This window comes from Mycobacterium paraintracellulare (assembly GCF_000276825.1).
Lineage (GTDB): Bacteria > Actinomycetota > Actinomycetes > Mycobacteriales > Mycobacteriaceae > Mycobacterium > Mycobacterium intracellulare.
This window is the reverse complement of sequence record NC_016948.1, coordinates 228,358-285,171: the sequence shown is the minus strand read 5'-3', so window position 1 is coordinate 285,171 and position 56,814 is coordinate 228,358. Positions and strand designations below refer to the sequence as shown.

General features: G+C 68.3%; 55 protein-coding genes and 3 tRNA genes (2 of these 58 cut by a window edge). 40 read left to right on the top strand and 18 right to left on the bottom strand.

What is annotated here, in order from left to right; translation table 11 throughout:
* Positions 1-1,031, bottom strand: the 5' portion of a protein-coding gene (locus OCQ_RS01375; RefSeq protein ID WP_014383658.1) for an ABC transporter ATP-binding protein. Its footprint begins 64 nt before the window's first position; only the first 1,031 of its 1,095 coding nucleotides appear in the window; its start codon is at positions 1,029-1,031; the stop codon falls past the left edge of the window.
* A 1-nt stretch (position 1,032) separates the two neighbouring features.
* Entirely contained in the window at positions 1,033-1,980 is a 948-nt protein-coding gene (locus OCQ_RS01370; protein ID WP_014383657.1) for an ABC transporter substrate-binding protein, read from the bottom strand.
* Between the two features lie 99 nt (positions 1,981-2,079).
* Between OCQ_RS01370 and OCQ_RS01365 the strand changes: the two genes are divergently transcribed.
* Positions 2,080-2,430: a LapA family protein gene (locus OCQ_RS01365; RefSeq protein ID WP_014383656.1), complete on the top strand. Its 351-nt coding sequence runs from the start codon at positions 2,080-2,082 to the stop codon at positions 2,428-2,430.
* Here OCQ_RS01365 and OCQ_RS01360 read toward each other — a convergent pair.
* Entirely contained in the window at positions 2,427-3,479 is a 1,053-nt protein-coding gene (locus OCQ_RS01360; RefSeq protein ID WP_009956732.1) for a phosphotransferase family protein, read from the bottom strand. The genes OCQ_RS01365 and OCQ_RS01360 overlap by 4 nt on opposite strands.
* Before the next feature lie 63 nt (positions 3,480-3,542).
* Positions 3,543-4,181 carry a histidine phosphatase family protein gene (locus tag OCQ_RS01355; protein ID WP_008263125.1) on the bottom strand — a complete coding sequence of 213 codons (639 nt, stop codon included), beginning with the start codon at positions 4,179-4,181 and terminating at the stop codon, positions 3,543-3,545.
* 77 nt (positions 4,182-4,258) lie between these two features.
* Between OCQ_RS01355 and OCQ_RS01350 the strand changes: the two genes are divergently transcribed.
* From OCQ_RS01350 to OCQ_RS01325, 6 genes are all read left to right on the top strand, one after another.
* Complete coding sequence (locus OCQ_RS01350; RefSeq protein WP_009956735.1) at positions 4,259-4,921, top strand: class I SAM-dependent methyltransferase; 663 nt, start codon at positions 4,259-4,261, stop codon at positions 4,919-4,921.
* A gap of 57 nt (positions 4,922-4,978) precedes the next feature.
* Positions 4,979-6,031, top strand: coding sequence for a phosphotransferase family protein (locus tag OCQ_RS01345; RefSeq protein WP_014383655.1), 1,053 nt, complete (start codon positions 4,979-4,981; stop codon positions 6,029-6,031).
* 11 nt (positions 6,032-6,042) lie between these two features.
* The gene (locus OCQ_RS01340) at positions 6,043-6,807 is read left to right on the top strand and encodes an SDR family NAD(P)-dependent oxidoreductase (RefSeq protein WP_014381636.1); all 765 of its coding nucleotides are present in this window, start codon (positions 6,043-6,045) and stop codon (positions 6,805-6,807) included.
* A 71-nt stretch (positions 6,808-6,878) separates the two neighbouring features.
* Complete coding sequence (locus tag OCQ_RS01335) at positions 6,879-8,162, top strand: acyl-CoA dehydrogenase family protein (protein WP_014381635.1); 1,284 nt, start codon at positions 6,879-6,881, stop codon at positions 8,160-8,162.
* Positions 8,143-8,766: a TetR/AcrR family transcriptional regulator gene (locus OCQ_RS01330; protein WP_014383654.1), complete on the top strand. Its 624-nt coding sequence runs from the start codon at positions 8,143-8,145 to the stop codon at positions 8,764-8,766. The genes OCQ_RS01335 and OCQ_RS01330 overlap by 20 nt, the downstream gene beginning before the upstream one ends.
* Positions 8,766-9,734 carry an NADPH:quinone oxidoreductase family protein gene (locus tag OCQ_RS01325; RefSeq protein WP_014383653.1) on the top strand — a complete coding sequence of 323 codons (969 nt, stop codon included), beginning with the start codon at positions 8,766-8,768 and terminating at the stop codon, positions 9,732-9,734. Before OCQ_RS01330 ends, OCQ_RS01325 begins: the two co-directional genes overlap by 1 nt.
* A gap of 7 nt (positions 9,735-9,741) precedes the next feature.
* Here OCQ_RS01325 and OCQ_RS01320 read toward each other — a convergent pair whose 3' ends face one another.
* On the bottom strand, positions 9,742-11,616 hold the full coding sequence (locus OCQ_RS01320) for an alkyl/aryl-sulfatase (RefSeq protein WP_179960097.1): 1,875 nt from the start codon (positions 11,614-11,616) through the stop codon (positions 9,742-9,744).
* Between the two features lie 169 nt (positions 11,617-11,785).
* On the opposite strand from OCQ_RS01320, the gene OCQ_RS01315 reads away from it, so the two are divergent.
* The gene (locus OCQ_RS01315; protein WP_008263112.1) at positions 11,786-12,277 is read left to right on the top strand and encodes a lipoprotein LpqH; all 492 of its coding nucleotides are present in this window, start codon (positions 11,786-11,788) and stop codon (positions 12,275-12,277) included.
* On the opposite strand, the gene OCQ_RS01310 is transcribed toward OCQ_RS01315, so the two are convergent.
* The 5 genes from OCQ_RS01310 to OCQ_RS01295 all read right to left on the bottom strand — a co-directional run bounded on the left by OCQ_RS01310 (position 12,278) and on the right by OCQ_RS01295 (position 16,267).
* Complete coding sequence (locus tag OCQ_RS01310) at positions 12,278-13,792, bottom strand: sensor histidine kinase (RefSeq protein ID WP_014383651.1); 1,515 nt, start codon at positions 13,790-13,792, stop codon at positions 12,278-12,280.
* Complete coding sequence (tcrX, locus tag OCQ_RS01305) at positions 13,770-14,474, bottom strand: two-component system response regulator TcrX (RefSeq protein ID WP_008263107.1); 705 nt, start codon at positions 14,472-14,474, stop codon at positions 13,770-13,772. The genes OCQ_RS01310 and tcrX overlap by 23 nt, the downstream gene beginning before the upstream one ends.
* A 153-nt stretch (positions 14,475-14,627) precedes the next feature.
* On the bottom strand, positions 14,628-14,783 hold the full coding sequence (locus tag OCQ_RS26765) for a DUF6131 family protein (RefSeq protein WP_008263106.1): 156 nt from the start codon (positions 14,781-14,783) through the stop codon (positions 14,628-14,630).
* 22 nt (positions 14,784-14,805) lie between these two features.
* Positions 14,806-15,045, bottom strand: coding sequence for a hypothetical protein (locus OCQ_RS01300; RefSeq protein ID WP_008263104.1), 240 nt, complete (start codon positions 15,043-15,045; stop codon positions 14,806-14,808).
* A gap of 277 nt (positions 15,046-15,322) precedes the next feature.
* Positions 15,323-16,267: a class I SAM-dependent methyltransferase gene (locus OCQ_RS01295; RefSeq protein ID WP_014383650.1), complete on the bottom strand. Its 945-nt coding sequence runs from the start codon at positions 16,265-16,267 to the stop codon at positions 15,323-15,325.
* 125 nt (positions 16,268-16,392) lie between these two features.
* Here OCQ_RS01295 and OCQ_RS01290 point away from each other — a divergent pair, with 125 nt between their 5' ends.
* Genes OCQ_RS01290 through OCQ_RS01280 form a run of 3 tightly spaced genes read left to right on the top strand, consistent with a single transcriptional unit; the run spans position 16,393 to position 18,300 of the window.
* A complete protein-coding gene (locus tag OCQ_RS01290; protein WP_041784751.1) occupies positions 16,393-16,752 on the top strand; it encodes a nuclear transport factor 2 family protein in 360 nt (119 codons plus the stop codon).
* Between the two features lie 39 nt (positions 16,753-16,791).
* Positions 16,792-17,790 carry a phosphotransferase family protein gene (locus OCQ_RS01285; RefSeq protein WP_009956749.1) on the top strand — a complete coding sequence of 333 codons (999 nt, stop codon included), beginning with the start codon at positions 16,792-16,794 and terminating at the stop codon, positions 17,788-17,790.
* 18 nt (positions 17,791-17,808) lie between these two features.
* Complete coding sequence (locus tag OCQ_RS01280; protein WP_008263097.1) at positions 17,809-18,300, top strand: hypothetical protein; 492 nt, start codon at positions 17,809-17,811, stop codon at positions 18,298-18,300.
* Positions 18,301-18,581: 281 nt separating this feature from the next.
* Here the strand turns inward: OCQ_RS01280 and OCQ_RS01275 are convergent.
* Both OCQ_RS01275 and OCQ_RS01270 read right to left on the bottom strand, forming a co-directional pair.
* Positions 18,582-18,654 (bottom strand) — tRNA-Arg (locus OCQ_RS01275).
* 41 nt (positions 18,655-18,695) lie between these two features.
* Positions 18,696-18,784: transfer RNA gene (locus OCQ_RS01270), tRNA-Ser, on the bottom strand.
* An 85-nt stretch (positions 18,785-18,869) separates the two neighbouring features.
* Between OCQ_RS01270 and hisC the strand changes: the two genes are divergently transcribed.
* On the top strand, positions 18,870-19,937 hold the full coding sequence (hisC, locus tag OCQ_RS01265; RefSeq protein ID WP_038534802.1) for a histidinol-phosphate transaminase: 1,068 nt from the start codon (positions 18,870-18,872) through the stop codon (positions 19,935-19,937).
* A gap of 8 nt (positions 19,938-19,945) precedes the next feature.
* Entirely contained in the window at positions 19,946-20,407 is a 462-nt protein-coding gene (locus tag OCQ_RS01260; protein ID WP_008263093.1) for a DUF4334 domain-containing protein, read from the top strand.
* Positions 20,408-20,484: 77 nt separating this feature from the next.
* Here OCQ_RS01260 and OCQ_RS01255 read toward each other — a convergent pair whose 3' ends face one another.
* Positions 20,485-21,744, bottom strand: coding sequence for an IS30 family transposase (locus OCQ_RS01255; RefSeq protein ID WP_167324038.1), 1,260 nt, complete (start codon positions 21,742-21,744; stop codon positions 20,485-20,487).
* A 119-nt stretch (positions 21,745-21,863) separates the two neighbouring features.
* Positions 21,864-22,448, bottom strand: coding sequence for a TIGR03086 family metal-binding protein (locus tag OCQ_RS01250; protein WP_008263092.1), 585 nt, complete (start codon positions 22,446-22,448; stop codon positions 21,864-21,866).
* Positions 22,449-22,471: 23 nt separating this feature from the next.
* Between OCQ_RS01250 and OCQ_RS01245 the strand changes: the two genes are divergently transcribed.
* The 4 genes from OCQ_RS01245 to OCQ_RS01230 are packed head-to-tail and all read left to right on the top strand — an operon-like array spanning position 22,472 to position 25,932.
* Positions 22,472-23,296 (top strand): crotonase/enoyl-CoA hydratase family protein, encoded by an 825-nt coding sequence (locus OCQ_RS01245; RefSeq protein ID WP_008263091.1) that lies wholly within the window; start codon positions 22,472-22,474, stop codon positions 23,294-23,296.
* A 25-nt stretch (positions 23,297-23,321) separates the two neighbouring features.
* A complete protein-coding gene (gene lipE, locus OCQ_RS01240; RefSeq protein ID WP_008263090.1) occupies positions 23,322-24,557 on the top strand; it encodes a lipase LipE in 1,236 nt (411 codons plus the stop codon).
* Positions 24,558-24,585: 28 nt separating this feature from the next.
* Positions 24,586-24,774 (top strand): hypothetical protein, encoded by a 189-nt coding sequence (locus OCQ_RS01235; protein ID WP_008263089.1) that lies wholly within the window; start codon positions 24,586-24,588, stop codon positions 24,772-24,774.
* Between the two features lie 39 nt (positions 24,775-24,813).
* Complete coding sequence (locus OCQ_RS01230) at positions 24,814-25,932, top strand: Rv2629 family ribosome hibernation factor (RefSeq protein ID WP_008263086.1); 1,119 nt, start codon at positions 24,814-24,816, stop codon at positions 25,930-25,932.
* Between the two features lie 8 nt (positions 25,933-25,940).
* Here OCQ_RS01230 and OCQ_RS01225 read toward each other — a convergent pair.
* Positions 25,941-26,027: transfer RNA gene (locus OCQ_RS01225), tRNA-Ser, on the bottom strand.
* A gap of 37 nt (positions 26,028-26,064) precedes the next feature.
* Between OCQ_RS01225 and OCQ_RS01220 the strand changes: the two genes are divergently transcribed.
* Entirely contained in the window at positions 26,065-27,033 is a 969-nt protein-coding gene (locus OCQ_RS01220) for an NAD(P)H-quinone oxidoreductase (protein WP_008263084.1), read from the top strand.
* Here OCQ_RS01220 and OCQ_RS01215 read toward each other — a convergent pair.
* Positions 27,030-28,226 carry a cysteine desulfurase-like protein gene (locus OCQ_RS01215; protein ID WP_008263081.1) on the bottom strand — a complete coding sequence of 399 codons (1,197 nt, stop codon included), beginning with the start codon at positions 28,224-28,226 and terminating at the stop codon, positions 27,030-27,032. The genes OCQ_RS01220 and OCQ_RS01215 overlap by 4 nt on opposite strands.
* A 129-nt stretch (positions 28,227-28,355) precedes the next feature.
* On the opposite strand from OCQ_RS01215, the gene OCQ_RS01210 reads away from it, so the two are divergent.
* From OCQ_RS01210 to OCQ_RS01110, 21 genes are all read left to right on the top strand, one after another.
* Positions 28,356-30,329 (top strand): DUF6541 family protein, encoded by a 1,974-nt coding sequence (locus tag OCQ_RS01210; RefSeq protein WP_008263079.1) that lies wholly within the window; start codon positions 28,356-28,358, stop codon positions 30,327-30,329.
* 78 nt (positions 30,330-30,407) lie between these two features.
* Positions 30,408-30,860, top strand: coding sequence for a bacterial proteasome activator family protein (locus OCQ_RS01205; RefSeq protein WP_225323837.1), 453 nt, complete (start codon positions 30,408-30,410; stop codon positions 30,858-30,860).
* A gap of 20 nt (positions 30,861-30,880) precedes the next feature.
* Positions 30,881-31,678 (top strand): galactan export ABC transporter ATP-binding subunit Wzt/RfbE, encoded by a 798-nt coding sequence (gene wzt / locus OCQ_RS01200; RefSeq protein ID WP_008263074.1) that lies wholly within the window; start codon positions 30,881-30,883, stop codon positions 31,676-31,678.
* Entirely contained in the window at positions 31,675-32,646 is a 972-nt protein-coding gene (gene glfT1 / locus OCQ_RS01195; protein ID WP_008263072.1) for a galactofuranosyltransferase GlfT1, read from the top strand. Before wzt ends, glfT1 begins: the two co-directional genes overlap by 4 nt.
* The gene (gene wzm / locus OCQ_RS01190) at positions 32,643-33,473 is read left to right on the top strand and encodes a galactan export ABC transporter permease subunit Wzm/RfbD (RefSeq protein WP_008263070.1); all 831 of its coding nucleotides are present in this window, start codon (positions 32,643-32,645) and stop codon (positions 33,471-33,473) included. Before glfT1 ends, wzm begins: the two co-directional genes overlap by 4 nt.
* A gap of 42 nt (positions 33,474-33,515) precedes the next feature.
* Positions 33,516-34,976, top strand: coding sequence for an HNH endonuclease signature motif containing protein (locus OCQ_RS01185; protein WP_008263069.1), 1,461 nt, complete (start codon positions 33,516-33,518; stop codon positions 34,974-34,976).
* Between the two features lie 91 nt (positions 34,977-35,067).
* Positions 35,068-35,547 (top strand): GreA/GreB family elongation factor, encoded by a 480-nt coding sequence (locus tag OCQ_RS01180; RefSeq protein WP_008263067.1) that lies wholly within the window; start codon positions 35,068-35,070, stop codon positions 35,545-35,547.
* Positions 35,548-35,588: 41 nt separating this feature from the next.
* Positions 35,589-36,011 carry a GtrA family protein gene (locus OCQ_RS01175; protein WP_008263066.1) on the top strand — a complete coding sequence of 141 codons (423 nt, stop codon included), beginning with the start codon at positions 35,589-35,591 and terminating at the stop codon, positions 36,009-36,011.
* Positions 36,012-36,102: 91 nt separating this feature from the next.
* A complete protein-coding gene (locus OCQ_RS01170) occupies positions 36,103-37,485 on the top strand; it encodes an FAD-binding oxidoreductase (protein ID WP_014378866.1) in 1,383 nt (460 codons plus the stop codon).
* 11 nt (positions 37,486-37,496) lie between these two features.
* Positions 37,497-38,261 (top strand): decaprenylphospho-beta-D-erythro-pentofuranosid-2-ulose 2-reductase, encoded by a 765-nt coding sequence (locus OCQ_RS01165; RefSeq protein WP_008263064.1) that lies wholly within the window; start codon positions 37,497-37,499, stop codon positions 38,259-38,261.
* Positions 38,262-38,263: 2 nt separating this feature from the next.
* The gene (locus OCQ_RS01160; protein ID WP_008263063.1) at positions 38,264-40,144 is read left to right on the top strand and encodes a galactan 5-O-arabinofuranosyltransferase; all 1,881 of its coding nucleotides are present in this window, start codon (positions 38,264-38,266) and stop codon (positions 40,142-40,144) included.
* Positions 40,145-40,150: 6 nt separating this feature from the next.
* Positions 40,151-43,429, top strand: a complete 3,279-nt coding sequence (locus OCQ_RS01155) for an arabinosyltransferase domain-containing protein (RefSeq protein WP_085981082.1) — start codon at positions 40,151-40,153, stop codon at positions 43,427-43,429.
* Positions 43,430-43,482: 53 nt separating this feature from the next.
* The gene (locus tag OCQ_RS01150) at positions 43,483-43,806 is read left to right on the top strand and encodes an ArsR/SmtB family transcription factor (protein WP_009956770.1); all 324 of its coding nucleotides are present in this window, start codon (positions 43,483-43,485) and stop codon (positions 43,804-43,806) included.
* The gene (locus tag OCQ_RS01145) at positions 43,803-44,291 is read left to right on the top strand and encodes an SRPBCC family protein (RefSeq protein WP_014378862.1); all 489 of its coding nucleotides are present in this window, start codon (positions 43,803-43,805) and stop codon (positions 44,289-44,291) included. Before OCQ_RS01150 ends, OCQ_RS01145 begins: the two co-directional genes overlap by 4 nt.
* Positions 44,288-44,911: a maleylpyruvate isomerase family mycothiol-dependent enzyme gene (locus OCQ_RS01140; RefSeq protein WP_014378861.1), complete on the top strand. Its 624-nt coding sequence runs from the start codon at positions 44,288-44,290 to the stop codon at positions 44,909-44,911. The genes OCQ_RS01145 and OCQ_RS01140 overlap by 4 nt, the downstream gene beginning before the upstream one ends.
* 65 nt (positions 44,912-44,976) lie before the next feature.
* On the top strand, positions 44,977-48,303 hold the full coding sequence (locus OCQ_RS01135; protein WP_009956772.1) for an arabinosyltransferase domain-containing protein: 3,327 nt from the start codon (positions 44,977-44,979) through the stop codon (positions 48,301-48,303).
* Entirely contained in the window at positions 48,300-51,509 is a 3,210-nt protein-coding gene (gene embB, locus OCQ_RS01130) for an arabinosyltransferase EmbB (RefSeq protein WP_026071071.1), read from the top strand. Before OCQ_RS01135 ends, embB begins: the two co-directional genes overlap by 4 nt.
* A gap of 184 nt (positions 51,510-51,693) precedes the next feature.
* Positions 51,694-52,209, top strand: a complete 516-nt coding sequence (locus OCQ_RS01125) for a hypothetical protein (RefSeq protein ID WP_014378858.1) — start codon at positions 51,694-51,696, stop codon at positions 52,207-52,209.
* An 18-nt stretch (positions 52,210-52,227) separates the two neighbouring features.
* Entirely contained in the window at positions 52,228-52,686 is a 459-nt protein-coding gene (locus tag OCQ_RS01120) for an FHA domain-containing protein (protein ID WP_008263040.1), read from the top strand.
* 7 nt (positions 52,687-52,693) lie between these two features.
* A complete protein-coding gene (locus OCQ_RS01115; protein WP_009956775.1) occupies positions 52,694-53,353 on the top strand; it encodes a Crp/Fnr family transcriptional regulator in 660 nt (219 codons plus the stop codon).
* Between the two features lie 10 nt (positions 53,354-53,363).
* Positions 53,364-55,142, top strand: a complete 1,779-nt coding sequence (locus OCQ_RS01110; RefSeq protein ID WP_014383642.1) for an acyl-CoA dehydrogenase family protein — start codon at positions 53,364-53,366, stop codon at positions 55,140-55,142.
* On the opposite strand, the gene OCQ_RS01105 is transcribed toward OCQ_RS01110, so the two are convergent.
* The gene (locus OCQ_RS01105; protein WP_014378856.1) at positions 55,139-55,717 is read right to left on the bottom strand and encodes a dihydrofolate reductase family protein; all 579 of its coding nucleotides are present in this window, start codon (positions 55,715-55,717) and stop codon (positions 55,139-55,141) included. The two genes, OCQ_RS01110 and OCQ_RS01105, sit on opposite strands and share 4 nt — an antisense overlap.
* A 101-nt stretch (positions 55,718-55,818) precedes the next feature.
* On the opposite strand from OCQ_RS01105, the gene OCQ_RS01100 reads away from it, so the two are divergent.
* Complete coding sequence (locus OCQ_RS01100) at positions 55,819-56,802, top strand: sigma-70 family RNA polymerase sigma factor (RefSeq protein ID WP_014378855.1); 984 nt, start codon at positions 55,819-55,821, stop codon at positions 56,800-56,802.
* On the opposite strand, the gene OCQ_RS01095 is transcribed toward OCQ_RS01100, so the two are convergent.
* A protein-coding gene (locus OCQ_RS01095; protein ID WP_014378854.1) for an acyl-CoA carboxylase subunit beta crosses the window boundary here: on the bottom strand, positions 56,799-56,814 show its end. Its footprint extends 1,550 nt past the window's final position; only the last 16 of its 1,566 coding nucleotides appear in the window; its start codon lies beyond the right edge, outside the window — the gene reads right to left on this strand; it ends in the stop codon at positions 56,799-56,801. The genes OCQ_RS01100 and OCQ_RS01095 overlap by 4 nt on opposite strands.

Here is a 56,814-nt window from a genome sequence, read left to right as displayed (position 1 = left end):
ACCTTGCCGCCGTCGTCGACGGCGATGCCGACCCCCGACGGCGACGACAGCGCGGCGTCGAGCGCCTGGCTCAGATTGCCCCGCGGCCGAAACAGCGATCCCGCCCCGCTCATGCAGTCCGACAACGGTGCGCCGTCGCGGTGCCGCCGCGCGCCTTCGGCGTCGATCCAGCCCAGCGGCGCTCCCCCGCCGTCGACCACCACCGCCCAGCCGTCGGAAAGCCCTGCCCCGGAAAGCGTCTCGGGCGTGATCCGCGCGACGTCGTGCAGCGGCAGTCCGGCCGCGTCGAGGCGTTGCAGCCAGCGATAGCCGCGGCCCAGACCGATGAACCTCGACACGAAGTCGTTCGCGGGTCGCGACAGCAGCCGAGCCGGCTCGTCGTACTGCTGTAACGATCCGCCCTTGAACACCGCCACCCGTTCGCCGAGCCGCAGCGCCTCGTCGATGTCGTGCGTGACGAAAACGATCGTCTTGTGCAGATCGCTTTGCAGGCGCAGTATTTCGTTCTGCAGCTCGTGACGGACCACCGGGTCGACCGCGGAGAACGGCTCGTCCATCAGCAGGATCGGCGGGTCGGCGGCCAGGGCACGCGCCACGCCCACCCGTTGCTGTTCACCACCCGAGAGCTGCGCGGGATAGCGGCGGGCGAGCTTGACGTCCAGCCCGACCCGCTCGAGCACCTCGTAGCCCGCTTTGCGGGCGGTGCGGCGGGACTGCCCCCGCAACACCGGAACCGTTGCCACGTTGTCGATCACCCGCTGGTGGGGCATCAGGCCCGCGTGCTGGATGACGTAGCCGATCCCGAGCCGCAGTTTCACCGGGTCTCGGGTGGCGACGTCGACGCCGTCGATCGCGATGGTGCCCGACGTCGGTTCGATCATCCGGTTGATCATGCGCAGGGCCGTCGTCTTGCCGCTGCCGGAGGACCCGACGAACACGGTCAGCTTTCCACTGGGCACCTCCAGGTTGAGGCGGTCCACCGCGGTGGTCCCGTCGCCGAAGACCTTGCTGACCTCATCGAAGGTGATCACGTCATCCGCCGATCGGGTGGTTGAAGCCGTTGTCCCGTATCCAGTTTCGGGCCGCCTCGTCGGGATCGATACCCGAGTTTCCCGACACCGCAGCGTTGAGCCCGGCAACCCCGGAGGTCGTCAGCTTCGCCGACACCGCATCCAGTACATCTTTGAGCAGGCCGGAGTTCTTTTGCGAATTGACCAGCGGCACAATGTTTCCCGCCACGAAATTGTGCTCCGGGTCGTCGAGCACCACCAGGTGGCCCTGCGGTATGGCCGGTGAGGTGGTGAAAACGTTGGCGGCGTTCACCCTTCCGTCGAGCAAGGCGCGCACGGTGACCGCGCCGCCGCCGTCGTCGATGGCGACGAAGTTGCCCGGCCGGATGTCGAGCCCGTATTTCTGTCGCAGGCCGGGCAGCCCGGCCGGCCTGGTCGCGAACGCCGACGGCGCCCCGAATCGCACCTCGGCCGAATGCGCGGCCAAGTCGGCGATGGTCTTCAGGTTCCACGCGTTCGCCGTTTGACTGGTCACGGTGACGGTGTCGGTGTCGGTCGCGGGCGCGGGCGTCAGGATCGACAAATCGCCCGGGAGGCGGCGGCGGAGCTCCAGCTCGACGACATCGAGAGTGGTCGCCTCCGAGTCCGGGGCGAAATACAGCAGCAGGTTTCCGATGTATTCGGGCACCAGATCGATGGAATGGTCCTTGAGCGCAGGGATATACGTCTCCCGGCTGCCGATCCCCATCCGCCTTCCGATGTCAAACCCGTTGGCTTGCAGGGCTTGTGCGTAGATCTCGGCGATGATCTGTGATTCCGGAAAGTCCCCGGAACCGACAACGATGGACGAGGGGCTTTTGACCTGCGCCCCCAGCGGGTCGGAATTGCTGCAGGCCGCTACAACGCACATCGCCGTCAGCAGCGCTGCCGCGCGCACGATCACGCCGTGCGGGCGCGGCGCTAGCGTCATACCGCCGACCCTAACGCCCCAACCGGGCGCACGCTGGCCTGCGAGGATCGGTTGCCCGAATCGGTTTCATTCTGGCCCGGATCGGGCAAAGATGACATTATGAGCAGCCCCAACCCTGCGTCGCCCGGACAGCCGTTCCCCAAGCCCACCCACGGGGACAAGACCGGCGCATCCACCAAGGAACCCGCTATCGGGTTCACTCGCGCCGGTGCGCTGTGGTCGTCGCTGTTCGCCGGCTTCGTGATCCTGATTCTGTTGCTGATTTTCATCACCCAGAACACGGCGCCGACGGACTTTCGGTTCTTGGGCTGGCACTGGACCCTGCCCCTGGGTGTGGCGATCTTGCTGGCCGCCGTCGTCGGCGGTCTGATCACGGTGGCGGTCGGCACCGCTCGGATCTTGCAGCTGCGCCGCGTGGCGAAAAAGCACCACACGGCCCCACCGCGCTAGCCGGGCAGCTTGGCCAGTTCGGCCAGGCCGCGGGAGATCAGCGGCGCCACCACCTCGGGCGTGTGCTCGGCGGCGTCGCCCGCGCCACGAGCCTGATCCGACATCCGGCGCCGGAAGTCGATGCCGGCGGCGATGATCGCGAGTTTGAAATACGCCAGCGCCATGTAGAACTCCCAGTGCGCCAGCGGTAAACCGGCCACCAGCGAATAGCGGTCGGCCAGCTCGTCGGCCGTCGGCAGCAGCGGTGAGGTCCACGCGGCCTGCGCATTGACGATCAGGTCCAGCGCGGGGTCGCGGTACACGCACATCAGGGCCGCGTCGGACAGCGGATCCCCCAGTGTCGAGAGCTCCCAGTCCACCACGGCCCGAACCTTTGTCGGGTCGTCGGCATCCAGGATCGTGTTGTCGATCCGGTAGTCGCCGTGCACGATCGACGTGCGGCTCTGCTGCGGAATCGCCTCGCCCAGACCGGAATGCAGCCGCTGCACATCGGAGTCGCGACGGTCCTCGGGCAGCCGCACCAGATCCCATTGCGAGCCCCACCGCCGCACCTGTCGCTCCAGATACCCGCTGGGCTTGCCGAAGTCGGCCAGGCCGACGGCGTTGGGATCGACATTGTGGAGGTCGACGAGCACCCGGATCAGCGAGTCCACGCAGCCGCCGATGACGGTGTGGCTGAACGACTCGAGTTGGGCGCGGCGGCGCACCACCTGGCCGGCAACGAATTCGACGATCTGGAACGGGGCGCCCAGCACCGAATCGTCTTCGCACAGCCCGATCGTGCGCGCCACCGGAACCGGCGTGTCCTGCAGCGCAGCGACCACCCGGTACTCGCGGGCCATGTCGTGGGCCGACGGCGTCAACCCGTGCAGCGGCGGTCGGCGCACCAGCCAGCTGGTCGCGTCGTCGTAGACGCGGAACGTCAGGTTGGAGCGGCCACCGGAAATGAACTCCGCCCGTAACTCCCCGTCGCGCCCGATCCCGAGTGAACGCAGGTAGGAGTCCAGCGAGGCCAGGTCAAGCCCCTCGAGTTGGTCAGCTGAAGTCACCGAACTTGTCTACCATCGCCGGCCACGACCCGGTTCACCACCTGCGATTTGCCGGCGTCCCGGTCAGCCCGTCCCGCGGTTCGCGTCATCGTCGAGCAGCCGCTGGTTTCGCGGCAACAGATCCCAGACGTGCTCGGTGGTGTTGACCGCGGCGACCGTCGCCTGACCGGACCGGGAGAACAACAGTCGCGTGACCGACGCGTAGTCGACGGGAAAGGACAGCAGTCGCGCCGTCCCGAGGATCTCGTGCAGCAGCACGTTGATCACCCCGCCGTGGCTGAACACCGCGACGGTGTCTTCGGGTTCGGCGCTCGCGACGAGGCCGTCGACCGCGGCGCGCACCCGGGCACGAAACGCATCCTCGTCGACCGCGCTGGGCAAATGCCCCTGGGCCAGGCGCGCCCACTCCTCGGGCATCTCCGCGCGGATCTGCTCGACGGGGATGTACACGGGAAGGTCGCGGTCATACTCGGCGAAGCGGTCGTCGATCTCGACGGTCAGCCCCCGATCCGCCGCGACCGGTTCGGCGGTCTGGATGGCCCGGCGCTGCGGGCTGCTCACCACCCGCGAGATGGGGAACCTGGCGAGCGCCTTGGGCAGTCGCTCGATTTGGGCCAACCCCTCCGCCGATAGGTCCGGATCGGAACCTTGGCCGTGTTCGCTGCGCAGCGGCAGGGCGTGCCGGACCAGAAGCACTTGCATATTTCTTCCTGTCGTTCGAAGGTGGCAGCGCCAGTTTCTCATCGCGTCCGTGCCGCCGATCCCCAGGAGGATTCTTTATGACGCAACCGGATCGGGATTGGGACGCCGCCTACCGGCAGGCGGCGCCGCCCCCGTGGAGCATCGGCCGGCCCCAACCGGAGCTGGCGCGCCTCATCGATCAGGGCCTTGTCCGCAGCGAGGTGCTGGACTCCGGCTGCGGCCATGCCGCACTTTCGCTGGCGCTCGCGGCGCGCGGCTACACCGTCGTCGGCCTCGACGCGAGCGCGACCGCGGTCCAGGCGGCGGCCGCCGCGGCCGCCGAGCAGGGTCTGAGCACCGCGAGCTTCGCGCAGGCCGACGTCACCACCTTTCGTGGCTATGACGGCCGCTTCTCCACCATCCTGGACAGCGGCCTTTTCCATGCGCTGGCGCCGGAACGGCGCCAGGATTACGTGCAGTCCATCTTTCGGGCCGCGGCGCCCGGGGCGGCGTTGTACATCCTGGCCTTCGCCGCGGGGGCGTTGGACCAGGCCCACCCGGACCGGCCGGGCCCGCCGGGCTTCACCGAAACCGAGTTGCACGACGCCGTCTCGACGCTGTGGCGGGTCGATGACATTCGCGTGGCCAAGGTCTACGGCAAGGACGAGTCTTCGGACGGCTCGCTGGCACATCTCGAACACGACGACGAGGGCCACTTCATGGCGCCCGGCTTCCTGCTGAGCGCTCACAAACCCGGCTGAGCCTTGCCGCCACCGCGGAGAATGCTATTCTCCCTACGGAGATTGGGGTGTGCAGCGATGGCCGAGCGCGTGACTGAATCGGGGCTGGATGCGGACGTCCTCGCCCGCTGGCTGGACGCGAACGACGCACCCGGTGGTGGCGAACGGCCGCGGCTGACCCAGCTGAAGGGCGGCTCGCAGAACACCCTCTATCTGGTGGAGCGGGGCGGGCAGCGGATGGTGTTGCGGATGCCCGGCGCCCGGGCCGACGCCGCGCGCATCGACGGCCTGCTGCGCGAGATCCGGCTGGTGCGGGCGCTGTCCGGTACCGATGTGCCGCACGCGGCGCTGATCGCCGCCGACGACACCGGCAGCGTGCTCGGCATGCCCTTCTACGTCATGCAGGCGATCGAGGGGTGGAGCCCGATGGACGGCGGCTGGGCCCCGCCGTTCGACACCGATCTCGCCGCCCGCCGCGGCCTGGCGTTCCAACTCGTCGAGGGCGCCGCCAGGTTGGGCCGGGTGGACTGGCGCGCGCAGGGGCTCGAGGGCTTCGGCCGCCCCGACGGATTCCACGAGCGGCAGGTCGATCGCTGGCTGGCGTTCCTCGACGCTTACAAGGTGCGGGAGCTGCCGGGCCTCGACGAGGCCTCGGACTGGTTGCGCCGCAACCGCCCGGCGCATTACCGGGCGGGCATCATGCACGGCGACTACCAGTTCGCCAACGTGATGTTCGCCCACGGTTCGCCGGCCCGCCTGGCGGCGATCGTGGACTGGGAGATGACGACCGTGGGCGACCCGCTGCTCGACCTGGCGTGGTGCCTGCTGGGTTATGACGGTGAAAACCCGCGCGAGGACGGGTTTTATCTCGACATGCGCGGCATGCCCTCGCGCAGCGAGCTGTTGGAGCACTACGAAACCGTCAGCGGGTTGTCGACCGAGAACATCGACTACTACCTGGTGCTGGCCAACTGGAAGCTCGGCATCGTGCTAGAGAAGACGTATGCGGCCGGCGTGCGCACCGGACCCCAAAAAGGAGGGGTCGACCCCAAGATCACCGACGCGTTCGGGCCGATGATCCTTTCGCTCATCGCCACCGCGGCCGACCTCGCCCGATCGCTGACGACCTAGGGGATGCTGAGATGGGTTATGCCGACCAGCTTTTCGATCTGACCGGCCGGGTCGTCCTGATCACCGGTGGCAGCCGCGGGCTGGGACGTGAGATGGCGTTCGGCGCGGCCCGCTGCGGCGCGGACGTGGTGATCGCCAGCCGCAACATCGACAACTGTGTCGCCACGGCCAAGGAGATCGAGGCCGAGACCGGCCGTTCCGCGATGCCGTATCAGGTGCACGTGGGCCGCTGGGACCAGCTCGACGGTTTGGTCGACGCGACCTACGAGCGGTTCGGCAAGGTCGACACGCTGATCAACAACGCGGGCATGTCGCCGCTGTACGACAAGCTCACCGACGTGACCGAGAAGCTGTTCGACGCCGTGGTCAACCTGAATCTCAAGGGCCCATTCCGCTTGTCCGCGTTGGTCGGTGAGCGCATGGTGGCGGCGGGCCGGGGGTCGATCATCAACGTGAGCACGGCCGGATCGCTGCGTCCGACGCCGGACATCATTCCCTACGCCGCGTCCAAGGCCGGGCTCAACGCCATGACCGAGGCGCTGGCGAAGGGTTTCGGCCCGGCGGTGCGGGTCAACACGCTGATGGCCGGGCCGTTTCTCACCGACGTGAGCAAGGCGTGGAATCTCGACCAGGCGACGGAGAAGCCCTTCAGGCATCTCGCGTTGGAGCGCGCCGGCGATCCGCGCGAAATCGTCGGTGCCGCGGTGTTTCTCGCCTCGGACGCCTCGAGCTTCACCACCGGATCGATATTGCGCGCCGACGGCGGCATTCCTTAACACGTGGCGATCACAAGCGCGGCGAGGCCGGGCGCAGTGGGTCGCCACCAACGAACGAGTAGGAGCATTCGATGTCTTGGGACTTTTCCACCGAACCGGAATTCGAAAAGAAGCTGGAGTGGATCCGCGAGTTCGTGCGCGAGGAAGTGGAGCCGCTGGAGGTGTTGTTCCCCGGCTGCGAATTCCTGCCGCTGAACGACGAGCGGCGCAAGATCGTCGACCCGCTCAAGCAGCAGGTCCGCGACAAGGGTCTGTGGGCGCCGCATCTGGGGCCCGAGCTCGGCGGGCAGGGCTTCGGCGCGGTCAAGCTGACGTTGATCAACGAGATCCTGGGCCGCAGCCCGTGGGCCCCGATCGTGTTCGGAACGCAGGCCCCCGACACCGGCAACGCCGAAATCATCGCCCGCTTCGGAACCCAGGAGCAGAAGGACCGCTACCTGTCGGGGCTGCTGTCGGGTGAGATCTTCTCCTGCTTCTCGATGACCGAGCCGCAAGGCGGTGCCGACCCGCGGGTCTTCACCACCCGCGCGGTCCGAGACGGTGACGACTGGGTGATCACCGGCCGGAAGTACTTCTCCTCCAACGCCTCCGTCGCCTCCTTCTTCATCGTCGTCGCGATCACCGATCCCGACGTGCCGGTGCACACCGGCGCATCGACGTTCCTGATCCCGGCCGGCACCGAGGGACTGGTCCTGGAAGCCAACCACCACCTGGTCGGCGCGGATCCGCACGAGCCCGGGCATTCCCTGGTGCACTACAACGACGTGCGCGTGCCCGCCGACGCCCTGCTGGGCGAGCCCGGTCAGGGCTTCCTGATCCTGCAGACCCGGCTGGCCGGCGGGAGGCTGCATCACGCGATGCGGTCCATCGGGATGGCCCAGCGTGCTGTCGAGATCATGTCGCGGCGGGCGAAAAGCCGCTTCACGCAAGGCAGTCTGCTGGCCGACAAGCAACTCGTGCAGGAGTTCGTCGCCGATTCCTACACCGAGTTGATCCCGTTCCGGCTGACGGTGTTGCACGCCGCCTGGCTGATCGACCAGGGCGACGAGCGCGGCGCGCGAGCGGAGATCGCCGCCTGCAAGATCCTGGCCTCCCAGGTGCTCAAATCGATTGCCCTGCGCGCCATCCAGGTGCACGGCGCGCTGGGGCTCACCGACCAGCTGCCCCTGGTCAACGTGTTGCTCGGCGGCATCGCGCTCGGCCTGGCGGACGGCCCTACCGAGGCGCACAAGGTCAACCTGGCGCGGATGCTGCTCAAGGGGTACGAGGCCGAAGAAGGCGACTGGCCCAGCGAGATGCTCGACGTGCGGCGCGCAGCCGCCCGCTCCAAATACGGTGACCTCGTTGACCTCTAACCGGGTCGCCGCGGCCGTCGAGCGGGCGCTGGACGACCGCCAGCGGGAAGCCACCGAGGAGGTGGAACGCATCCTGGCGGCGGCGGTGCGCGTCATGGAACGCGTGGCGCCCGAGCCGCCCCGGGTCAGCGACATCGTCGCCGAGGCGGGTTCGTCGAACAAGGCGTTCTACCGCTATTTCGCCGGCAAGGACGATCTCATCCTGGCCGTCATGGAACGCGGGGTGGCCATCGTCGTGTCTTACCTCGAACATCAGATGGCCAAGGAGTCCGAGCCCCGCGACAAGGTCGCGCGGTGGATCGAGGGCACGCTGGCGCAGGTGGCCGACCCGCATCTGATCAGCATGACCCGAGCGGCGGCCGGACAGATGTCGGCCGGCACGAGTTGGCGCGCGGCCGACCAGGAAATGATGCGGCCGCTTCGCGCGCTGCTCGTCGAACCCGTTGCGGCGCTGGGTAGTAGCGACGTCGAACGCGACGTTGAGGCGGTGTTCAGCTGCACGGCGGCGACCCTGCGCCGCTACGTGGGCTCGGCCGAGGAGCCGGGGCCCGACGACATCGCACATGTGGTGCGGTTCTGTTTGCGTGGACTGGGGGCCAATTGATGCGCGCCGTGATCTGCCGTTCCTACGGCACGCCCGAGGACCTGGTGATCGACGAGGTGCCCGACCCCGCCCCCGGGCCGGGCCAGCTGCTGGTGCGGGTGCGCGCGGCCGCGGTCAACTTCCCCGACGTGCTGTTCATCGCCGGCAAGTACCAGGTGAAGATCCCACCGCCGTTCATCCCCGGCAACGAGATCGCCGGCGAAGTCATCGCCGCCGGAGAGGGTGCGCCGTTCCGTCCGGGACAGCGCGTGTCCGGGACCACCTTCGGGGCGTTCGCCGAGCTGGCGCTACTCGATGCGAGCCAGGCCGAGCCAGTTCCGGACGACGCCGACTTCGCGTCGGCCGCCGCCTTCGGGGTGACCTACCGCACCGCCTATCACGCACTGCGCTCGACCGCCGCTGTCGCGGAAGGAGATTGGGTCGTCGTGCTCGGCGCCGCGGGCGGCGTGGGCCTGGCCGCCGTCGATCTGGCCGTGGCGATGAAGGCGCGGGTGCTGGCCGCGGCGTCGAGTCCGGAAAAGCTGGAGCTGTGCCGGCAGCGCGGCGCCGAGGCGACCGTCGACTACGACCGGGAGGACCTGAAGTCGCGGATCCGTGAACTCACCGGCGACAGCGCGCGGGTCGTCCTGGACCCGGTCGGTGGATCGTATTCGGAACCGGCGCTGCGCGGGCTCGCGCGTGGCGGCACCTTCGTCACGCTGGGATACGCGGCGGGCGCGATCCCGGCCATACCGCTCAATCTCATTCTGCTCAAAGACATCTGCGTGCGGGGCATGGAGATCCGCACCTTCATGAGCGATTACCCCGACAATGCCGTCCGCGACATCAAGGAGCTGTCGCGGATGTTCGCCGCCGGCACGGTCCGGCCCTACATCGGCGCGCGATTCCCGCTGTCCGAGACCGCCGCCGCGCTGCGGCACGTCGCCGACCGCAAGGTGCTGGGCAAGGTGGTGATCGACGTCGGGTGACGCCGTGTCACGGTGTGACGATGTTGAAACTCGGGTCCGGCCCGTCGAGCACATCCACCAAGGCCTGCAGTGCGCCCCGGTTGCCGGATAGCTCCAGACCGGCTGAGGCGAAGTCACCCGTCGCCAGGCTCAGGAGCCGAATCTTGCCCGCCAGCTTGACCGTAACGGATGCCGTCGCGGGGTCGGGCGCCGCCTTGCGGTGGACGAGCACCCCGTTGCGCAGCGCGAGCCGATAGTTGACCGCCGTGTCGGCCAAGGTGACGTCGACGGCGACGTCGAGATCCCAGCTGCGCGGGCCGTTGACCCGGATGGACAGGCTGTCGAAGATCTGCTCCGGGGTCAGCTGGGTCAGCATGGACGACGACGTTGTGGTGGTGGCCGTGCCGACGTTGCCGTCGCGCAGCTCCATCGCCCCGCTCAGGAAGAAATTGCGCCAGGTCGCGTTTTCGGCACCGTAGGCGAGTTGCTCGAGCGTGTCCGAGTACAGCGCACGGGCGCCGGCATGCGCGCTGTCGGTGAAGACCGCATGATCCAACAATGTTGCGGCCCAACGGTAGTCACAGGAGTCGAATGCCTTTTGCGAAAGGTCGACGACCCGGTCGATGCCGCCCATCGCCTCGACATACCGGGGCGCGAGCGCCTCGGGAGGGTGGGGCCACAGCCGGGCCGGGTTGCCGTCGAACCAGCCCATGTAGCGCTGATAGACGGCCTTGACGTTGTGGCTCACCGAACCGTAGTAACCGTGCGTGTGCCAGGCCCGCTCGAGTACCGGTGGCATCTGGAACATTTCGGCGATCTCGACGCCGGTGTAACCCTGGTTCAGCAACCTCAGCGTCTGATCGTGCAGATATGCATACAAATCGCGCTGCAAGGACAGGAACTCGACGATGCTGTCGCGCCGCCAGGTTGGCCAGTGGTGGGAGGCGAATACGACGTCGGCGCGGTCGGCGAAGGCGTCGATCGCCTCGGTGAGATAACCGGACCAGGCGTGCGGGTCGCGCACCACCGCGCCGCGCAGGGTCAGCAGGTTGTGCAGGTTGTGGGTCGCGTTCTCGGCCATGCACAGCGCGCGGAAACGCGGGAAATAGAAGTGCATTTCGGCGGGCGCCTCGGTGCCGGGCGCCATCTGGAACTCGATCTCCACGCCGTCGATCGTGTGGGTTTCACCGGTGGTTTCGATGTGGACGGTGGGGACGATGACGGCGACCTCGCCGGTGGACGGCGCCTGGCCGAGCCCGCAGCCGACCTGACCCATTGGCCCGCGCGGCAGCAGGGTGCCGTACATGTAGGTTGCCCGCCGCGTCATTGCCGGTCCGGCGTAGACGTTTTCGGAGACCGCGTGCTCGATGAAGCCTTCCGGCGCCAGCACCGCCACCGTGCCCGCATCCACGTCGGCCTGCGAGGTGACGCCCAGGACGCCGCCGAAGTGATCGACATGGCTGTGGGTGTAGATCACCGCGACGACGGGCCGGGCGCCGCCGCGATGCTCGCGGTACAGCGCCAGTGCCGCCGCGGCGACCTCGGTGGAAATCAGGGGGTCGATGACGATGATGCCGTTGTCGGTTTCCACGAACGTCACGTTGGAGATGTCCAACCCGCGGACCTGGTAGATGCCCGGCACCACTTCGTAGAGGCCTTGTTTGGCGGCCAGCGTCGACTGCCGCCACAGGCTGGGATGCACCGACGTCGGCGCGGGTCCGTCCAGGAAGGCGTAGGCATCGTTGTCCCAGACGATTCGGCCGTCTGCCGCCCGAATCACGCACGGCGACAAGGCCGCAATGAATCCGCGGTCCGCGGCGCGGAAATCGGCGTCGTCCTGGAAAGGCAGGACCTGTCCGCGGTGGGCGGACTCGATGACGGGAGTGGGAGGCTTGTGATCCACCTTCTCCACCTTGCCATTGATGCTGCAGGCCCCGAAAGCATTTCACCGACGAATAATGAATACAGCAACAATTTCTCGGGGTTCTGGATTCTCGGTCCAGTTAACCCGCATACTGCCCAGACGGCCCTCAATGCCGAGGACCGCAACTATCGGGCAAAAAGGAGAACAGGTGAAGCGTCAATTGACGGTCGCGGTGGCCGGGGCGGCGATTCTCGCCGCGGGCATTTCCGGATGTTCGGGTGGTAACAAGTCGGGAACGAGCGCGAGCAGTTCCGCCAGTAGCTCGGGTACGAGCGCGTCGGCTAGCACCGGCGGCGCCGCCGGCACGAAGGTCACGATCGACGGCAAGGACCAGAACGTGTCCGGTTCGGTCGTGTGCACAAATGCGGGTGGCACCATCAACATCGCGATCGGTGGCGCAGCGACCGGCATCGCCGCCGTGCTCAGCGACGGCAACCCCCCGCAGGTGAAATCCGTTGGGCTGGGCAATGTCAACGGCGTGACGCTGGGCTATACCTCGGGCACCGGGCAGGGCAATGCAACCGCCAGCAAGGATGGCAACAGCTACAAGATCAGCGGCACCGCCACCGGGGTGGACATGGCCAACCCCATGCAGCCGGTGAACAAGCCGTTCGAAATCAATGTGACCTGTAACAGCTAGCTAGGCCGATGCGGGCGGTTGCCATCCGTTGGGTGGCAACCGCACCGTGAACTCGGTGCGGCCCGGTGAGCTGTCGACCGCGATCGTCCCGTTGTGCGCCCTCACCACGGCCGAGACGATCGCCAGTCCAAGCCCGGTGCTGCCTCCCTTGCGCGAGCGCGAGGAATCACCGCGGGCGAACCGTTCGAAGACCTCCGACTGCAGCGCCGCCGGAATGCCGGGCCCGTTGTCGATGACCTGTAGCACGGTGTGCGACGGCTCGGTGCTCAACCGCGTCGTCACCACGGTGCCCGCGCCGGTGTGGACGCGGGCGTTGGCAAGCAGATTCGTCAGGACCTGGTGGAGCCGCGCCGCGTCGCCGGTGACGACCACCGGTTCTTCGGGCAGGTCGAGTTCCCACTGATGATCCGGTCCCGCGACGTGCGCGTCGTTGACCGCATCCACCGCCAACCGCGACAGATCGACCGATTCGCGTTCCAGCGGCCGGCCGGAATCCAGGCGGGCCAGCAGCAACAGGTCCTCGACGAGCCGCGTCATCCGCTCGGTCTCGGACGCCACCCGGCTCATCGCCTGCGCCACCGCCTCGCGGTCGTCGCCCATCCGTTGCGTCAGTTCGGTATAACCGCGGATCGCGGCGAGGGGCGTGCGCAGTTCATGGCTGGCGTCGGCGACGAACTGGCGAACGCGAGTCTCGCTGGCCTGGCGCGCCGACAGCGCTTCCGCGATGTGGTCGAGCATCCGGTTGAGCGAGGCACCGAGCTGTCCCACCTCGGTGGAGGGGTTCGCGTCGGATTCGCGTACGCGCACAGGCAATTCGACCTCGCCGCGCGACAGCGGCAGATCGGCGACCTGGCCCGCGGTTTGGGCGACGCGGCGCAACGGCGCCAGCGCCCGCCGGATGATCACGACCCCGGCGATCGTCGCGGCCGCCAGCGCAACCGCGGTGACGATCCCGAAGATGACGAGCATCCGGATCAGGGTGGCGTCGATGTTGGACATCGACAGGCCGGTGACGATGATGTCGCTGCCGTTTCGGCTCGGCGCCGCGACGACGCGGTAGCGGCCGAGGCCGTCCAGGTTCAGCGTGACCGGCGCGCGGTTGCCGGCGATCTGTTCCAGTTGGGTCTGGGCGGTCGGGGTCAGGTCATCCCTGGTGCCGCTGCTGGTCAGGTAGCCGGCGTCAACCGTCTTGCCGTGGCTGACCACCGCCGCCACCATGCCGGCCGGCTGACCCGGGGCGTCCAGGAACCGCGGGCCGGGGCCCGGCCTCGGATAGTAGGAGTGCTGGTGGTGGTGCCATCCCGGGTGGTTCGGCTCGGGGTACATCAGCGCCGAGCGGAACGAGGTCCCGGCGAGTTGGCCGTCGAGCTGCTTGACCAGGTGATGGTTGAGCGCCAGTTCGGTCACCGCGGTGATGCCGACGCACACGATCGCCAGGACGACGATCTGGCCGACCAGCAGCCGCAGCCGAAGGGACCAGACCCTTCGCGGGTCAGCGGGCCGGCTTGAGGACATAACCCGCGCCGCGCAGTGTGTGGATCATCGGATCGCGACCGTTGTCGATCTTCTTGCGCAGGTAGGAAATGTAGAGCTCGACGATGTTGGAGCGGCCGCCGAAGTCGTAACTCCATACCCTGTCCAGGATCTGGGCCTTGCTCAGCACCCGCTTGGAGTTGCGCATCATGAACCGCAACAGCTCAAATTCGGTCGAGGTCAACGAGATTGGCTCCCCGGCGCGGGTGACCTCGTGGCTGTCCTCGTCGAGCACCAGATCCCCGACCACCAGCTGTGCGCCGCTGTCCACGGTCGTCACCCCGGTGCGGCGCAACAGCGCCCGCAACCGCAGCACGACCTCTTCGATGCTGAACGGCTTGGTGACGTAGTCGTCGCCGCCGGCGGTCAGGCCGGCGATGCGATCCTCCACCGCATCCTTGGCCGTCAACAGCAGCACCGGCAGCTGTGGGATCTCCCCGCGCAGTTTGTGCAGGACGTCGAGGCCGCTCATGTCGGGCAGCATCACGTCGAGGACGACGACGTCCGGACGCTGGTTGCGGGCGGCCGCGATGGCCGATTCCCCGTCCCCGGCGGTGGAGATGTTCCAGCCCTCGTACCGCAGCGCCATCGACACCATTTCGGCCAGGACGGGTTCGTCGTCTACGACCAGCACGTTGATGGGGTTGCCGTCCGCTCGGCACATGACAACCCGCTCTACAGAGGCTCGGGGCTGCGTCACAAGCTCCAGTATCCGTCACCGACTGAGCCCAGACTATGACGAACCTATGCGCGCCCTGTGAAACGAAACGCGCGACTGCCGGAGCAGTCGCGCGATCGTGGTGATCGGCCGTAGCGGTTAATACCAGTAGCGCCGGCCGGCGACCGGACGGCCGATCGAGCCCAGAATCCAGAGGATCGCGCCGATCACCAGCAGCACGATTCCCAGCGTGGTCAGCACGGGTACGTGGAAGAAATACCCGAGAACAAGCAGGACAATTCCTAAGATAACCATTTCGACTTCCTTCGGGTGAGGGTTAGAGGTTGACCGATTGCATTGAACTTGGTTGCGGCAGATGGCAATCCGTGACTTTCGGGTTGACCCCGAAGTAATTCAGGGGTCCGGCGATCACGGTCACCGCAACCGTGCCCGCGGAGGCGCATGTCGTCTGGTCGTTTTTGAAGTAATCCCGTTGCCACGCCGCGAAGGCTCCGATCAGCAACCACACCAAAGCAACCGTTCCGATGATCCCGCTGCCACGCATCGTGACCTCCATTGTGAGCGAGAAGAAGTTTTCTCGTGGTGCTGAAGTTACCCATTCGACTTATGCCTAAACATGCAATGGGTTATGCGGCAGCGCTTGTCGGCACATCCCGGCACGTCAGAGGCGGTCGAAGCGGCGGCCGGCGACCCGCGCTCCCACGGCCGGGAGGGCCGTGCCCGCTGGATTAGCTCAGCTAACTCGAGGACCCGCCCCGATTCGAGGCGTTCCTATCGAAATGGCGTGCCTGAGCCGCTAAATTAGCAGCGGCACTTTCGATCTCGGCGTTCGGTCAGCCCGGCCGCCGCTGTGCGGACACATAGAGGGTGGGCGGCATCGAATCCTCCGCACCCTGCGGGATCCGGCGGTCATACCGGGCCATCAACTCGGCGAACGTCGCGGTCGTGACGTCCCAGCCGCGGCCGCGCAGCCAGCCGTCGACGGGCGTGCGCTCCTCCGGGTACCACAGGTCGTCGAAGTCCGTGATCTCGGCGTTGACCAGCTTGGCTGCCGCCGCCCGCATGCGCCGCATGTCCTCGCGCTGGCGTTGCACACGGTCGGGGTCGGTGAAACCCGATTCGGGCACGTTGGACGCCAGCCAGCTGCCCTCGGCGCTCAGCGAATCGATCCGCTCGAACAGCAAGTCCTGGGCCTGCGCCGGTAGGTAGCGAACGAGCCCTTCGGCCGACCACACCGCAGGTCGCGAAGCATCAAACCCCGCTTCCCGCAACGCTTTCGGCCAATCCTGGCGCAGGTCGATCGGCACGTTGACCAGCTGCGCGGTCGGCTCCGCGCCGTGTTCGCGCAGCGTGTTGGATTTGAATTCCAGCACCTTGGGCTGGTCGAGCTCGTAGATGACCGTGCCGTCGGGCCACGGCAGCCGCCAGCTGCGCGCGTCCAGTCCGGCCGCCAGGATCACCACCTGGCGCACGCCGGCGTCGGCCGCGCCCAGGAAGAACTCGTCGAAGAATGCCGTCCGGGTCGCCATGAAGTCGACCATCAGCTGCAGCCGCGCCCGCAGATCGGGCTCGATGTCGGCCGCCTTGGCCAGCAACGCCGGGTTGGCATAGATGCTCCACATCCCCTCGCCCGCGGCGTCGACGAACACCCGCGCGAACGGGTCGTTGATCAGCGGGTTGTCACTCTCGGTCTCCGCGGCGCGAGCTGCGGCGACGCCGAGCGCGGTGGCGCCGACGCTTTGGGTGATTTCCCAGGAATCGTTGTCGGTCCGCGGCATCGCCAGTTCCCTTCCCCAGAAAGTAAGTTATGCACACTATTCTTCCAGCCGCCGCCACCGGCCGCCTCCCGTCGCCCCTGCCCTAGTCTTTTTCCCAGACGGTCCACAGGTTGCAAGGGAGTGCCATGACGCCCACCCCGTCGCGTACGCCGCAGGAAGTGTTCGCCCACCACGGCGCCGCGCTGGCCGCGGGCGACCTCGACGAAATCCTCACCGATTACGCCGAGGACTCCGCGCTGATCACGCCCGCCGGCGTCGCACGCGGCGGGCAGGCCATCCGCCGGGTCTTCGCGCAACTGCTCGCCGATATCCCGGATGCCAACTGGGACTTGAAGACCCAGCTCTTCGACGGCGACGTGCTGTTCCTGGAATGGGCCGCCGATTCGGCGGTCAGCCGGGTCGACGACGGCGTTGACACCTTCGTGTTCCGCGACGGCGTGATCGCGGCGCAGACCGTCCGATACACGCCACACCCGAAGGGCTGAGCAGTGGACTCCGTGAATCTTCAAGCCGTAGCGGAATGGATGTCCGGGCAGGGGCTCGGCGAGGGCCCGCTGGAAGGCGTCTCCAACGTCACCGGCGGAACGCAGAACGTCATGCTGCGGTTCAGCAGGGCCGGGCGGCCCTACGTGCTGCGGCGCGGGCCCCGGCACCTGCGTCCGCGCAGCAACAGCGTGATCCTGCGGGAAACGAAAGTCCTTGCGGCGCTGGCAGGTTCCGATGTGCCGCATCCGCACCTGATCGCCGTCTGCGAGGACCCCGCCGTGCTGGGCGACGCGGTCTTCTACCTCATGGATCCCGTCGACGGATTCAACGCCGGCGAGGGTCTGCCGCCTTTGCACGCGGGCGACGCGAAGGTGCGACACGGCATGGGGCTGTCGATGGCCGACGCGTTGGCCAAGCTCGGTGCCGTCGACCATGTCGCCGTCGGCCTCGCCGAATTCGGTAAGCCGGAGGGCTTTTTGGAGCGCCAGGTGCCGCGCTGGCTTTCCGAGCTCGAGTCCTACAACGACTACGAGGGTTATCCCGGGCCGCAGATCCCCGGCATCGAGGAGGTGTCGACCTGGTTGGACCGGCACCGGCCGGCGCACTGGACGCCGGGCATCATGCACGGCGACTACCACGCGGCCAACGTGATGTTCTCCCGCACCGGGCCGGAGGTGGTCGCGATCGTCGACTGGGAGATGTGCACGATCGGCGATCCGCTGCTGGACCTGGGCTGGCTGCTGGCCACCTGGCGCCAGCCCGACGGCTCCAGCGTGTTCAGCCACGCCCTGGGCGGCCAGGACGGATTGGCCAGTACCGACGAGCTTTTCCAGCGCTACGCCGCCAACACCACCCGCGACCTGTCACACATCACCTGGTACACCGTGCTGGCCTGCTTCAAGCTGGGGATCGTGATCGAGGGGACGCTGGCCCGGGCCTGCGCGGGAAAGGCGGAGAGGGAGGTAGGCGACCAATTGCACGCCGCCACCGTGCATCTGTTCGAGCGGGCGCTGCGCCTCATCGACAACGAGGGCTGACCTACTAGCATTCGTCTCGTGCCGCCCTATCCCGAGGAACCGGATTACTACTCCGAGCCCACCGCGGCCGCGCGGTACGGCGGCGGCTATTACGACGCCGCGCCGGAGCCGCCCGAGCCCCCGACGCCCTGGTATCGCCGCCCGGCGGCGCTGGTCGCAGCAGGCGCCATAGGGGCGCTCCTGCTCGGCGCGGTCGTCTTCGCGGCGGTCAAGCTCGCGAGCAATTCGCCGGCGCCCAGCCCGGCAACCACGACGACGCCGGCGCCGTCCACCACCGCGCCGGTGACCACCACGACGACGGAGCCACCCCGGCACCACGGCGGCGGCGGTGGCGGCCCGACCGAGACGGTCACCGAGACCGTCCCGCCACCGAGCACCGACACTCCCACGACGACCGTCTCGCCCAGCACGGTCACCGTGACGCCGAGCACCGAGACCAGCACCGTCACCCAAACGGTGACCGAGCCGCCCCGTCGGGGGCCGTTCGGCGGACCGTTCGGCGGACGCTAGCGGTCGGCGCGGGTGTGCCCGGGTTCCGTCAAACCCGAGGGCACAACATAATTCGGCCGCTTACAACATGGTGCAAGTGGTGACACCTGCTGCGCTTGTACTGCAACCGCATGCAGACGTCAGCAGGGCGCTGGAGGCGATTACCAGGGCGGCGAGGATTGTGGTGACACGGGACATGACTCAACTCCGATGTTTTACGGAACTGAACTGAGGCCCGAGGCCGATGATATTACGCGCAGACCGCGCTGCCTGTGACACGTTTGACGCACGAAATGGCTGAGCGCGCCCGAAGGGATTCGAACCCCTAACCTTCTGATCCGTAGTCAGATGCTCTATCCGTTGAGCTACGGGCGCCTGTTCTTCAGTTGTCGTTCCGTGTTCCGTTCAGGACCCAGCGGAGGCGAGAGGATTTGAACCTCCGGTCCCCTTTGAGGGGGACAACTCATTAGCAGTGAGCCCCATTCGGCCGCTCTGGCACGCCTCCCTTTTGGACTTTCTGAGGGTACCGACCCCTTTCCGGTCTCGCGGAACCGGCCATACTGTACACAGTTGAGACATAAACTGTCGAAGTGACCGCCCGTCTACGCTCCGAACTGGCCGGACTGCCAGTGTATGTGCCCGGCAAGAACGTGCCGGGCTCGATCAAGCTGGCCAGCAACGAGACCGTTTACGGCCCGCTACCCAGCGTGCACGCGGCGATCGAGCGGGCCATCGCCGTCGTCAACCGCTATCCGGACAACGCCAGCGTGGACCTCAAGGCGGCGCTGGCCATGCACCTGGGTTCCGACGTCGCCCCCGAGCACATCGCGGTCGGCAGCGGTTCGGTCACCTTGTGCCAGCAGCTCGTTCAGATCACCGCCGCGGCCGGCGACGAGGTGATGATCGGCTGGCGCAGCTTCGAGTGCTACCTGCCCATCATTCAGGTGTCCGGCGCGACGACCGTGCGGGTGCCGCTGACCGATCACACGCATGACCTCGACGCGATGCTCGCGGCGATCACCGACCGCACCCGGCTGATCTTCGTCTGCAACCCCAACAACCCGACGTCCACGGTCGTCGACCCGGACGCGCTGGCCCGTTTCGTGGACGCCGTTCCGTCGCACATCCTCGTCGCCCTCGACGAGGCCTATGTCGAGTACGTCCGCGACGGCATGCTGCCCAACAGCCTCGAGCTGGCCCTCACCCGCAGCAATGTCGTTGTGCTGCGGACCTTTTCGAAGGCGTACGGGTTGGCGGGCCTGCGGGTCGGCTATGCGGTCGCCCACCCCGACCTGATCACCGCCCTGGACAAGGTCGTCATGCCGTTTGCGGTGACGAACGTCGCGCAGGCGGCCGCCATCGCGTCGCTGGACGCCTCGGCCGAGTTGATGGCCCGCACCGACGCACTGGTCGGCGAGCGCACCCGCGTGAGTGACGCCCTGCGCGACGCCGGGTTCGAGCTGCCGCCGTCGCAGTCGAACTTCGTCTGGCTACCACTGGGGTCGCGCACCATGGACTTCACCGAGCAGGCCGCCGAAGCGCACCTGGTGGTGCGGCCGTTCGCGGACGAAGGCGTTCGTGTCACCATTGGTGCTCCGGACGAAAATGACGCTCTGCTGCGTTTCGCCCGCGATTGGATAGCCCGCACCGAATCCTGAGGAGAGCCGTGGACCTCGCCCGAAAGAAGTTCACCGAATTCAAAGAGCGCAGCGGCGACATCGCGGATTCCGAGCTCGACGAATTCTGGGCCGAGCTTTCGCCCGCGACCCTCGACGGGATGCTCGGCGAGTGGAAGGGCGGCGAGTTCCAGACCGGCCACAAGATGAACGGCCAACTGGAAAAAGCCGGGTGGTACGGCAAGACCTTCAAATCCGTCAGCGACGTGCAGCCGCTCGTCTGCCTGGACGCCGACGGCAACAAGTTCTCGAACGTGGAAATGGGCAAGGGCGAGGCCAGCCTGTGGCTGGAGGACTTCCGCGGGGAGGTCACCGCCACCATGGTCTACGACGGCCAGCCCGTGCACGATCACTTCAAGAAGATCGACGACAACGCCGTGATGGGGATCATGAACGGCAAGGGCGTTCGGGACAACGGCAAGTACTACTACTTCTACCTCGAGCGCGTCTAGCGTCTCGACCTGCGAGCCGTCCAGTGTGAACTGGCGGCTTTGATTGTGCGTCCACGCCGACGACACGCCGGGTGGTTTCAAGGTTTGGTTGCAACAGTGGTTTGTGGCGGGTTTGACAGTAGCCGGTTGAGGACTTGGGCGGGGCTGTCCCAGCCGAAGCGTTTGCGTGGGCGTTCGTTGAGTTCAGCGGCGACTTCGGCGAGGTAGTCGGCCGAGTGCACGGATAAGTCGGTGCCTTTCGGAAAGTATTGGCGCAATAGGCCATTGGTGTTTTCGTTGCTGCCGCGCTGCCAGGGTGAGTGTGGATCGCAAAAGTAGATGTCGATACCGGCATCGATACTGATGCGGGCATGGCGCAACATTTCGTGGCCTTGGTCCCAGGTCAGCGAGCGCCGCAATGCCTGGGGCAGGGTTTTGATGGTGGCGATCATCGCATCAGCCACCGTCTCAGGGTCGCGACGGGCGGGCAGGTGCAGCAGTTGCACGAACCCGGTGGAACGTTCGACCAGGGTGCCGATCTGAGAGTGCTGATTTTTGCCCAGGATTAAGTCACCCTCCCAGTGCCCGGGCACCGCGCGGTCAGCGGCCTCAGCGGGCCGCTCACTGATGTTGACCATGCCCGGAATTCGGCCGCAGCCGCTACGGGCGCCGACTCTGGCCCGTGGCTTGCGCAATGCCCGCCCGGTCCGCAAACACTTAGTCAGCTCGCGGCGTAGCTCCCCGCGTCCTTGCACGTAGAGCGCCTTGTAGATGGTTTCGTGGGACACCTGCATCTCCGGGCGGTCGGAATACGTCGTGGCCAACATCCCGGCAATCTGCTCCGGGCTGTACTTCTTGACCAACCACGCTTGCACCTGATCACGCAACGCAGGGCAGCGACCCAGCTTGCCGATCTTGGGCCGGCGCGCTCGCTGCTCGCTGCGAAGCTGAGCAATCCGCGCCGAATAGCCCGATTTCGCATCCACGCCCGCTCGGCGGGCTCCGAAGCGGTAACGAGAACGATAACGGCCCACATACCCCCGCATCACGCCGTTGTTGGCGATCTCGCGCATGACTGTCGACGGGGCCCGGCCCAACCGGGCTGCCATCGAGCGAATCGATTCGCCCTGAGCGGTGCCGATCATGATCTGTTCACGCTCATCAGCCGACAACCGCGGCCGTTTCTGCCCCTGAGGGGCTAACCATCGCGGATTCACACCACCAAACCTGCGAAACCACTTGCCGCCGCACGTTGCCGACACGCCGACCGCAACCCCGGCATCCTCCGAGGACACCCCGGACGCGATCAACTCCCAATACCGGCGCTGCACCGACAACAACTGAGGCTGACCCGTCATCAACACCCCTAACTACGAAGTGTTGCAATCACCCCTTGAGCCCAAGCCGCGCGGACCCGACGCGGCTTCACACCCAAAGCCCAGGCTTCACACTCGACGGGCGAGAGCCGAAGGGCGGACTATCGCGCCGGGTTGCGGCCGGTGAACGCGACCAACTGCTCGAGGGCGCCGGCGTCCGCGGGCACGGCGACCGGGTCGTCGAATCCGGCGCCGCCGCGTAGCTCCGGCCTGATGATGTGGCGAGCCAGGCCCAGCACGTATTCGGACAGCGGCTCGGGGGCGTCGACCTCGCGGTTCGTCGCGGCCGCGTAATCCCAGGCGTGCACCAGGAATTCGATCGACAGGACGGCGCACGCGCTCTTGGCGGGCATCTCGCCCTTGCCGAACGGCACCGTCCCGCCCAGCCCGTGCCGGTGCCAGGCGTCCAGCGCCGGCCGCGCCGCGGCCACCACCTGGCGCTCCACCGAATCGCCTTCGGCGGGTTCGGGAACGTCGGCGCCCACCATGCCCCCGAGGGCTTTGATCGAATTCAGCAGGTGCCCGGTCAGCTGCGCGACGTCGAAATCCGCGCAGGGCGTCGGCCGCGACAGGTCGTCGGCGGCGATGGTGTGCAGGACCCGCTGCAGCACCCCCAGGGTGTCCTCGGCGCTGTGCAGCTCGTCGGTCGGCGGTGAATGCGGGCCGGGTCGCAAGTCAGGAGCCATATTCGCCACGCTACGGTCTCGATATGGCGCAAGCATACGAATCCGTCACCGTGGAGAAGAAAGACCACGTCGCGCAGGTGACGCTGATCGGGCCCGGCAAGGGCAATGCGATGGGGCCCGCCTTCTGGTCCGAGCTGCCCGAGCTGTTTCCGGAGTTGGACGCCGACCCCGAGGTGCGGGCCATCGTGCTCACCGGTTCGGGCCGCAACTTCAGCTACGGCCTGGACCTCGCCGCGATGGGCGGGACGCTGTCCGGGGTGCTGGGTGAGGGCGCCTCGGCGCGGCCGCGGGCCGAATTTCACCGAACGGTGCTGCGCATGCAGGGCGCGATCAACGCGGTCGCCGACTGCCGCACCCCCACCATCGCCGCGGTGCACGGCTGGTGCATCGGCGGCGGCGTCGACCTGATCTCGGCGGTGGACATCCGCTACGCCAGCGCCGACGCCAAGTTCTCGGTGCGCGAGGTCAAACTCGCCATCGTCGCCGACGTCGGCAGCCTGGCCCGCCTCCCGCTGATCCTCAACGACGGGCACCTGCGTGAGCTGGCGCTCACCGGCAAGGACATCGACGCGGCCCGCGCCGAGAAGATCGGGCTGGTCAACGACGTGTACGCCGACGCCGAGGCCACGCTGGCCGCGGCCCACGCCACCGCCACGGAGATCGCCGCCAATCCCCCGCTGACCGTCCACGGCGTCAAGGACGTCCTCGACCAGCAGCGCATCGCGGCGGTCTCCGAAAGCCTGCGGTACGTGGCTGCCTGGAACGCGGCGTTCCTGCCGTCCAAGGACCTGACCGAGGGCATCACGGCGACCTTCGAGAAGCGCCCACCGCAGTTCACCGGGGAGTAGTCCGGCGGCACGTACCCTCGCTGAAGTGACTCCTGACGGCAAGATCCGCGTCCCGGCCGACCTGGACGCGGTGACGACGATCGGTGCGGAAGACCACTCCGAAATCGACAGCGCCGCCATCGACCGGATCTGGCAGGCGGCGCGGCATTGGTACCGGGCCGGGTTCCATCCGGCGATCCAGTTGTGCCTGCGGCAGCACGGGCGCGTGGTGCTCAACCGCGCGATCGGCCACGGCTGGGGCAACGCCCCGAGCGACCCACCGGACGCCGAGCGGATCCCCGTCACGCCCGATACCCCGTTTTGCGTGTACTCGGCGGCCAAGGGGATGGCGGCGACCGTGGTACACATGCTCGCCGAGCGCGGCGTCTTCTCACTCGACGACCGGGTCTGCGACTACATCCCCACCTTCACCAGCCACGGCAAGCACCGGATCACCATCCGGCACGTGATGACGCACAGCGCCGGGCTGCCGTTCCCGACCGGCCCGCGGCCGGACGTCACGCGCGCCGACGACCACGAGTACGCGCAACGCAAGCTCGGCGAATTGCGGCCCCTGTACCGTCCCGGGCTGTTCCACATGTACCACGCGCTGACCTGGGGTCCGCTGGTGCGCGAGATCGTGTATGCGGCCACCGGCAAGGAAATTCGCGAAATCCTGGGCACCGAGATCCTCGACCCGCTCGGCTTCCGCTGGACCAACTTCGGCGTCGCCGAGAAGGACGTGGCGCTGGTGGCGCCGAGCCACGCCACCGGGCGGACGCTACCGCCGGTGGTCGCCCAGATCTTCCGCAAGGCGATCGGCGGAACCGTGCACGAGATCATTCCGTACACGAACTCCAAGTTGTTCTTGACCACCATCATCCCGTCGTCCAACACGGTGTCGAACGCCCAGGAGATGTCGCGGTTCGCCGAGATCTGGCGTCGCGGAGGCGAACTCGACGGTGTGCGGGTGATCAGACCGGAGACCATGTACGGCGCGATAGCCGAATGCCGAAGGCTGCGACCGGATTTCGCGGTCGGGCTGCAACCGGCCCGCTGGGGCACCGGCTACATCCTCGGCACCAACCGGTGGGGACCCTTCGGGCGCAACGCGCCGCACGCCTTCGGCAACCTCGGCCTGGTCAACATCGCGATCTGGGCCGACCCCGCGCGCGGGCTGGCGGCCGGGGTGGTGAGCAGCGGCAAACCCGGGCGGGATCCCGAAGCCCGCCGGTACACGGCCCTGATGGACACGATCGCCGCCGAAATCCCCACCGGTTAACGGCCACGGCAGTGGGAACCCTGCCGGCATGGCTACCTATCGAGTGCTCAATCCGAAAGGCGACGTCGTCGCGACGAAAGACATCGACAGCGCCGACGACGCACACGCATGGTTCGTCGACAACAAGGCCGACAACAGCGAGCTCGGCTGGCGCATGGAAGTCGAGCACGACGGCGATTGGCATTTCTTCGACGACAGCGAGGGCGATCGAAGCTGACGGTGTTTGTGCTCCGGCTCGCGGGGCAACCAACAAGGCATGGACTCGCAACGCTTCCGCAAGCTGCTGGACGCACCGGGGCCGTTCGTTTCGGTGTATTTCGACGACTCGCACGACACCCATGACGCCGAGGCTCAACTCGAGCTCAAGTGGCGGGCGATCAAAGAAGACCTCGAACGCGCACACGCCGACGCCGCGGTGATCGCCGCGATCGAGGACGCGGCCATGAACCTGCGTCCCCCGATCGGCCGAAGTGGACGGGCGGTGATCGCCAGCGCCGACGGTGTGGTGATCAACGAGCACCTGGCTCGCGGCCCCGCCGCGAGCGTGGTCCGGGTGTCCGAATTGCCTTACCTGGTACCGATTCTGGAGCAGAGCTTCGATCACCCGGACTATGTCCTGGTGGTCGTCGACCACAGCGGCGCCGACATCATGACCCACCTCGGCGGGACGCTGCGCACCGAGACGGTCGACGGCGGTGGCTACCCCGTGCACAAGGCCGCGGGGGCCGAGACCGCCGGATACGGCGACCCCCAGCTGCGCACCGACGAGGCCGCCCGCAAGAACGTGCGTGCGGTCGCCGATCGCGTCGCCGAACTCGCCGACGACAAGGCGATCGAGGTGATCTTCGTGGTCGGTGAGGTGCGGTCGCGCTCCGACCTGCTGGCCGCGCTGCCGGAGCGACTGCACGACCGCGCGGTGGCCCTCGAGGTTGGGGCGCGGCACAGCGGGCATGACTTCGGCGAGATCGAGCAGGCCATCGAGGACGAGTTCGTCAAACGCCAGCTGCGCACGATCGACGATGCGGCACAACGGTTTACCGCCGAGATCGGGCGGCAGTCCGGGCTGGCGGCCGAGGGACTCGGTCCGGTGTGCTCGGCGCTGCGCCAGGGCGCGGTGGAGACATTGATCATCGGTGACATCGGCGACGCCACCGTGGTGGCCGACGAGGGCCTGACGACCGTCGCCCCCGATGAGAACGTGTTGTCGGAGCAGGGCGCCGCTCCCGCCAAGACGCTGCGGGCCGACGAGGCGTTGCCGGTATCGGCGATTTCGGTGGGCGCGGCCCTGGTGCGCACCGACGAGCGGATCTCGCCGGCCGACGGGATCGGTGCGGTGCTGCGCTACGCGCCGACGCTGCACCAGAGCGTCGAGTAACTTCAGGGCGGTGGCGGAGGGATTTGAACCCCCGGACGGTTTTAGCCGTCTCTCGCTTTCAAGGCGAGTGCATTAGGCCGCTCTGCCACGCCACCACGGACAAGGGTAACGGGGGCCGGTAGCGTGGCCGCCATGCGAGCCATCGTCGCCGAATCCTCCGGTCAACTGTCCTGGCAAGAAGTGGCCGACGTGTCCGCTCGGCCCGGCGAGGTCGTGGTCAAGGTGGCCGCCGCCGGTGTGAATCGCGCCGACGTGCTGCAGGCCGCCGGCAAGTACCCGCCGCCGCCCGGCGCGAGCGAAATCATCGGCATGGAGGTGTCCGGTGTCATCACCGAAGTCGGCGACGGTGTCACGGAATGGTCTGCGGGGCAAGAGGTTTGCGCGTTGCTGGCGGGCGGGGGGTACGCCGAGTACGTCGCCGTTCCCGCCGGCCAGGTGCTGCCGATTCCGTCCGGTGTGGACCTCGTCGACGCGGCCGGGCTGCCCGAAGTGGCCTGCACGGTGTGGTCGAACGTGGTGCTCATCGCGGGCCTGAGCCGGGGCCAGCTACTGCTCGCGCACGGCGGGGCCAGCGGCATCGGCAGCCACGCGATCCAGATCGCGCGGGCGCTCGGGGCCCGGGTGGCGGTCACCGCCGGCTCGGCGGAGAAGCTCGACTTCTGCCGCGAGCTGGGCGCCGACATCACCATCAACTACCACGACGAAGACTTCGTCGCGCGGCTACAGGAGTCCGGCGGTGCCGACGTGATCCTCGACATCATGGGCGCGGCCTACCTGGATCGCAACATCGACGCCCTGGCCAGCGACGGGCAGCTCGTCATCATCGGCATGCAGGGCGGCGTCAAGGGCGAGCTCAACATCGGCAAACTGCTCGCCAAGCGGGCGCGGGTCATCGGCACCACGCTGCGGGGCCGTCCGGCCACCGGGGCGAACAGCAAAAGCGACATCGTGCAGGCGGTGACGGCCTCGGTGTGGCCCATGGTGGCCGACGGACGGGTGCGGCCGATCATCGGCGCCCGCTTGCCCATTCAGCAGGCCGGCGACGCGCACCAGCGACTGGTGGACGGCAAGGTGACCGGGAAGATCGTCCTGACGGTCTAGCCCAGGGAGGCCAGCGCGCGCACCAACTGGTCGACCTCGGCCGTCGTCGAATAGTGCGCCAGCCCGACGGTGACCGCGCCGCCGATGTCGTTGACGCCCAGCACGTCGAGCGCGCGGGAGCTTTCGTTGGTGACGGCCAGAATCCCGTTGTCCGCCAACCGCTGCACCACTCGTTCGGCGGGCACGCCGTTCAAAACGAAGCTGACCACCGGGATCCGCACCTCCGGGCGGCCGATGACCATCACCAACGGCAACGAGCGCAACGACACCATCAGGTAGTCATAGATCCGATTCAGGTACGAGGTGGCGGACTGCATCGACACCGCCAGGCGTTCGCGCCGGGTGCCGCGGGCGGATTCGTCGAGCGACGCCAGGTACTCGATGCTGGCGACCAGCCCGGCCAGCAGCCCGAACTGGTGCGCACCGATCTCCAGCCGCGCCGCGCCCGTGGCCTTGGGGTCGGCCGAGATGGAATGGAACGAGTTGAGTAGCAGCGGATCGCGGAACACGATCGCGCCGATCGGCGGGCCGCCCCACGCGGCGGCGTTCACCGCCACCACGTCGGCGTCGGTTTCCCTCATGTCGAGCAGCCGGTAGGGCGCCGCGGCGGAATGGTCGACCACCACCAGGCCGCCGACGTCGTGCACCAGCTTGGTCATCGCCCGCAGGTCGGTGACCGTGCCCATCGTCGCGGACGCCGAGGCGACGGCGACCAGCCGAGTCGACTTCCCGATCAGGCCCTCCCACTGCCACGTCGGCAGCTCGCCCGTCTCGATGTCGATCTCGGCCCACTTGACCTTCGCCCCGTACCGGTGCGCCGCCCGCAGCCACGGGGCGATGTTGGCTTCCTCGTCCAGGCGGCTGACGATGACCTCGTAGCCCAGGCCGGCGCGCGACGACGACGCCTCGGCCAGCGCGGACAGCAGGATCGCGCGATCGGCGCCCAGCACGACGCCGGCGGGTTCGACGTTGAACAGATCGGCCACGGCCGCCCGGGCCGCCTCCAAGATGGCGGCGCTGCGCTGCGCCGAGGGGTGCGCCCCCACGGTGGTGGGCGCAGACCTGCGGAAAGCCGTCGACACCGTCGTCGCGACGGAGTCGGGAATCAGCATCCCGGCGGGAGCGTCGAAGTGCACCCACCCGTCACCCAGCGACGGATGCAGTCCGCGCACCCGGGCGACGTCGTATGCCATGTGGGCCACCTTAAAGCTTTCGCGTTTTTGCGAAACTGCGACGGTAGCGGGTGCCTTGAAAGGGTCCAAGCCGTTCCGGCCAGTCGGTGGCCTCCCGAGCCAGGGCACCCGGCCAGCCATACTAGTCGAGTGGGGCTCTGGTTCGGAACGCTCATTGCATTGTTTTTGCTGATAGCGCCCGGGGCGATCATCGCACGTATCAGTCAGTTGTCTTGGCCGGTCGCTGTTGCGGTGGGCCCGGCGCTGACCTACGGCGTGGTTGCGCTCGCCATTATTCCGTTTGGTGCCATCGGAATACCGTGGAACGGCTGGACCGCGCTGGCCGCGTTGGTCGTCATGTGCCTGGTGATGACCGGTTTCCAACTGCTGCTCGGCCGCTACCGCGACCGCGACGCCGAGACCCGCAGGATCGGCCGCTGGCCGGCGATCACGGTGGCGGCCGGGGTGGCGCTGGGGGCCCTGCTCATCATGTGGGCCGCCTACCGCGGCCTGGACGGTCATTGGCAGACCATCCCGAGCACCTGGGATGCGGTGTGGCACGCCAACGAGGTGCGGTTCATCCTCGACACCGGCCAGGCGTCCTCCACCCACATGGGCGAGCTGCGCAACGTCGAGACGCACCACACGCTGTATTACCCGTCGGTGTTCCACGCGCTGACCGCGGTGTTCTGCCAGCTGACCGGGGCGGCGCCGACCACGGGCTACACGTTGAGCTCGGTCGCCGCATCGGTGTGGCTGTTTCCGACCGGCGCGGCGATGCTCACCTGGCGGGTGCTGCGCCCGACCTGGGACGAATGGCGCAGCGCGGGGGCCGCGGCGACCGCAGCCACGCTGGCCGCGTCGTTCACGGCGGTCCCCTATGTCGAGTTCGCCGTCGCCGCGATGCCCAACCTGGCCGCCTACGGCGCCGCGGTGCCGGCGTTCGTGCTGATCACCTCCACGTTGCGGCACCGCGACCGCATCCCCGCGGCCGTGCTGGCGCTGGTGGGTGTCATGTCGGTGCACATCACCGGCGGTGTGATCGTGCTGCTGTTGCTGCTGGCCTGGTGGCTCCTGGATGCGCTGTGGCGTCCCGTGCGCGGCAGGCTGGCCGATGTGGCGGCCCTGGCGTGCGTCGCGGTGGTGTCGGGGTTGATCCTGTTGCCGCAGTTCATCAGCGTGCAGGAACAGGAAGACATCATCGCCGGGCACTCGTTCCTCACCTACCTCAGCAAGAAGCGGGGGCTGTTCGACGCCGTCTTCCAGCACTCCCGCCACCTCAACGACTTCCCGGTCCAATACGGGCTGATCGCGCTGGCCGCCATCGGCGGTGTCATCCTGCTGGTCAAGCGGATCTGGTGGCCGCTGGCCCTGTGGCTGCTGCTGATCGTGGTGAACGTCGACGCAGGAAATCCGATCGGTGGCCCCGTCGGCGCGGTGGCCGGGATGTTCGGCGAGTTCTTCTACAAGGATCCGCGCCGGATCGCGGCCGCCACCACCCTGCTGCTGGAGCCGATGGCCGGCATCGCGTTGTTCGCGATCGTGATCGGCGTCGTGGCCGGGGCCCGACGGCTGTCGGACCGGTTCAAACCGCTGCCCGCCCCGGTCTGGGTGTCGGTCACCGCGGTGCTGCTGGTGGCGACCACGGTGCTCAGCGCGCGCCACTACCTCTATCGGCACCTGTGGTTGTTCGGCGACAAATACGACTCGGTGATGATCGACCAACGCGATCTGATGGCCATGGCGTATCTGGCCAAGCTCCCCGGGGCCCGCGAGACCCTGATCGGCAACGCCAACACCGACGGTACCGCGTGGATGTACGCCGTCGCCGATCTGCACCCGCTCTGGACGCACTACGACTACCCGCAACAGATGGGGCCCGGTCCCAACCGCTACATCTTCTGGACCTCGGCGCGGCGGGGCGATTCCGATCCGAGGGTCCTCGAAGCGATCAAGGCGCTAAATATCCGGTACATCTACACGAGTGCGCCGACTGTCCGGGGGTTCGCCGTACCCGACGGACTAGTGTCATTGGATAAGTCGAAGTCGTGGGCGTTGATCTACGACAATGGCGGCGCCCGAATTTATGAATGGCGACCAAGCGGCACGACGCCACACCCATAGTCCACGAAGGATGGTGAAGTTTTGAGTACCCGCAACGATGACGACGACGTCGAAATCATCGGCGGCGTCGACCCGCGGATGATGGCGATCACCGACGATGACTCCGACGAGCGCTCCCTGACCGATCTGGTCGAGCAGCCGGCAAAGGTGATGCGGATCGGGACCATGATCAAGCAACTGCTCGAGGAAGTGCGCGCAGCGCCGCTGGATGACGCCAGCCGCAACCGGCTGCGTGAGATCCACGCCACCAGCATCCGGGAACTGGAAGAGGGCCTGGCGCCGGAACTGCGTGAGGAACTCGACCGCCTCACCCTGCCCTTCAACGAGGACGCCGCGCCGTCGGACGCCGAATTGCGCATCGCCCAAGCGCAGTTGGTGGGCTGGCTGGAGGGGCTGTTCCACGGCATCCAGACCGCGCTGTTCGCCCAGCAGATGGCCGCCCGCGCCCAGCTGGAAAAGATGCGCCAGGGCGCGCTCCCCCCGGGCGTCGGCAAGGCGGGCGGCGCGCCCGGGCACGGCCAGTACCTGTAAGCGACCTCGAGTAGTTCACGGTGTCGGGTCCTCACATCAAGACGCACAACGCGTGGGTCGAATTTCCCATCTTCGACGCCAAGTCGCGTTCGTTGAAGAAGGCCTTCTTGGGCAAGGCGGGCGGCACGATCGGACGCAACAACTCCAACGTGGTCGTCGTCGAAGCGTTGCGGGACATCACCATGTCCCTCGAGCTGGGCGACCGGGTCGGCCTGGTCGGCCACAATGGAGCGGGGAAATCGACTCTGCTGCGCCTACTTTCGGGCATCTATGAGCCCACCCGGGGCTGGGCGCAGGTCACCGGGCGGGTAGCGCCGATCTTCGATCTCGGCGTCGGGATGGACCCCGAGATCTCCGGCTACGAGAACATCATCATCCGCGGCCTGTTCCTCGGGCAGACCCGAAAGCAGATGCAGTCCAAGGTCGACGAGATCGCCGAGTTCACCGAGCTGGGTGACTACCTGTCGATGCCGCTGCGCACGTATTCCACCGGCATGCGGGTCCGGCTGGCGATGGGCGTGGTCACCAGCATCGATCCCGAGATCCTGTTGCTCGACGAGGGATTGGGCGCGGTGGACGCCGACTTCATGAAGAAGGCGCAGTCGCGGTTGCAGGGGCTGGTGGAGCGGTCCGGAATCCTGGTGTTCGCCAGCCACTCCAACGAATTCCTGGCCCGGCTGTGCAAGACGGCGATGTGGATCGACCACGGTGTGATCCGCATGACCGGCGGCATCGAGGACGTCGTGCGGGCGTACGAGGGGGAGGATGCGGCCCGGCACGTGCGCGAGGTGCTGGCCGAGACGGCCGGACAGCCATGAGCGACACCGTCGTCGCCGTCGTCGTCACCCACCGGCGCCCCGACGAGCTGGCCAAGTCCCTCGATGTGCTGAGCACGCAAACGCGGCTGCCCGACCACCTCATCGTCGTGGACAACGATTTCTCCGGTGACGGCCGTGTCCGCGAACTGGTTGCGGGAAAACCCATTCCGACGACCTATCTGGGATCGCGACGCAACCTCGGCGGAGCCGGCGGTTTCGCGTTGGGCATGCTGCACGCGTTGGCCCTGGGCGCCGATTGGGTGTGGCTGGCCGACGACGACGGGCGCCCGCAGGATTCGCATGTCCTTGCCACCCTGCTGGCGTGCGCGGACAAGCACGGCCTGGCCGAGGTGTCACCCATGGTGTGCAACATGGACGATGCCGAGCGGTTGGCGTTTCCGTTGCGCCGCGGCCTGGTATGGCGCAGGCGCGCAAGCGAATTGCGCACCGAAACTGGGCAGGACCTGTTGCGCGGCATCGCGTCGTTGTTCAACGGCGCGCTGTTCCGGGCGGCCACGCTGGAATCGGTCGGTGTCCCGGATCTGCGGCTGTTCATCCGGGGCGACGAGGTCGAAATACACCGGCGGCTGGTGCGTTCCGGCCTGCCGTTCGGAACCTGCCTGGACGCGGTCTACCTGCACCCGTGCGGATCCGACGAGTTCCGCCCGATTCTCGGCGGCCGGATGCACACCCAATATCCCGACAACCCCACCAAGCGGTTCTTCACCTACCGCAACCGCGGCTACCTGCAGTCACAGCCGGGGCTGCGCAAGCTGGTGGTTCAGGAATGGGTCCGGTTCGGCTGGTTCTTTCTGGTGACCCGTCGCGACCCCCGTGGCCTGGCCGAGTGGATCCGGTTGCGGCGCTTGGGGCGTCGTGAACAGTTCGGGCGGCCTAGTGGGGATCGCGAGCGCGGCGGAGCCGGGCGAAGCGGGTCGCCACCATCCAGACCGGGAGGAGCCCGATGACGTTCCTTGACGCGGCGGCGCAGTCGCGGACATTCACCCGGGCCCGCCGCGACCTGGTCGACGGTTTCCGTCGTCACGAGCTCTGGCTGCATCTGGGCTGGCAGGACATCAAGCAGCGTTACCGGCGCTCGGTGCTGGGGCCGTTCTGGATCACCATCGCGACGGGCACCACCGCCGTGGCCATGGGTGGCCTGTACTCCAAGCTGTTTCACCTCGAGCTGTCCGTGCATCTGCCGTACGTGACGCTGGGCCTGATCATCTGGAACCTGATCAACGCCGCCATCCTGGAGGGCGCCGACGTGTTCGTCGCCAACGAGGGGTTGATCAAGCAGCTGCCCACCCCGCTGAGCGTGCATGTCTACCGACTGGTGTGGCGGCAGGTCATCCTGTTCGCGCACAACATCGTCATCTACGCGGTGATCGCGATGATCTATCCCAAGCCATGGTCGTGGGCCGACCTCGCGGTGCTCCCGGCGCTGGCGCTGATCGTGCTCAATTGCATTTGGGTGTCACTGTGTTTCGGCATCCTCGCGACCCGCTACCGCGACATCGGTCCGCTGCTGTTCTCCGTCGTGCAGTTGCTGTTCTTCATGACGCCGATCATCTGGAACGACGACACCTTGCGCCAGCAGGGCGCCGGGCGGTGGTCCCGCATCGTCGAACTCAACCCGCTGCTGCACTACCTCGACATCGTTCGCGCGCCGCTACTCGGGGCGCACCAGGAGCTGCGGCACTGGGCCGTGGTGCTGGTGTTGACGGCCGTCGGTTGGGTGTTCGCGGCCTTCGCGATGCGCCAGTACCGCGCCCGGGTGCCCTACTGGGTTTAGCGTTTCCCTGACTTGTCACAGGGCGGCGCTATCATCGAACGTATGTTCGAAGCAGTGCCGCGTGACCTGGCGTTTCAGGGCGTCGACGACGCCGGTGTGCTGGACCGCGTCACCGCGGCGGCCCGGGCGCAGAACGCGCACTGCGCGCGCGAGTTGGCGGCGATCGGCGAGCTGTATGCGCGTCGGGCGCCGGACGACGACGCCGACCGTTTCAATTGGGCGGTCGACGGACACGAGAACGTGGTCGCCGAGGTGGCGGCCGCGCTGGGCATCAGTCGGGGCCGCGCGTCCGGGCGCTTGCACTATGCGATCGCGTTGCGCGAGCGGCTGCCCCGGGTCGCTGAGGTCTTCGCCCAGGGCCACATCGATTTCCGGTTGATGGCGGCGGTGGTGTACCGCACCGAGCTGATCGAGGACCCCGAGTTGATCGCCCGGCTAGACGCCGCGGTCGCCCGGCACGCGCCGAAATGGATGCGGCTGTCGGGGCCGAAAATGGCCGAGCGCATTGACATGTGGGTGGCGCGCATCGATCCCGCAGGGGTGCGCGTGCCGGGGATGCGCAGTCAAGATCGCCGTGTCGAGATCGGGCCCATCAGCCCGGGGCTGGCCGAGATCTCGGCGAGGGTGCGTCCCACCGATGCCGCCGCGGTGGACCGCGCGCTCGACGCGTTGGCCGATTCGGTGTGCCGGAACGATTCCCGCACCAAGGCCCAGCGTCGCGCCGATGCGATGGGCGCGATGGCCGCCGGGCAGACGGTCTTGCGCTGCGACTGTGGCTGCCCGGATTGCCCTGCGGCGCAGCGGCCCCCGGGAACCAATGTCGTGGTCCATGTGCTGGCCGAGCCGGCCGCGGTCGGCGGCGAGGCGCGCGCGCCGGCGCTGCTGCCGGGGTTCGGTCCGTTGCCGACGGGCTCGCTGCGCGAGTTGGCTGGTGTCGCGAAGACCAAGCCGCTCTCGCCGCCGCCGGACCGGGCGGAGCCCGGGTACCGGCCGTCGACCGCGCTGGCCGAATTCGTCCGCTTCCGCGACCTGACATGCCGATTCCCCGGCTGCGACGCCCCGGCCGACGTCTGCGACATCGACCACACGGTGCCGTTTCCGCTCGGCCCCACCCATCCGTCCAACCTCAAGCTGCTCTGCCGCCACCATCACCTGCTCAAGACGTTCTATACGGGCCCCGACGGCTGGCGGGATCGCCAGCTGCCCGACGGCACCGTGGTGTGGACGTCGCCGACGGGACATACGTACATCACCAAACCTGGTGGCAGCCTGTACTTTCCGGCGCTGGCGGTCCCGACCGGGACGCTGTCACTGCCGGCCGTCGCGCCCGCACCCTCGCAGAACCGGGGGGTCATGATGCCCGTCCGGCAGCGAACCCGCGCCGAGGATCGCGCCGCCCGGGTCCGCTGGGAGCGCGGCATCAACGAGGCCCGCTTCAGCGCCGAGGCGGCGCGTCACGCCGAGCGGTCGGCGCCCCACAACAACGACCCGCCGCCCTTCTGATGTCCGGTTCTCCCGCAGATGGTGGCGGGTCGCTCATCGTGGTGTCACACTGGTACGCCACCTGAGCACACCGGGCGAAAGGTCCACGGACGTGAGCAAGAAAGCCCCATCGGCAGCGGACGCCGCGCGGAACAACCTCGAAGCCGAGCTGGACCGGCTGCGGCAGCGGCGCGACCGCCTCGAGGCCGAAGTCAAGAACGACCGCGGGATGGTGGGCGATCACGGCGACGCGGCCGAGGCGATCCAGCGCGCCGACGAACTCGTGGTGCTTTCCGACCGGATCAACGAACTGGACCGGCGTCTGCGGGCCGGGCCGCCGGACTCCGACTCCTCGGCGACGCTGCCCGGCGGCACCGAGGTGACACTGCGGTTCGCCGACGGCGAAGTGGTCACCATGCACGTGATCTCGATCGTCGAGGAGACGCCCGTCGGCCGGGAGGCCGAGACGCTGACCGCGCGCAGCCCGCTGGCCCAGGCCCTGGCCGGGCGCAAGCCGGGCGACACGGTGACGTACTCGACGCCCCAGGGCGAGAACCAGGTCGAGTTGATCGCGGTCAAACTGCCCCGCTGACGCTGCCCGCCGGTGCCCGGCGGTCCCGTTAGACTCCCCCAATGCTTCCCCCCGAGTCCCCGGCCGCGCCGGCGCGCCTGAGTCTGACGACACAGGTCACGCGCTTCGTCGTCACCGGCGGCCTGGCGGGGATCGTGGACTTCGGGCTCTACGTGCTGCTGTTCAAAGCGGCGCACGTACAGGTCGACGTGGCCAAGTCCATCAGCTTCATCGTCGGCACCATCACCGCCTACCTGATCAACCGCCGGTGGACCTTCCAGGCGCCCCCCAGCACCGCCCGGTTCGTCGCGGTCATGGTCCTCTACGCCATCACCTTCGCCGTGCAGGTCGGGCTGAACCACCTGTGCCTGGCGTTTCTGCACTACCAAGCGTGGGCGATCCCTGTCGCGTTCGTGATCGCGCAGGGCACCGCGACGGTGATCAACTTCGTCGTGCAGCGGGCCGTGATCTTCCGCATCCACTGAGCCGCCTCCGGCCCAGCCCGGATCGCCCGCCTCCTCAGCGGGGCGCCTGCGTCCCGCATCGCCGCCGGAGCAGGCGGTACCCTCTTTGACGATGTCGAGCACCGATCCCGTGACCAAGCCCACCCGGCTGATGGGCTTTGGGCGCACCGCACCGTCGGTGGCCCAGGTGCTGTCCACCCGTGATCCGGAGGTGATCGCCAAGGCGGTGGCCCGGGCGGCCGGCTCGGGCGGCCGGGGCGTGATCGCCCGCGGGCTGGGCCGCTCCTACGGCGACAACGCGCAAAACGGCGGCGGCCTGGTGATCGACATGACCGCGCTCAACCGCATTCACTCGATCAGCGCCGACACCCGGCTGGTCGATGTCGACGCCGGGGTCAGCCTGGACCAATTGATGAAGGCGGCGCTGCCGTTCGGGCTCTGGGTCCCGGTGCTGCCGGGCACCCGCCAGGTCACCGTCGGCGGGGCGATCGCCTGCGACATCCACGGCAAGAACCATCACAGCGCGGGCAGCTTCGGCAACCACGTGCGGTCGATGGACCTGCTCATGGCCGACGGCTCCGTGCGCACCATCACCCCCGACGGCGACGACGCCGAGCTGTTCTGGGCCACCGTCGGGGGCAACGGCCTGACCGGGATCGTGCTGCGCGCCACCATCGCCATGACGCCCACGGAGACGGCCTATTTCATCGCCGACGGCGTGGCCACCAAGGATCTCGACGAGACGGTGGCCGTGCACCTGGACGGCAGCGAAGCCAACTACACCTACTCCAGCGCGTGGTTCGACCTGATCAGTCCGCCCCCGAAGCTCGGCCGGGCCGCGGTCAGCCGCGGCAGCCTGGCGAAGCTGGACCAATTGCCGAAGAAGCTCGCCAAGAACCCGCTGAAATTCGATGCGCCGCAGCTGCTGACGGTGCCGAACGTGTTTCCGGTGAGCGCGATGAACAAGCTGTCGTTCATGGCCATCGGCGAGACGTATTACCGGCTGGGCGGAACCTACTCGGGCAAGATCCAGAACCTGTCGCAGTTCTACCACATGCTGGATCTGGTCAGCGGCTGGAATAACGCCTACGGCCCAAGGGGTTTCGCCCAGCATCAGTTCCTGGTCCCGCCGAACGCGATGGACGAATTCAAGGACATCATCCGCTGGATCCAAACCACGGGCCACTACTCGGCGCTGAACGTGTTCAAGCTTTTCGGCCCGGGCAACCGCGCACCACTGAGTTTCCCGATGGCCGGTTGGAACGTCGCGATGGACTTCCCCAACAAGCCCGGGATCAACGAGTTCCTCAACGAACTCGACCGGCGCGCACTGGAATTCGGCGGACGGGTCTACACCGCCAAGGACTCCCGTGTCAGCGCAGAAACCTTCCACGCCATGTATCCGCGCATCGACGAATGGATCGCGGTACGCCGCAAGGTCGACCCCTTACGGGTGTTCGCCTCGGACATGGCCCGACGTTTGGAGCTGCTCTAGATGGTGCGCCAATGGTTTTAGACGCCGTGGGGAATCCGCAGACGATCCTGCTGCTCGGCGGCACCTCCGAGATCGGGCTGGCCATTTGCGAGCGCTACCTGCAGAACGCGCACGCGCGAATCGTGCTGGCCGCCATGCCCAACGACCCGGGCCGCGACGCCGCCGTGGCGCAGATGAAGGCCGCCGGTGCGCGGTCGGTGGAGCTGATCGATTTCGAGGCCACCGACCCCGACACCCACCCGAAGATGATCGATCAGGCGTTCGCCAACGGTGATGTCGATGTGGCCATCGTCGCCTTCGGCATCCTCGGTGACGCCGAGGAGCTGTGGCAAAACCAGCACAAGGCCGTGCTGGCCGCCGAAATCAACTACACCGCAGCGGTTTCGGTGGGCGTGCTGTTAGCCGAGAAGATGCGGGCGCAGGGCTTCGGCCAGATCATCGCGATGAGTTCGGCGGCCGGTGAGCGGGTGCGACGGTCCAACTTCGTCTACGGCTCCACCAAGGCGGGCCTGGACGGCTTCTACCTGGGGCTAGGAGAAGCGTTGCGCGAGTTCGGGGTTCGTGTCCTGGTGATTCGCCCCGGCCAGGTGCGTACCCGGATGAGCGCGCACGTCAAGGAAGCGCCGCTGACCGTCGACAAGGAGTACGTCGCCAACCTCGCGGTCACCGCGGCCGCAAAGGGTAAGGAATTGGTTTGGGCACCAGCAGCATTCCGTTACGTGATGATGGTGTTGCGACACGTCCCGCGTCCCATCTTCCGCAAGCTGCCAATCTGATCATGCGCAACGCGCTGGCCACCCTCGGCCAGATGGCCTTGGCGGCGCTGGTTGCGGTGGCCGTCGCGGTGGTGTCGCTGATCGCCATCTCTGGCGTGCAGTGGCCGGCCTTTCCGTCGTCCAACCAACTGCACGCGCTGACCACCGTCGGGCAGGTCGGCTGCCTGGCCGGCCTGGTCGCCACCGGATGGGTGTGGCGGCGCGGGCACCGGCTGATCGCCCAGCTGGGCGGGCTGGTGTTCGTGTCCGCGTTCACTGTCGTCACCCTGGGCATGCCGCTGGGGGCCACCAAGCTGTATCTGTTCGGCATCTCCGTCGACCAGCAGTTCCGCACCGAATACGTCACCCGGCTCGCCGACAGCCCCGCCCTGCGCGACATGACCTACCTTGGGCTGCCGCCGTTCTACCCGCCCGGCTGGTTCTGGATCGGCGGGCGCGCGGCGGCGCTGTCCGGGACGCCGGCGTGGGAGGTCTTCAAACCGTGGGCCATCACCTCGATCGCCGTCGCGGTCGCGGTCGCGCTGGTGCTGTGGTGGCGGATGGTCCGGTTCGAGTACGCGCTGATCGTCACCGCCGCGACGGCCGCGGTCACGCTGGCGTACGGCTCGCCCGAGCCCTACTCGGCAATGATCACCGTGCTGTTGCCGCCGGTGCTGGTGCTGACCTGGTCGGGGCTGCGGGCCGCGGACCGTCCGGACGCGGGCCGGCGCGCGGGCTGGGGCGCGGTGATCGGCGCAGGGATTTTCCTGGGGTGGACGGCCACCTGGTACACGCTGCTGTTCGGGTTCAGCGCGTTCGCGATCGGGCTGATGGCGCTGTGGCTGGCCGGGGTGCGGTGGCACCGGGACGGCGTGAAGGCCGCGCTCGATCCGCTGCGACGCCTGGCGGTCATCGCCGGCATCGCCGTGGTGATCGGCTGCACGACCTGGTTGCCGTTCCTGGTGCGAGCGGCGCGCAGTCCGATCAGCAACACCGGGGGCGCCGCCCACTACCTGCCGGCCGACGGGGCCGAGCTCACCTTCCCGATGCTGCAGTTCACGCTGCTCGGTGTGGTCGCCATGATCGGCACCCTGTGGCTGGTGGTGCGGGCGCGCTCCTCGGTGCGGGCCGGTGCGCTGGCCATCGGCGTGGTGGCGATCTACCTGTGGTCGCTGTTGTCGATGCTCACCACGCTGGCGCGCGTCACTCTGTTGTCGTTCCGGCTGCAGCCGACGCTGAGCGTGCTGCTGGTGGCCGCCGGGGCCTTCGGTTTCCTCGAGGCGACGCTGGCCCTCAAGCCGCGCGGCCGCGCGATCGTCCCGGTGGCCGGCGCCATCGGCCTAACCGCCGCGATCGCGTTCAGCCAGGACATCCCCGACGTGCTACGCCCCGACCTCACCATCGCCTACACCGACACCGACGGCAACGGGCAGCGCGGCGACCGGCGGCCGCCCAGCGCCGAAAAGTTCTATGCGACAATCGATCACGACATCACGCAGGTGACCGGCAAGCCGCGCGACCAGACCGTGGTGATGACGGCCGATTACAGCTTCCTGTCGTTCTACCCCTACTGGGGATTCCAGGGGCTCACCTCGCACTACGCCAACCCGCTCGCGCAATTCGACCTGCGGGCCGCGCAGATCGACAAGTGGTCCAAACTCAAGACCGCCGACGAGCTGATCCACGCCCTGGATGCCTGCCCCTGGCCACCTCCGACGGTCTTTTTGATGCGCCGCGGTGCTAACGGCAACTACACCCTGCGGCTGGCCGAGGACGTCTACCCCAACCAGCCCAACGTGCGCCGCTACACCGTCGATCTGCGCGGCGCCCTGTTCGACAGCCCGCGCTTCGACGTCCGCAGCGTCGGCCCCTTCGTGCTGGCCATCCGCAAACCGGGGGCGTAACCACCGATGAGCACCGAGACCACGCCTCAAACGGGGCCGCACACCGCGGAAGAACTAGCATCTAGCACCGTGTCAGCCACGGAAACCAATCACCGGATCGCCCGGCTGGTTGCTTCCGTCGCCGGGCTGCTCGGCGTGCTGCTGGCGATCGCCACCCCGCTGCTGCCGGTCGACCAGACCACCGCCCAGCTGAACTGGCCACAGAACGGGACCTTCGGCAGCGTCGAGGCGCCCCTGATCGGTTACGTGGCCACCGATTTGAACATCACCGTCCCGTGTCAGGCCGCCGCCGGGCTGACCGGCGGGGGTAACGCCGGCAAGACGGTGTTGCTGTCGACGGTGCCCAAGCAGGCGCCCAAGGCCGTCGACCGGGGCCTGCTGATCGTGCGGGCCAACGACGAGCTGGTGCTGGTGGTGCGCAACGTCCCGGTGGTGAGCGCGCCGCTGAGCCAGGTGCTCGGCCCGGCCTGCCAGCGGCTGACGTTCACCGCGCACGCCGACCGGGTGACCGCCGAGTTCGTCGGGCTGACCCAGGGACGCAATTCCGAGCATCCCGGCTCGCCGCTGCGGGGGGAGAAGAGCGGCTACGACTTCCGGCCGCAGATCGTCGGCGTCTTCACCGATCTCAGCGGGCCGACGCCGCCCGGGCTGAGCTTCGCGGCGACCGTCGACACCCGCTACAGCAGCAGCCCCACCCCGCTGAAGATGGCGGCGATGATCCTGGGGCTGGTGCTGACCGCCGCCTCCCTGGTCGCGCTGCACCGGCTCGACACCGCCGACGGAACCCGGCACCGCCGCTTCCTGCCGGCGCGGTGGTGGTCCATCGGCGCGCTGGACGCCCTGGTGATCGCGGTGCTGGTGTGGTGGCATTTCGTCGGCGCCAACACCTCCGACGACGGCTACATCCTGACCATGGCCCGGGTGTCCGAGCACGCCGGCTACATGGCCAACTACTACCGCTGGTTCGGCACGCCCGAGGCACCGTTCGGCTGGTACTACGACCTGCTGGCGCTGTGGGCCCACGTGAGCACCACCAGCATCTGGATGCGGTTGCCGACCCTGGTGATGGCGCTGACGTGCTGGTGGGTGATCAGCCGGGAGGTCATGCCCCGCCTGGGCCATGCGGTCAAGCAGAACCGCGCGGCGGCCTGGACCGCGGCGGGCACGTTCCTGGCGGTCTGGCTCCCGCTCGACAACGGGCTGCGCCCCGAGCCGATCATCGCCCTGGGCATCCTGCTGACGTGGTGTTCGGTGGAGCGCGCGGTGGCCACCAGCCGGCTGCTGCCGGTGGCGATCGCGTGCATCATCGGCGCGCTGACCCTCTTTTCCGGACCGACGGGCATCGCCTCGATCGGCGCCCTGCTGGTCGCCATCGGGCCGCTGCGCACCATCCTGCACCGCAGGATCACCCGGTTCGGTGCGCTGCCGCTGGTGCTGCCGTTGCTGGCGGCGGTCACCGTCACCGGCATCCTGATCTTCCGCGACCAGACGCTGGCCGGCGAGGTCCAGGCCACCATGCTCAAGCGGGCCGTCGGCCCCAGCCTGAGTTGGTTCGACGAACACATCCGCTACGAGCGGCTGTTCATGGCCAGCCCCGACGGGTCGGTCGCCCGCCGCTTCGCCGTGCTGGCGCTGGTGCTCGCGCTCGGGGTCACGGTCGCAATGTCGTTGCGCAAGGGCCGGATTCCGGGCACCGCCGCCGGGCCGAGCCGCCGCATCGTCGGGATCACCATCATCTCGTTCGTCGCGATGATGTTCACCCCCACCAAGTGGACCCACCACTTCGGCGTGTTCGCCGGGCTCGCCGGGCCGCTGGGCGCGCTCGCCGCGGTCGCGGTGACCGCGGTGGCCATGCGGTCACGGCGCAACCGCACCGTGTACGCCGCCGTGGTGCTGTTCCTGGTGGCGCTGTCGTTCGCCAGCGTCAACGGCTGGTGGTACGTCTCGAATTTCGGTGTGCCCTGGTCGAATGCGTTCCCGGCGTGGCATTACGCGTTCGCCACCGCCCTGCTCGGGCTGACCGTGGTGGTGCTGCTGGCGGCGGCGTGGTTCCACTTCGTCGCCCCCGAGAACGGGCCACCCAAGACCCGTCTGGGCGCACGCGTGGCGGGAATCATCCAGTCCCCGTTGGCAATTGCGACGTGGGTGCTAGTGGTGTTCGAGGTGGCGTCGCTGACCCTGGCGATGACCGACCAGTATCCGGCCTGGTCGGTCGGCCGCTCCAACCTGCAGGCGCTGACCGGCAAGACGTGCGGGCTGGCCGAGGACGTGCTGGTGGAGCAGGACCCGAACGCGGGCATGCTCTCGCCGGTGGGCGCCTCGGCGGCGGACGCCCTCGGCGCCGGCCTGTCGGAAGCCTTCACGCCCAACGGAATTCCCGCCGACGTCCGCGCCGACCCGGTGATGGAACGGCCGGGTGACCGCAGCTTCGTCAACGACGAGGAGAAGACCGGCAGCAACCAGGCGGGAACCGAGGGCGGCACCACCCCCGCGCCGGGGATCAACGGATCGTCGGCCCAGCTGCCCTTCAACCTCGACCCCGCGCGCACACCGGTGCTCGGCAGCTGGCGCTCGGGCATCCAGATTCCCGCGCACCTGCGGTCCGGGTGGTATCGCCTGCCCGCGCGCGACAAGGCGGGACCGCTGCTGGTGGTGAGCGCGGCCGGGCGTTTCGACCCCCGTGAGGTCCAGGTGCAGTGGGCCACCGACGAGCAGGCGGCCGGCGGGCACCCCGGCGGCTCGTTCCAATTCGCCGACGTGGGCGCGTCCCCGGCCTGGCGCAACCTGCGCCTGGCGCTGTCGGCGATCCCCGACTCCGCCACCCAGATTCGGTTGGTCGCCGACGACGAAGACCTGGCGCCGCAGCACTGGATCGCCCTGACACCGCCGCGCATTCCGCGGCTGCGCACCCTGCAGGACGTGGTGGGCTCCGCCGACCCCGTGTTCCTGGACTGGCTCGTCGGGCTGGCCTTCCCGTGTCAGCGACCGTTCGGCCATCAGAACGGCGTCGACGAGACACCGAAGTGGCGCATCCTGCCCGACCGGTTCGGCGCCGAGGCCAACTCGCCCGTGATGGACAACAACGGCGGCGGCCCGTTGGGCGTCACCGAACTCCTGGTGAAAGCCACCACGATGGCCACCTATCTCAAGGACGACTGGTCCCGCGACTGGGGCTCGCTGCAGCGGCTGACGCCGTATTACCCCGGCGCGCAACCCGCCGACCTACTGCTGGGAACGGCGACGCGCAGCGGTCTGTGGAACCCGGCGCCGCTGCGCAAGACGTAGGCGCCGTCGCGGGCCCTTGAACGCGGATATCCGTAAGCCTATGCTTACGGTTCGTGACCACTTACCAAACCGCTGACGCGTGGCTGGCGTTGGCGGACGGGACGCGGCGGGCCATCGTGGAACGGCTCGCGCACGGCCCGTCGGCGGTCGGTGAGTTGGCGCGCGACCTGCCGGTCAGCAGACCCGCCGTGTCGCAACACCTCAAGGTGCTCAAGTCCGCCGGGCTGGTGCGCGACCGGGCCGCGGGAACCCGTCGCGTCTATCAGCTCGACCCCACCGGTCTCGAGGCGCTCCGCGCCGACCTCGACCGGTTCTGGACCCAGGCGCTCGCCGGCTATGCGCGGGCCATCGACGAGACCAACGAAGGATCGACATGACATCCCAGCGGACGCCCAACGTCACCCACCACGTCGTCGTCAACGCCCCCATCGAGCGCGCGTTCACGGTCTTCACGCAGCAGTTCGGCGCGTTCAAGCCGCGCGAGCACAATCTCTTGGCGGTCCCCATCGCCGAGACCGTGTTCGAGCCCCGCGTCGGCGGCCACATCTACGACCGCGGCGTCGACGGAAGCGTGTGCCGGTGGGCGCGGATCCTGGTCTACGAGCCGCCGCATCGCGTGGTGTTCAGCTGGGACATCGGCCCGACGTGGCAGCTGGAAGCCGACCCGGCCAAGACCAGCGAGGTCGACGTCCGCTTCACCGCCCAGGCCGACCGACGCACCCGGGTGGACCTCGAACACCGCCATCTCGACCGCCACGGGCCGGGCTGGCCCTCGGTGGCCGACGGGGTCGACGGCGATGCGGGATGGCCCCTCTACCTGGCCCGCTACGCCGACGTGCTGAGGGGCGGTGACCCGCGATGACCGCCGACCTGATGCCCATGGCCCGCGCCGAACGGGCCGACCTGGCGGACTTTTTGGCCACCCTGGCGCCGCGGGACTGGGAGGCGCCCAGCCTGTGCGCGCGATGGAGCGTGAAAGACGTTGTCGCGCATGTGATCAGCTACGAGGAGCTCGGCGCCCTGGGGCTGGTGAAGCGATTCGCGAAGGGCCTGGTGGTGCGGGCCAACCAGGTGGGCGTCGATGAATTCTCGCACCTGACCCCGCAACAATTGCTGGAGTTTCTGCGCAACCACCTCGAACCACGCGGATTGACAGCGGGTTTCGGGGGAATGATCGCCCTCGTCGACGGCACGATCCATCACCAGGACATCCGCCGCGCGCTGGACCGGCCGCGCGAGATCCCGCCCGACCGCCTGGAGCGGGTCCTCTCCCTGGTGCCCGGCAACCCCAGGATCGGCGCGGGACGGCGGATCAGGGGTCTGCGCCTGCGCGCCACCGACGTCGAGTGGACGCACGGCGACGGGCCCGAGGTGACCGGCCCCGGCGAGGCGCTGCTCATGGCGATGTCCGGGCGCCCGGCCGCGCTCGCCGACCTCGACGGTCCCGGGCACGCGACCCTGGCGGCCCGGCTCGGCGGATAGCAGCGCCCCGCTGCGCGGCCCCGCGTCCAGATGGCACAAAGCCGCGTCGCTTACGATCGAGCCTCGTGCCCCACGACCGTAATGAGCGATCGCAGCGCATCCCACGATCGGTGGCCGCGGTCGCGGGAATCGCGGGGCTGTTGTTGTGCCTCCTCGTCCCGGTGCTTCCGGCGAAACAGACCACGGCGACGGTGCTGTGGCCGCAGGGCACGGTGGACGGGCACGTCAGCCAGATCACCGCGCCCCTGGTGTCGGGGGCGCCCCGCGCGCTGGACATCTCCATTCCCTGCCCGGACATCGCGACCCTGCCCGCCAGCGGGGGTTTGGTGGTCTCGACGCTGCCGCCCGGCGGGATGGACGCCGGGAAGAACGGGCTGTTCGTGCGCGCGAACAAGGACGTCGTCGTCGTGGCGTTCCGCGACACCGTCGCGGCGGTGGCGCAGCGCTCGGCCATCGCCGCCGGGGCCTGCAGCGTGCTGCACGCCTGGGCCGGCGTCGGGGCGGCCGGCGCCGAGTTCGTCGGCATACCCGGCGCCACCGGCGTCCTGCCGGCCGAAAAGAAGCCCCAGGTCGGCGGGATCTTCACCGATCTGAAGGTGCCCGCGGGGCCGGGGCTTTCGGCCCGGGTCGACATCGACACCCGATTCATCACCGCGCCCACCGCGGTCAAGAAGATTGTGATGGCGCTGGGCGTCCTGTCCGTGCTGACGGCCATCGTGGCGCTCGCGGTGCTGGACCGCCGCAGCCGGGGCGGCGGCACGCTGCTCAACTGGCGCTCCCCCATCGCCTGGCTGTCCCGGTACCGGCCCGGCACGCACCTGGCGAACTGGCGGCGCGTCGGGCTGGCGACGTGGATCGCCGACGCCGGGGTGATCGCAACCCTGTTGCTGTGGCACATCATTGGCGCCACCACATCGGACGACGGCTACAACCTGACCGTCGCCCGCGTCGCTCCGCGCGCCGGTTACGTCGCCAACTACTACCGCTACTTCGGTACCACCGACGCCCCCTTCGACTGGTATCTCGGGGTGCTGTCGAAGCTCGCCTCGGTGAGCACGGCGGGCGTCTGGATGCGGCTGCCCGCCACGCTGGCCGGGATCGGCTGCTGGCTGATCATCGGCCATTGGATGCTGCGCCGGCTGGGCCCCGGCAGGGATGGACTGGCGGCCAACCGCGTCGCGGTCTTCACCGCGGGCGCGGTTTTCGTCGCGGCCTGGCTGCCGTTCAACAACGGGCTGCGGCCCGAACCACTGATCGCCCTCGGCGTGCTGGTCACCTGGATGCTGGTGGAACGCGCGATCGCCCTGCGGCGGCTCGCCCCGGCCGCGGTGGCCATCATCGTGGCGCTGCTGAGCGCGACGCTGGCGCCGCAGGGTCTGATCGCCGTGGCCGCGCTGCTGACCGGGGCGCGGGCCGTCGCCCAGACGATCCGGCGCCGCCGGGCGACCGACGGGCTGCTGGCGCCGCTGGCGGTGCTGGGCGCGTCGCTCTCGGTGATCCTCGTGGTGGTGTTCCGCAGCCAGACGCTGGCCACGGTGCTGGAGTCCGCCCGCATCAAATACAAGGTCGGGCCGACGATCGCCTGGTACCAGGACTGGCTGCGCTACTACTTCCTCACGGTCGAGTCCAACCCCGACGGATCGATGGCGCGGCGGTTCGCGGTGCTGATCCTGCTGCTGTGCCTGTTCGGGATGCTCGTCATCCTGCTGCGCCGCGGCCACGTTCCCGGCGTGGCCAGCGGCCCGGCCTGGCGGCTGATCGGCACCACCGCGATCGGCCTGCTGCTCGTCACGTTCACCCCGACGAAGTGGGCGATCCAGTTCGGTGCCTTCGCGGGACTGGCCGGGGCGCTGGGCGCGGTCACCGCGTTCGCCTGCTCGCGGATCGGCCTGCACAACCGCCGCAACCTGACCCTGTACGTCACCGCGCTGCTGTTCGTGCTGGCGTGGGCCACCTCCGGCATCAACGGCTGGTTCTACGTCGGCAACTACGGGGTGCCGTGGTACGACATCCAACCGGTCGTCGCCAGCCACCCGGTGACGTCGATGTTCCTGACGTTGTCGATCATCACCGGACTGCTGGCCGCCTGGCAGCACTTCCGGATGGACTACGCCGGCCACACCGAGGTCAAGGACAACCGGCGCAACCGCGTCCTGGCGTCGACCCCGCTGCTGGTGGTCGCGACCATCATGGTCGTCGGCGAGGTCGCCTCGCTGACCAAGGGCGCGGTGTTCCGCTACCCGCTCTACACCACCGGCAAGGCCAACCTCGCCGCGATCACTTCGGGCCTGTCCGCCACCAGCTGCGCCATGGCCGACGACGTGCTGGCCGAGCCCGACCCCAACGCGGGCATGCTGGCCCCGGCACCGGGCCAGACCTTCGGGCCCGACGGGCCGCTCGGGGGCGTCAATCCGGTGGGCTTCAAACCCGAAGGCGTGGGCGAGGACCTGCAATCCGACCCGGTGGTGACCAAGCCGGGACTGGTCAACTCCGACGCCTCCCCGAACAAGCCGAACGTCGCCTACAGCGACTCGGCGGGCACCGCCGGCGGCAAGGGCCCGGTCGGGGTCAACGGCTCCCACGCGGCGCTGCCGTTCGGGCTGGACCCGGCCCGCACCCCGGTGATGGGCAGCTACGGCGAGAACACGCTGGCCGCCACCGCCACCTCGGCCTGGTACCAGCTGCCCGCGCGCACCCCCGACCGGCCCCTGGTGGTCGTCTCCGCCGCCGGCGCGATCTGGTCCTACAAGGAGGACGGCACCTTCACCTACGGGCAATCGCTGAAGCTGCAATGGGGCGTCACCCGCCCGGACGGCACCACCCAGCCGCTGGCCGAGGTGCAGCCGATCGACATCGGCCCGCAGCCGGCGTGGCGCAACCTGCGTTTCCCGCTGGCGTGGGCGCCGCCGGAGGCGAACGTGGCGCGCATCGTCGCCTACGACCCGAACCTGAGCTCCGAGCAGTGGTTCGCGTTCACGCCGCCGCGGGTGCCGGTGCTGGAAACCCTGCAGCAACTGGTCGGGTCGCAGACGCCGGTGCTGATGGACATCGCGACCGCCGCCAACTTCCCGTGCCAGCGGCCGTTCTCCGAACACCTTGGCGTTGCCGAACTTCCGGGGTACCGCATCCTTCCCGACCGCAAGCAGACGGCGGCGTCGTCGAACCTGTGGCAGTCCAGCGAGGCCGGCGGGCCCTTCCTGTTCGCCCAGGCGCTGCTGCGCACGTCGACGATCTCGACGTATCTGCGCGGCGATTGGTATCGCGACTGGGGATCCGTGGAGCAGTACTTCCGGTTGGTGCCGGCTGATTTGGCGCCGGACGCCGCGATTGAACAGGGTGTGATGACAGTGCACGGCTGGAGCCGGCAGGGACCGATTCGGGCGTTGCCATGAGCGCGCCGAGGATGCGCGACGACGTGCGAACGACGCGTTGGGTGGCGACCATCGCCGGTCTGATCGGGTTCGTGCTGTCCGTCGCCACCCCGCTGCTGCCCGTCGTGCAGACGACCGCGACGCTGAACTGGCCCCAGAACGGACAGCTGAACAGCGTTACGGCACCGTTGATTTCGCTGACCCCGGTCGACATGACCGCCACCGTTCCCTGCTCGCTGGTGCGCGACCTGCCACCGGAGGGCGGGGTGGTGGTCGGCACCGGGCCCAAGAAGGGCAAGGACGCCGCGCTCAACGCGCTGTTCGTCGTCGTCAACGGCAAGCGCGTCGACGTCACCGACCGCAATGTGGTGATCGCCAGCGTGTCCCGGGACCAGGCGATGTCGCCACAGTGCCAGCGCATCGAGATCACCTCGACGAAGGCCGGCACGTTCGCCACCTTTGTCGGGCTCAATGATTCGGCGGGCAAACCGATCGGTGGCGGATTCCCCGACCCGAACCTGCGACCGCAGATCGTCGGTGTGTTCACCGACCTGACCGGTCCGGCCCCGGCCGGCTTGACGCTGTCGGCGACCATCGACACCCGGTTCTCCACCACCCCAACCACTTTGAAACTGGTCGCGATGGTGTTGGCGATCGTGGCGACCATCGTTGCGCTGGTCGCGTTGTGGCGACTCGACCAGCTGGACGGGCGGCGGATGCGCCGGCTCATTCCGGCGAATTGGCGCACGTTCACCCTCGCCGACGTCGCGGTGATCTTCGGGTTCGTGCTCTGGCACGTGATCGGGGCGAACTCGTCCGACGACGGCTACATCCTCGGCATGGCGCGGGTGGCCGATCGCGCCGGCTACATGTCGAACTACTTCCGCTGGTTCGGCAGCCCCGAGGACCCCTTCGGCTGGTACTACAACCTGCTGGCGCTGATGACCCACGTCAGCGACGCCAGCCTGTGGATGCGACTGCCGGACCTGTTCGCCGGAATCGTGTGCTGGCTGTTGCTGTCTCGCGAGGTGCTGCCCCGGCTGGGGCCTGCGGTGGCCGCCAGCAAGCCGGCGAACTGGGCGGCGGGCATGGTGTTGCTGACGGCGTGGATGCCGTTCGACAACGGTCTGCGCCCCGAGCCGATCATCGCGCTCGGTTCGCTGGTCACCTACGTGCTGATCGAACGTTCCATGCGGTACAGCCGGCTGACTCCCGCGGCGCTGGCGGTCATCACCGCCGCGTTCACGCTCGGTGTGCAGCCCACCGGCCTGATCGCCGTGGCCGCCTTGGTCGCCGGTGGCCGTCCGATCCTGCGCATCCTGGTCCGCCGTCATCGCCTGGTGGGCACGTGGCCGCTGGTGGCGCCCATGCTGGCCGCCGGCACGGTCATCCTGACCGTGGTGTTCGCCGACCAGACGCTGCGGGCGGTGTTGGAAGCCACCAGGATTCGGACCGCGATCGGGCCGAGCCAGGCGTGGTACACCGAGAACCTGCGCTACTACTACCTGATCCTGCCCACCGTCGACGGTTCGCTGTCGCGCCGCTTCGGCTTCCTGATCACCGCGCTGTGCCTGTTCACCGCCGTGTTCATCATGTTGCGGCGCAAGCGGGTTCCGGGTGTGGCCCGCGGCCCGGCGTGGCGGCTGATGGGCGTCATCTTCGGCACCATGTTCTTCCTGATGTTCACGCCCACCAAGTGGGTGCACCACTTCGGCCTGTTCGCCGCGGTGGGGGCGGCGATGGCCGCGCTGACCACGGTGCTGGTGTCGCCCGCGGTGCTGCGGTGGTCGCGGAACAGGATGGCGTTCCTGGCGGCGGTGCTGTTCCTGATGGCGCTGTGCTTCGCCACCACCAACGGCTGGTGGTACGTCTCCAGCTACGGCGTCCCGTTCAACAGCACCATGCCGAAGATCGGCGGAATCTCGGTCAGCACAATCTTTTTCGCGCTGTTCGTGCTGGCCGTGCTGTACGCGATCTGGTTGCACTTCGCGTCCCGCGACCGCGGCGAAGGCCGGGTCGCGCGGGCGCTGACGGCCGCACCGGTGCCCATCGCGGCGGGATTCATGGCGCTGGTGTTCATCGCGTCGATGGTGGCCGGCATCGTGCGCCAGTACCCCACCTACTCCAACGCCTGGGACAACCTGCGCGAGTTCAGCGGGGGCTGCGGCCTGGCCGACGACGTGCTCGTCGAGCCGGACAGCAACGTCGGCTACATGGCGCCGCTACCGGGCAACTACGGGCCGCTGGGGCCGCTGGGCGGGGAGCACCCGGTGGGATTCAGTCCCAACGGTGTGCCCGAACACATTGTCGCCGAAGCCATTCGGATCACCCCGAATCAACCCGGAACCGACTACGACTGGGACGCGCCGACCAAGCTGAGCGCGCCGGGCATCAACGGCTCGACGGTGCCGCTGCCCTACGGCCTGGATCCCGATCGGGTTCCGCTGGCCGGCAGCTACACCACCGCGGCGCAGCAGCAGAGCAGGCTCACCTCGGCGTGGTACCGGTTGCCCAAACCCGATGCCGGCCATCCGCTCGTGGTGGTGTCCGCCGCCGGCAAGATCGACGGCAACAGCGTGCTGCACCACCACACCGACGGCCAGAAGGTGGTGCTCGAGTACGGGCGGCCCGGGCCCGCGGGTGACACCGGGGCCGGCATCGTGCCCGCCGGGCGGCTGGTGCCCTACGACCTGAACGGCGAGCAGCCAAAGGCCTGGCGCAACCTGCGTTTCGCCCGCTCCGACATGCCGGCGGACGCGGTCGCCGTGCGGGTGGTGGCCGAGGACCTGTCCCTGACGCCTGAGGACTGGATCGCGGTGACCCCGCCGCGGGTGCCGGAGATGCGTTCGCTGCAGGAGTACGTGGGCTCGACGCAGCCGGTGCTGATGGACTGGGCGGTCGGGTTGGCCTTCCCCTGCCAGCAGCCGATGCTGCACGTCAACGGCGTCACCGAGATCCCCAAATTCCGCATCACCCCGGACTACACGGCCAAGAAGATGGACACCGACACCTGGGAAGACGGAACCAACGGGGGGCTGCTGGGCATCACCGACCTGCTGCTGCGGGCCCACGTGATGTCGACGTACCTGTCCCACGACTGGGGCCGCGACTGGGGGTCGCTGCGCAAATTCGACACCATCGCCGACGCGCATCCCGCGCAGCTCGATCTCGGAACCGCCACCCGCACCGGGTGGTGGTCGCCGGGCCCGATCCGCATCAAGCCGTAACCGCGGCGGAAAAGCGTGAATTATCGGCGTGTCTAAATGGCGTGCCGCGGCCACAATTCCTCCGCGGAATAACGCACCGAATTAACGCCTGAGTAATTGCTGGGCGAGGGTTTGAATCGGCCAATCGCGGGACAATACTCATTCCGATGTGATCCAGTTCACACGACGGGAAGGGGTAGTCCCGATGCGCACGCAGTCACGCCTGAAAACCCCCGCGGCCGCGCTCACGGTGCTGGTTTTGCCGGCCACGACATTCGCCATCGGCACGGCGGGGGCCGAGGGCGCCGGCACCACCGTCGTTTTCGACGCCAAACTTCGGCGTTGCGATTTCAGCCTGGTGAGTTTTGCGGTGCAGATGCCGCACCCCTCGCTGGGGACGGGGTACGCCGTCGTGCGCACGGCAGGGTCGAGGGTGGTCGCGGACGTCCATTTGGTGAACCCGCCGGAGCCCGGCACCCATTTCGACGTGGGACTGATCCAGGTGCCCCGCCCCTCCTCCGCGCCGTGCGGGCCCGGCGACCCCGGGACCGCCTTCGCCGGCCTGGACACCGACGGGGCGGGCAGCGGGAACACGACCGTCCAGGACAGCATCCGGCCCGGCACGACCGGCGTGTGGGTGATCATCGAGCAACCGAACGCCCACGCGCAGAGCCCGGCGGAGTTCTACACCTCCGAGTTCGTCGTGCCGGTGAGGGCGTAGGGCAGATGAGAGGCGAAAGTGTCCGCATCCCAACGGGACACACGACAGCAGCGAATCGCGGCCGATGACGCCACCGGCGACCTGTCCGCGGTCCGGGGCTCCGCGTTGCCTGCGGACGGTGTCCCCGAGGAGATCGACACGTCGTCGGCGGCGGCCGAGGCGGCGGCGCTGGAGCGCGGCTCGGCCATGCTCGTGGTCAAACGGGGACCCAACGTCGGATCGCACTTCGTCCTGAACCAGCCCGTCATGACCGCCGGACGCCACCCGGCCAGCGACATCTATCTCGACGACATCACGGTCAGCCGACGGCATGCCGAATTCCGCAGCGAGAACGGCGAATTCCGCGTCGTCGACCTCGGCAGCCTCAACGGCACCTATCGCAACCGCGAAGCCGTCGACTCCGCGGCGCTGGCCAACGGCGACGTGCTGCAGATCGGCAATTTCCGGCTGGTGTTCCTCGCCGCCCAGACGCCGTGATGCGACGATGTACACCTGCGAATTCCGGCCCGGCCAAACGATCTTCGCCCAGGGCGACCCGGGTGACCGGCTCTATCTGATCGCCGAAGGCACGGTGACGATCAGCCTCCGCGACCCCGCGGGCCGCACCGGCGTGCGGGCCATCCTGGGACCCGCGGACATCTTCGGCGAGCTGGCGGTGTTCGACCCCGCCCCTCGCGCGTGCACCGCCACCGCACTCACCGAGGTGCGAGCCCTGTGGCTGGACCGCGCCTCCCTGCGCGCGTCGATGGCGCGGGATCCGGCGCTCGCCGAACAGCTGCTGCGGGCGCTGACCCGGCGAGTGCGGGCCGCCGAACGACAACTCGTCGAAATGGTTTCCAGCGATGTGAACGCCCGCGTCGCCCGCCAGCTGTTGGCGCTGGGCAGGCGGTTCGGCACCCGCGAGGGCGGCGCGCTGCGGGTCGCGCATGAACTCAGCCAGGACGAGCTAGCCCAGCTGGTGGGCGCCGACCGGGTGTCGGTGAACAAGGCATTGGGCAGCTTCACGACACGCGGCTGGATCTCGTTGAGAGGCAAGACCGTTGTGATCATCAACCCCGACGCGCTGGCAAGACGCGCCGGGGACGTCGGGGGCGCCGACGGCACCCGCTACGCCCTACCCCACGACGATCGGCTCGGCGCGTAGCGTCTGTCCCATGAGCGACTACGCCGTGGAGGCGGTGGACAGGCTGCCGTTCTCCACCGAGGAAAAATCGCAGCGCTACGCGACGGAGAACTACGGCGGGGCCGTCGGTCTCAATTGGTACAGCACCGATCCCACGCTGCAGTTCACCATGGCCTACTACCTGCAGCCCGACGAGCTGAGGCTGGCCGAGCGCCATCTGACGCGCATCGGCGAGCTGATGGGGGGCCCGGTGGCGCGGTGGGCCGAGGAGACCGACCGCAACCCGCCGCGGCTTCAGCGCTACGACCGGTGGGGCCACGACGTCAGCGAGGTGGTCATGCCGACGTCGTTCACCCAGTCCAAGCGGGCCGTCCTGGATGCCCAGCGGGCGCTGCGGACCGAGGCGCACGAGGCGAAGATGAGCTCGTCGCTGACGCTGTTCGCGTCGAATTATCTGCTCAATCAAGCCGATATCGGCATGGGCTGCGCGCTGGGCACCGGCGGCGGCATGGTGCAGTCGCTGGTGGCGGCCTACGCGCCGGCCGACGTGGCCGAACACGTGCTGGCCAAATTCGCCTCCGGCGAGTGGGCCGGGGAGACGGCCCAGCTGCTCACCGAGCGCACCGGCGGCTCCGACCTGGGCGCCCTCGAGACGACCGCCACCCGTCACGGCGACTCGTGGCTGCTGAACGGGTTCAAGTGGTTTGCGTCCAACTGCGCCGGGGAGGCGTTCGTCGTCCTGGCCAAACCCGAAGGCGCACCGGACTCTTCGCGGGGCGTCGCCAATTTCCTGGTGCTGCGCACCCGCCGCGACGGCTCCCGCAACGGGGTGCGGGTCCGGCGCCTGAAGGACAAGCTCGGCACCCGTTCGGTGGCCTCGGGCGAGGTCGAGTTCGTCGACGCCGAGGCGTTCCTGCTGTCGGGCGAACCCACCGCCGAGTCCGGCCCCGCCGACGGCAAGGGGCTGGGCCGCATGATGGAGCTGACCAACGCCGCGCGGCTGGGCATCGCGTTGTTCGGGCTCGGCAATGCGCGGCGCGCCCTGGTGGAGTCGCTGTGCTACGCGCGGCAGCGGCGCGCCTTCGGCGGGGCGCTGATCGACAAGCCGTTGATGCGGCGCAAGCTCGCCGAGATGATCGTCGATGTCGAGGCCGCCCAGGCGCTGGTGTTCGACGGCACCGGCGCCACCAACCATCGCCAGCCGCGCAGCCTGCGACAGCGCATCGCGGTGCCGGTCACCAAGCTGAAGGTGTGCCGGCTGGGGATCACCGCGGCGTCGGACGCGATCGAGATCCACGGCGGCAACGGCTACATCGAGACCTGGCCGGTGGCAAGGCTTTTGCGTGACGCGCAGGTCAACACCATTTGGGAGGGCCCGGACAACATCCTGTGCCTGGACGTGCGCCGCGGGATCGAGCAGACCCGCGCGCACGAGACGCTGCTGGCCCGGCTGCGCGACGCCGTGTCGGTCGCCGACGACGACGAAGCCACTAGGCTGGTCGCCGGCCGGATCGAGGATCTCGACGCGGCGATCACCGCGTGGTCCAAACTTGACCGGGAGCTGGCCGAGGCGCGGCTGTTCGGACTGGCGCAATTCATGGGCGACGTCTACGGCGGCGCGTTGCTCATCGAGCAGGCCGCCTGGGAGCGCGCCACCCGCGGCGGCGGGCGCAAGGCGCTGGTCGCGCGGCTCTACGCGCAGCGGTATCTGGCCGATCGCGGGGCGCTGCGCGGTATCGACGCCGACTCCGACGAGGCGCTGGAGCGCTTCGACGAACTTCTGGACGGTGCGCTGCGGCTCGAGGGCTAGGGGTTTCGGACGGGCCGGTAGACAAGGATCGCCAGGCCGTCACCCACTCTGCGGGTCGCGACGAGGCGCATGTCTTTCTTGCCGCTGGTGGCGCCGAAGAGGCGATCGCCGGCGCCGAGCACGAACGGGAAGACCATCATCCGCAACTCGTCGACGAGGTCGTGTTCTACCAGCGTGTGCACCAACCGGGAGCTCCCGTAGACGACTATGCGCCCGTTGACCTTTCGGCGCAAAGTGGTTATCTCGCGTACTACATCTCCCGCCAGTACAGTCGTGTTGTTCCAATCCGGGTCGTGCAGGGTCGTCGATACCACGTACTTGGGCAAGCTGTTCAATCGGTCCGCCCACCGGCCGCTGCGGAACGGCCACCGGGCCGCGAAGAATTCGTAGGTCCGCCGCCCCAGCAGCAGGGCCTCCGCGCCCAGCGCCTCGTCGAGCCCGACCGCCGCCCAATCTTCATGGTCCCTAGTCCCTATCTGGCCGAACCAGCCACCGACCCTGAACCCCTCGTCCCCGGTCGGGTCCTGCACGACTCCGTCGAGCGAGACATTCTCGCTGATAATGATCGTTCCCATCCGTGCTCTCCTTACGGTGGCGTTGTCAGCACCTACCACTAATGGAGACACCGCCCCGTGTGCCCATGGGCCGGTGTCCATACGGGAAGGAGGTGACGAGGGTGACAGCGGGCGATCTGATGTGCCGGGCGCGCGCCGGGGACGGCGAAGCCTTCCGGGAGTTGGTCGAACCGTACCGCCGGGAGCTCCAGGTGCACTGCTACCGGATGCTCGGATCCTTGCAGGACGCCGAAGACACCTTGCAAGACGCGATGCTGGCCGCGTGGCAAGGGCTCGAGGGGTTCGAGGGACGCGCCTCACTGCGCACCTGGCTCTACCGCATCGCCACGAATCGCTGCCTGAACGCCCGTCGCTCAGCAAGCCGACGCGCGGGCAAGGAGTGGGACGTGCCTGATGTCGAACCGCCCCACCCCACCCGACTCGGTGAAGTGGTTTGGCTCGAGCCCTTTCCGGACTCCCTCATGCCGGAAGCTCGCTACGAGCGGACCGAATCCATCGCACTGGCTTTCGTTGCCGCCCTTCAGGTTCTGCCGCCTCGGCAGATCGCAGTACTCGTGCTGCGCGACGTCCTCGGATTCCGCACCGACGAGGTGGCCGACATGCTCGACTCGACAGTCGAATCGGTCAGGAGCGCCCTCAAACGGGCGCGCAACGGCCTGCGGCGTCACCGCGCCACTGTCGACGACCGGGAACCCCCACCGGCGCGCGACTCGCCTGCCGAAGTGGCGATCGTGGCGAAGTTCGTGCAGGCGTGGGAGTCCGCCGATCTCGATGCGCTGGTGGCCCTGTTGACCGACGACATCTTCATGTCGATGCCACCGATGCCGTTCGAATACGAGGGCCGCGAAGTTGTGGCCCGCTTCTGCCGGTCTCTCTTCCGTGCGGGCCGCAGGTTCGACCTCGTGGCGACCCGCGCCAATGGTCAGCCGGCATTCGGCGCCTATCTGCGCACGCCCACCGGCGTCAGCCACGGGGTCGGCCTGTATGTCCTCGACCTCAGTGGCGACCGCATCTGCGCCATGACCCGCTTCGACAACAGCGTGCTGTCGTGGTTCGGGCTCCCACGGTCGCTGGCGCCCGGCTAGATCGGGATGAGC

Excerpts from the sequence above, each read along its gene's own strand:
- OCQ_RS01370 (WP_014383657.1), bottom strand. The coding sequence starts at position 1,980 with ATGACGCTAGCGCCGCGCCCGCACGGCGTGATCGTGCGCGCGGCAGCG.
- OCQ_RS01365 (WP_014383656.1), top strand. The coding sequence starts at position 2,080 with ATGAGCAGCCCCAACCCTGCGTCGCCCGGACAGCCGTTCCCCAAGCCC.
- OCQ_RS01355 (WP_008263125.1), bottom strand. The coding sequence starts at position 4,181 with ATGCAAGTGCTTCTGGTCCGGCACGCCCTGCCGCTGCGCAGCGAACAC.
- OCQ_RS01350 (WP_009956735.1), top strand. The coding sequence starts at position 4,259 with ATGACGCAACCGGATCGGGATTGGGACGCCGCCTACCGGCAGGCGGCG.
- OCQ_RS01345 (WP_014383655.1), top strand. The coding sequence starts at position 4,979 with ATGGCCGAGCGCGTGACTGAATCGGGGCTGGATGCGGACGTCCTCGCC.
- OCQ_RS01340 (WP_014381636.1), top strand. The coding sequence starts at position 6,043 with ATGGGTTATGCCGACCAGCTTTTCGATCTGACCGGCCGGGTCGTCCTG.
- OCQ_RS01335 (WP_014381635.1), top strand. The coding sequence starts at position 6,879 with ATGTCTTGGGACTTTTCCACCGAACCGGAATTCGAAAAGAAGCTGGAG.
- OCQ_RS01325 (WP_014383653.1), top strand. The coding sequence starts at position 8,766 with ATGCGCGCCGTGATCTGCCGTTCCTACGGCACGCCCGAGGACCTGGTG.
- OCQ_RS01310 (WP_014383651.1), bottom strand. The coding sequence starts at position 13,792 with ATGTCCTCAAGCCGGCCCGCTGACCCGCGAAGGGTCTGGTCCCTTCGG.
- tcrX (WP_008263107.1), bottom strand. The coding sequence starts at position 14,474 with ATGTGCCGAGCGGACGGCAACCCCATCAACGTGCTGGTCGTAGACGAC.
- OCQ_RS26765 (WP_008263106.1), bottom strand. The coding sequence starts at position 14,783 with ATGGTTATCTTAGGAATTGTCCTGCTTGTTCTCGGGTATTTCTTCCAC.
- OCQ_RS01300 (WP_008263104.1), bottom strand. The coding sequence starts at position 15,045 with ATGGAGGTCACGATGCGTGGCAGCGGGATCATCGGAACGGTTGCTTTG.
- OCQ_RS01295 (WP_014383650.1), bottom strand. The coding sequence starts at position 16,267 with ATGCCGCGGACCGACAACGATTCCTGGGAAATCACCCAAAGCGTCGGC.
- OCQ_RS01290 (WP_041784751.1), top strand. The coding sequence starts at position 16,393 with ATGACGCCCACCCCGTCGCGTACGCCGCAGGAAGTGTTCGCCCACCAC.
- OCQ_RS01285 (WP_009956749.1), top strand. The coding sequence starts at position 16,792 with ATGTCCGGGCAGGGGCTCGGCGAGGGCCCGCTGGAAGGCGTCTCCAAC.
- OCQ_RS01255 (WP_167324038.1), bottom strand. The coding sequence starts at position 21,744 with ATGACGGGTCAGCCTCAGTTGTTGTCGGTGCAGCGCCGGTATTGGGAG.
- OCQ_RS01250 (WP_008263092.1), bottom strand. The coding sequence starts at position 22,448 with ATGGCTCCTGACTTGCGACCCGGCCCGCATTCACCGCCGACCGACGAG.
- OCQ_RS01245 (WP_008263091.1), top strand. The coding sequence starts at position 22,472 with ATGGCGCAAGCATACGAATCCGTCACCGTGGAGAAGAAAGACCACGTC.
- OCQ_RS01235 (WP_008263089.1), top strand. The coding sequence starts at position 24,586 with ATGGCTACCTATCGAGTGCTCAATCCGAAAGGCGACGTCGTCGCGACG.
- OCQ_RS01230 (WP_008263086.1), top strand. The coding sequence starts at position 24,814 with ATGGACTCGCAACGCTTCCGCAAGCTGCTGGACGCACCGGGGCCGTTC.
- OCQ_RS01220 (WP_008263084.1), top strand. The coding sequence starts at position 26,065 with ATGCGAGCCATCGTCGCCGAATCCTCCGGTCAACTGTCCTGGCAAGAA.
- OCQ_RS01215 (WP_008263081.1), bottom strand. The coding sequence starts at position 28,226 with ATGGCATACGACGTCGCCCGGGTGCGCGGACTGCATCCGTCGCTGGGT.
- OCQ_RS01205 (WP_225323837.1), top strand. The coding sequence starts at position 30,408 with ATGATGGCGATCACCGACGATGACTCCGACGAGCGCTCCCTGACCGAT.
- glfT1 (WP_008263072.1), top strand. The coding sequence starts at position 31,675 with ATGAGCGACACCGTCGTCGCCGTCGTCGTCACCCACCGGCGCCCCGAC.
- wzm (WP_008263070.1), top strand. The coding sequence starts at position 32,643 with ATGACGTTCCTTGACGCGGCGGCGCAGTCGCGGACATTCACCCGGGCC.
- OCQ_RS01185 (WP_008263069.1), top strand. The coding sequence starts at position 33,516 with ATGTTCGAAGCAGTGCCGCGTGACCTGGCGTTTCAGGGCGTCGACGAC.
- OCQ_RS01175 (WP_008263066.1), top strand. The coding sequence starts at position 35,589 with ATGCTTCCCCCCGAGTCCCCGGCCGCGCCGGCGCGCCTGAGTCTGACG.
- OCQ_RS01170 (WP_014378866.1), top strand. The coding sequence starts at position 36,103 with ATGTCGAGCACCGATCCCGTGACCAAGCCCACCCGGCTGATGGGCTTT.
- OCQ_RS01165 (WP_008263064.1), top strand. The coding sequence starts at position 37,497 with ATGGTTTTAGACGCCGTGGGGAATCCGCAGACGATCCTGCTGCTCGGC.
- OCQ_RS01160 (WP_008263063.1), top strand. The coding sequence starts at position 38,264 with ATGCGCAACGCGCTGGCCACCCTCGGCCAGATGGCCTTGGCGGCGCTG.
- OCQ_RS01155 (WP_085981082.1), top strand. The coding sequence starts at position 40,151 with ATGAGCACCGAGACCACGCCTCAAACGGGGCCGCACACCGCGGAAGAA.
- OCQ_RS01145 (WP_014378862.1), top strand. The coding sequence starts at position 43,803 with ATGACATCCCAGCGGACGCCCAACGTCACCCACCACGTCGTCGTCAAC.
- OCQ_RS01140 (WP_014378861.1), top strand. The coding sequence starts at position 44,288 with ATGACCGCCGACCTGATGCCCATGGCCCGCGCCGAACGGGCCGACCTG.
- embB (WP_026071071.1), top strand. The coding sequence starts at position 48,300 with ATGAGCGCGCCGAGGATGCGCGACGACGTGCGAACGACGCGTTGGGTG.
- OCQ_RS01125 (WP_014378858.1), top strand. The coding sequence starts at position 51,694 with ATGCGCACGCAGTCACGCCTGAAAACCCCCGCGGCCGCGCTCACGGTG.
- OCQ_RS01115 (WP_009956775.1), top strand. The coding sequence starts at position 52,694 with ATGTACACCTGCGAATTCCGGCCCGGCCAAACGATCTTCGCCCAGGGC.
- OCQ_RS01110 (WP_014383642.1), top strand. The coding sequence starts at position 53,364 with ATGAGCGACTACGCCGTGGAGGCGGTGGACAGGCTGCCGTTCTCCACC.
- OCQ_RS01105 (WP_014378856.1), bottom strand. The coding sequence starts at position 55,717 with ATGGGAACGATCATTATCAGCGAGAATGTCTCGCTCGACGGAGTCGTG.